47 protein-coding genes and 2 pseudogenes (1 of these 49 cut by a window edge) are annotated in these 57,671 nt (G+C 70.2%); 24 read left to right on the top strand and 25 right to left on the bottom strand.

Annotated elements, in window-relative coordinates:
* Positions 1–128: 128 nt before the first annotated feature.
* A complete protein-coding gene (locus tag E0500_RS02395; RefSeq protein WP_131565361.1) occupies positions 129–362 on the top strand; it encodes a hypothetical protein in 234 nt (77 codons plus the stop codon).
* Complete coding sequence (locus E0500_RS02390) at positions 359–721, top strand: hypothetical protein (RefSeq protein WP_131565363.1); 363 nt, start codon at positions 359–361, stop codon at positions 719–721. The genes E0500_RS02395 and E0500_RS02390 overlap by 4 nt, the downstream gene beginning before the upstream one ends.
* A gap of 63 nt (positions 722–784) precedes the next feature.
* Here the strand turns inward: E0500_RS02390 and E0500_RS02385 are convergent, their stop codons facing one another.
* From E0500_RS02385 to E0500_RS02375, 3 genes are all read right to left on the bottom strand, one after another.
* Positions 785–1,618: a glycoside hydrolase domain-containing protein gene (locus E0500_RS02385; protein WP_131565366.1), complete on the bottom strand. Its 834-nt coding sequence runs from the start codon at positions 1,616–1,618 to the stop codon at positions 785–787.
* Between the two features lie 264 nt (positions 1,619–1,882).
* Positions 1,883–2,251: a hypothetical protein gene (locus tag E0500_RS02380; protein ID WP_131565368.1), complete on the bottom strand. Its 369-nt coding sequence runs from the start codon at positions 2,249–2,251 to the stop codon at positions 1,883–1,885.
* 84 nt (positions 2,252–2,335) lie between these two features.
* Positions 2,336–2,755 carry a hypothetical protein gene (locus tag E0500_RS02375; RefSeq protein WP_131565371.1) on the bottom strand — a complete coding sequence of 140 codons (420 nt, stop codon included), beginning with the start codon at positions 2,753–2,755 and terminating at the stop codon, positions 2,336–2,338.
* A gap of 403 nt (positions 2,756–3,158) precedes the next feature.
* Here E0500_RS02375 and E0500_RS02370 point away from each other — a divergent pair, with 403 nt between their 5' ends.
* The 10 genes from E0500_RS02370 to E0500_RS02325 all read left to right on the top strand — a co-directional run bounded on the left by E0500_RS02370 (position 3,159) and on the right by E0500_RS02325 (position 15,980).
* Positions 3,159–3,719, top strand: a complete 561-nt coding sequence (locus E0500_RS02370; protein ID WP_181586846.1) for an RNA polymerase sigma factor — start codon at positions 3,159–3,161, stop codon at positions 3,717–3,719.
* Positions 3,716–4,597 carry a zf-HC2 domain-containing protein gene (locus E0500_RS02365; protein ID WP_131565373.1) on the top strand — a complete coding sequence of 294 codons (882 nt, stop codon included), beginning with the start codon at positions 3,716–3,718 and terminating at the stop codon, positions 4,595–4,597. Before E0500_RS02370 ends, E0500_RS02365 begins: the two co-directional genes overlap by 4 nt.
* 32 nt (positions 4,598–4,629) lie before the next feature.
* A complete protein-coding gene (locus tag E0500_RS02360; RefSeq protein WP_258572593.1) occupies positions 4,630–5,439 on the top strand; it encodes an ABC transporter ATP-binding protein in 810 nt (269 codons plus the stop codon).
* A complete protein-coding gene (locus E0500_RS02355) occupies positions 5,436–6,833 on the top strand; it encodes a hypothetical protein (protein WP_131565378.1) in 1,398 nt (465 codons plus the stop codon). Before E0500_RS02360 ends, E0500_RS02355 begins: the two co-directional genes overlap by 4 nt.
* The gene (locus tag E0500_RS02350; protein ID WP_131565380.1) at positions 6,830–7,405 is read left to right on the top strand and encodes a hypothetical protein; all 576 of its coding nucleotides are present in this window, start codon (positions 6,830–6,832) and stop codon (positions 7,403–7,405) included. The genes E0500_RS02355 and E0500_RS02350 overlap by 4 nt, the downstream gene beginning before the upstream one ends.
* A 138-nt stretch (positions 7,406–7,543) precedes the next feature.
* Entirely contained in the window at positions 7,544–8,476 is a 933-nt protein-coding gene (locus tag E0500_RS02345) for a serine hydrolase (RefSeq protein ID WP_131565382.1), read from the top strand.
* Between the two features lie 71 nt (positions 8,477–8,547).
* Positions 8,548–9,594 (top strand): esterase-like activity of phytase family protein, encoded by a 1,047-nt coding sequence (locus E0500_RS02340; protein ID WP_131565384.1) that lies wholly within the window; start codon positions 8,548–8,550, stop codon positions 9,592–9,594.
* A gap of 385 nt (positions 9,595–9,979) precedes the next feature.
* Positions 9,980–13,750 carry an ABC transporter ATP-binding protein gene (locus E0500_RS02335; RefSeq protein ID WP_131571010.1) on the top strand — a complete coding sequence of 1,257 codons (3,771 nt, stop codon included), beginning with the start codon at positions 9,980–9,982 and terminating at the stop codon, positions 13,748–13,750.
* A 131-nt stretch (positions 13,751–13,881) separates the two neighbouring features.
* Complete coding sequence (locus E0500_RS02330) at positions 13,882–14,238, top strand: hypothetical protein (protein ID WP_131571012.1); 357 nt, start codon at positions 13,882–13,884, stop codon at positions 14,236–14,238.
* A 287-nt stretch (positions 14,239–14,525) separates the two neighbouring features.
* Positions 14,526–15,980, top strand: a complete 1,455-nt coding sequence (locus E0500_RS02325; protein ID WP_131571014.1) for a S28 family serine protease — start codon at positions 14,526–14,528, stop codon at positions 15,978–15,980.
* A 64-nt stretch (positions 15,981–16,044) separates the two neighbouring features.
* Here E0500_RS02325 and E0500_RS02320 read toward each other — a convergent pair whose 3' ends face one another.
* The 4 genes from E0500_RS02320 to E0500_RS02305 form a co-directional block, all read right to left on the bottom strand.
* Positions 16,045–18,384, bottom strand: a complete 2,340-nt coding sequence (locus E0500_RS02320; RefSeq protein ID WP_131571017.1) for a protein kinase domain-containing protein — start codon at positions 18,382–18,384, stop codon at positions 16,045–16,047.
* Between the two features lie 131 nt (positions 18,385–18,515).
* Entirely contained in the window at positions 18,516–19,175 is a 660-nt protein-coding gene (locus tag E0500_RS02315) for a hypothetical protein (protein WP_131571020.1), read from the bottom strand.
* 197 nt (positions 19,176–19,372) lie between these two features.
* Entirely contained in the window at positions 19,373–21,304 is a 1,932-nt protein-coding gene (locus E0500_RS02310) for a glycoside hydrolase family 3 protein (protein ID WP_181586845.1), read from the bottom strand.
* A gap of 890 nt (positions 21,305–22,194) precedes the next feature.
* Positions 22,195–23,106: a LysR family transcriptional regulator gene (locus tag E0500_RS02305; protein ID WP_131568319.1), complete on the bottom strand. Its 912-nt coding sequence runs from the start codon at positions 23,104–23,106 to the stop codon at positions 22,195–22,197.
* Positions 23,107–23,193: 87 nt separating this feature from the next.
* Between E0500_RS02305 and E0500_RS02300 the strand changes: the two genes are divergently transcribed.
* Positions 23,194–24,135 carry an EamA family transporter gene (locus tag E0500_RS02300; RefSeq protein ID WP_131568317.1) on the top strand — a complete coding sequence of 314 codons (942 nt, stop codon included), beginning with the start codon at positions 23,194–23,196 and terminating at the stop codon, positions 24,133–24,135.
* Between the two features lie 58 nt (positions 24,136–24,193).
* Here E0500_RS02300 and E0500_RS02295 read toward each other — a convergent pair whose 3' ends face one another.
* From E0500_RS02295 to E0500_RS02270, 6 genes are all read right to left on the bottom strand, one after another.
* A complete protein-coding gene (locus E0500_RS02295; RefSeq protein ID WP_181586844.1) occupies positions 24,194–25,090 on the bottom strand; it encodes an MHYT domain-containing protein in 897 nt (298 codons plus the stop codon).
* 231 nt (positions 25,091–25,321) lie between these two features.
* Positions 25,322–26,119, bottom strand: a complete 798-nt coding sequence (locus tag E0500_RS02290; protein ID WP_131568327.1) for a sugar phosphate isomerase/epimerase — start codon at positions 26,117–26,119, stop codon at positions 25,322–25,324.
* Between the two features lie 178 nt (positions 26,120–26,297).
* Positions 26,298–27,236 carry a helix-turn-helix domain-containing GNAT family N-acetyltransferase gene (locus E0500_RS02285; RefSeq protein ID WP_131568313.1) on the bottom strand — a complete coding sequence of 313 codons (939 nt, stop codon included), beginning with the start codon at positions 27,234–27,236 and terminating at the stop codon, positions 26,298–26,300.
* A 276-nt stretch (positions 27,237–27,512) separates the two neighbouring features.
* On the bottom strand, positions 27,513–28,310 hold the full coding sequence (locus E0500_RS02280; protein ID WP_131568325.1) for a sugar phosphate isomerase/epimerase: 798 nt from the start codon (positions 28,308–28,310) through the stop codon (positions 27,513–27,515).
* A gap of 62 nt (positions 28,311–28,372) precedes the next feature.
* On the bottom strand, positions 28,373–29,542 hold the full coding sequence (locus tag E0500_RS02275; RefSeq protein WP_131568311.1) for a dihydrodipicolinate synthase family protein: 1,170 nt from the start codon (positions 29,540–29,542) through the stop codon (positions 28,373–28,375).
* Positions 29,539–30,690 (bottom strand): Gfo/Idh/MocA family protein, encoded by a 1,152-nt coding sequence (locus tag E0500_RS02270; RefSeq protein ID WP_131568309.1) that lies wholly within the window; start codon positions 30,688–30,690, stop codon positions 29,539–29,541. The genes E0500_RS02275 and E0500_RS02270 overlap by 4 nt, the downstream gene beginning before the upstream one ends.
* Before the next feature lie 593 nt (positions 30,691–31,283).
* On the opposite strand from E0500_RS02270, the gene E0500_RS02265 reads away from it, so the two are divergent.
* Positions 31,284–32,324, top strand: coding sequence for a LacI family DNA-binding transcriptional regulator (locus E0500_RS02265; RefSeq protein WP_131568307.1), 1,041 nt, complete (start codon positions 31,284–31,286; stop codon positions 32,322–32,324).
* A gap of 170 nt (positions 32,325–32,494) precedes the next feature.
* Here E0500_RS02265 and E0500_RS02260 read toward each other — a convergent pair whose 3' ends face one another.
* The gene (locus tag E0500_RS02260) at positions 32,495–33,079 is read right to left on the bottom strand and encodes a TetR/AcrR family transcriptional regulator (RefSeq protein WP_131568306.1); all 585 of its coding nucleotides are present in this window, start codon (positions 33,077–33,079) and stop codon (positions 32,495–32,497) included.
* 104 nt (positions 33,080–33,183) lie between these two features.
* On the opposite strand from E0500_RS02260, the gene E0500_RS02255 reads away from it, so the two are divergent.
* Together E0500_RS02255 and E0500_RS02250 are read left to right on the top strand one after the other, a co-directional pair.
* Complete coding sequence (locus tag E0500_RS02255; protein ID WP_131568305.1) at positions 33,184–33,636, top strand: nuclear transport factor 2 family protein; 453 nt, start codon at positions 33,184–33,186, stop codon at positions 33,634–33,636.
* On the top strand, positions 33,633–34,538 hold the full coding sequence (locus E0500_RS02250; RefSeq protein WP_399118429.1) for an NAD(P)H-binding protein: 906 nt from the start codon (positions 33,633–33,635) through the stop codon (positions 34,536–34,538). The genes E0500_RS02255 and E0500_RS02250 overlap by 4 nt, the downstream gene beginning before the upstream one ends.
* Here the strand turns inward: E0500_RS02250 and E0500_RS02245 are convergent, their stop codons facing one another.
* From E0500_RS02245 to E0500_RS02235, 3 genes are read right to left on the bottom strand one after another with little or no spacing between them, the layout of a single operon-like run.
* On the bottom strand, positions 34,539–35,705 hold the full coding sequence (locus E0500_RS02245) for a MalY/PatB family protein (RefSeq protein ID WP_131568304.1): 1,167 nt from the start codon (positions 35,703–35,705) through the stop codon (positions 34,539–34,541). It abuts the gene before it with no gap.
* Positions 35,689–35,934, bottom strand: a complete 246-nt coding sequence (locus tag E0500_RS02240; protein ID WP_131568303.1) for a DUF397 domain-containing protein — start codon at positions 35,932–35,934, stop codon at positions 35,689–35,691. Before E0500_RS02240 ends, E0500_RS02245 begins: the two co-directional genes overlap by 17 nt.
* Positions 35,931–36,776, bottom strand: a complete 846-nt coding sequence (locus E0500_RS02235) for a helix-turn-helix transcriptional regulator (protein ID WP_131568301.1) — start codon at positions 36,774–36,776, stop codon at positions 35,931–35,933. The genes E0500_RS02240 and E0500_RS02235 overlap by 4 nt, the downstream gene beginning before the upstream one ends.
* A 158-nt stretch (positions 36,777–36,934) precedes the next feature.
* Between E0500_RS02235 and E0500_RS02230 the strand changes: the two are divergent.
* Both E0500_RS02230 and E0500_RS02225 read left to right on the top strand, forming a co-directional pair.
* Positions 36,935–37,378 (top strand): annotated as a pseudogene (locus tag E0500_RS02230) (ATP-binding protein); the annotation flags it as partial.
* A gap of 48 nt (positions 37,379–37,426) precedes the next feature.
* A complete protein-coding gene (locus tag E0500_RS02225; RefSeq protein WP_131568321.1) occupies positions 37,427–37,933 on the top strand; it encodes a GNAT family N-acetyltransferase in 507 nt (168 codons plus the stop codon).
* A 613-nt stretch (positions 37,934–38,546) separates the two neighbouring features.
* On the opposite strand, the gene E0500_RS43470 is transcribed toward E0500_RS02225, so the two are convergent.
* The gene (locus tag E0500_RS43470; RefSeq protein ID WP_258572592.1) at positions 38,547–38,672 is read right to left on the bottom strand and encodes a hypothetical protein; all 126 of its coding nucleotides are present in this window, start codon (positions 38,670–38,672) and stop codon (positions 38,547–38,549) included.
* 1,195 nt (positions 38,673–39,867) lie between these two features.
* Here E0500_RS43470 and E0500_RS02220 point away from each other — a divergent pair.
* From E0500_RS02220 to E0500_RS02210, 3 genes and pseudogenes are all read left to right on the top strand, one after another.
* On the top strand, positions 39,868–40,035 hold the full coding sequence (locus E0500_RS02220; RefSeq protein WP_165935140.1) for a hypothetical protein: 168 nt from the start codon (positions 39,868–39,870) through the stop codon (positions 40,033–40,035).
* A 169-nt stretch (positions 40,036–40,204) separates the two neighbouring features.
* On the top strand, positions 40,205–41,116 hold the full coding sequence (locus tag E0500_RS02215; RefSeq protein ID WP_258572591.1) for a hypothetical protein: 912 nt from the start codon (positions 40,205–40,207) through the stop codon (positions 41,114–41,116).
* A gap of 139 nt (positions 41,117–41,255) precedes the next feature.
* Positions 41,256–41,528 (top strand): annotated as a pseudogene (locus E0500_RS02210) (hypothetical protein); the annotation flags it as partial.
* 1,224 nt (positions 41,529–42,752) lie between these two features.
* Here E0500_RS02210 and E0500_RS02205 read toward each other — a convergent pair.
* Positions 42,753–43,295 (bottom strand): DUF4262 domain-containing protein, encoded by a 543-nt coding sequence (locus E0500_RS02205; protein ID WP_131570015.1) that lies wholly within the window; start codon positions 43,293–43,295, stop codon positions 42,753–42,755.
* A 395-nt stretch (positions 43,296–43,690) separates the two neighbouring features.
* Here E0500_RS02205 and E0500_RS02200 point away from each other — a divergent pair, with 395 nt between their 5' ends.
* The gene (locus E0500_RS02200) at positions 43,691–44,272 is read left to right on the top strand and encodes a hypothetical protein (protein WP_131570013.1); all 582 of its coding nucleotides are present in this window, start codon (positions 43,691–43,693) and stop codon (positions 44,270–44,272) included.
* A 517-nt stretch (positions 44,273–44,789) separates the two neighbouring features.
* Here E0500_RS02200 and rbsD read toward each other — a convergent pair.
* The 5 genes from rbsD to E0500_RS02175 form a co-directional block, all read right to left on the bottom strand.
* Positions 44,790–45,179 (bottom strand): D-ribose pyranase, encoded by a 390-nt coding sequence (rbsD, locus tag E0500_RS02195; RefSeq protein WP_131570011.1) that lies wholly within the window; start codon positions 45,177–45,179, stop codon positions 44,790–44,792.
* Positions 45,176–46,090, bottom strand: a complete 915-nt coding sequence (locus tag E0500_RS02190; protein ID WP_131570009.1) for a ribokinase — start codon at positions 46,088–46,090, stop codon at positions 45,176–45,178. The genes rbsD and E0500_RS02190 overlap by 4 nt, the downstream gene beginning before the upstream one ends.
* Before the next feature lie 143 nt (positions 46,091–46,233).
* Positions 46,234–48,207: a substrate-binding domain-containing protein gene (locus tag E0500_RS02185; RefSeq protein WP_131570007.1), complete on the bottom strand. Its 1,974-nt coding sequence runs from the start codon at positions 48,205–48,207 to the stop codon at positions 46,234–46,236.
* The gene (locus E0500_RS02180; protein WP_309504825.1) at positions 48,197–49,777 is read right to left on the bottom strand and encodes a sugar ABC transporter ATP-binding protein; all 1,581 of its coding nucleotides are present in this window, start codon (positions 49,775–49,777) and stop codon (positions 48,197–48,199) included. Before E0500_RS02180 ends, E0500_RS02185 begins: the two co-directional genes overlap by 11 nt.
* Positions 49,774–50,787: a LacI family DNA-binding transcriptional regulator gene (locus E0500_RS02175; RefSeq protein WP_131570005.1), complete on the bottom strand. Its 1,014-nt coding sequence runs from the start codon at positions 50,785–50,787 to the stop codon at positions 49,774–49,776. The genes E0500_RS02180 and E0500_RS02175 overlap by 4 nt, the downstream gene beginning before the upstream one ends.
* 265 nt (positions 50,788–51,052) lie before the next feature.
* On the opposite strand from E0500_RS02175, the gene E0500_RS02170 reads away from it, so the two are divergent.
* Complete coding sequence (locus E0500_RS02170) at positions 51,053–53,341, top strand: ATP-dependent RecD-like DNA helicase (RefSeq protein ID WP_131570003.1); 2,289 nt, start codon at positions 51,053–51,055, stop codon at positions 53,339–53,341.
* A 911-nt stretch (positions 53,342–54,252) separates the two neighbouring features.
* Positions 54,253–55,542 carry a citrate synthase gene (locus E0500_RS02165; protein WP_131570715.1) on the top strand — a complete coding sequence of 430 codons (1,290 nt, stop codon included), beginning with the start codon at positions 54,253–54,255 and terminating at the stop codon, positions 55,540–55,542.
* 670 nt (positions 55,543–56,212) lie between these two features.
* On the opposite strand, the gene E0500_RS02160 is transcribed toward E0500_RS02165, so the two are convergent.
* Positions 56,213–57,671, bottom strand: the 3' portion of a protein-coding gene (locus E0500_RS02160) for a cation-translocating P-type ATPase (RefSeq protein ID WP_131570713.1). It continues 785 nt past the right edge of the window; 1,459 of the gene's 2,244 nt are visible here — the last part of the coding sequence; the start codon falls outside the window, past its right edge; it ends in the stop codon at positions 56,213–56,215.

Below are 57,671 nucleotides of genomic sequence, written 5' to 3'. Positions count from 1 at the left end.
TTACCCCCTGGCGAGCCTAGCCCGACAGGTCTCACTGTGTGAGCGAGTCGCTACAGAAAGCGACATCCCTGTGGCGGTGCGAACGGTCCGGGGGTGTGGCCATCAACGAACCAAACGGAGTTGACGACGTGAGTCACCGCATCGCCCGCCTCCTGGAGCCGCTGCTGCGGCGCCTGCTTCCCGGACGCGGGCGCCGCCGCCTCCACGCCGCCCGAGCGGGCCGGCGCCCCACGGCTCGGCATGCCGCGCGTCCCACCGCCCGGGGTGCCGGCTCCCGCCTCCTGCGCGGCGAGGACAACGCCCTGGTCCGCCCCTACCTCGTCGCCCACGAGCTGATCCACGGACTGGAGGTGACGGGATGACGTACGACATCGACGGCGGCAGGAGCGTGACGCGGCTGCTGCCCTGGGTGGGCACGGAAGGCAAACCCTGTTACGTCGTGACGGACGGAGCCGGATACGTCTCCCGGGTGGCCGACACCGTCGAGAGGCTCCAGCTCGGCATGGCCGACGGCCTCCTCCATCATGCCGCCGACATACTGGCCGACCGCCGGGCGACCCCCGCTCAACTCCGGTTCCTGCTCGCCCGGATGAGCGAGTCGCTGGCCGACGTGCGCCGCATCGCCGAAAGCCGCGGCGCCCGTCTCCCTGTACCCGTCCACCGCGATCCCGATGTGGCGAGCTTCGAGACAGCCCAGGACCAGGCTGCGTCTCATAATTGATCTTGTGGTGGGGCGAGGAGAGCCGGCAGACGCGGCCATCGAGGGCTGGTCCAGGCGTACCTGTTATCCGGTGATGGCGACCGGGGCGTCCCAGGCGTTGCGGTCGACGGTGATGGTGTGGCCGCCGCGGGTCTCCTTGCTGTTGACCATGTACTGGTGGGCGCGGCTGTGGTCGCTGTACAGCTTGGGGTCCCAGGGCCAGTCGGCGGTGGTGGTGTTCTTGTTGTTCCACAGCGCGTACCAGAGGTTGCCGGGGAGGTCGGTCCGGTTGGTGGCGGTGGCGGTGGCGATGGCCTTGGCGCTGGAGCTGCTGAAGCCGTAGAACCCGGCGCGGTACATCTCGGCCCGCAGGGTCTTGGTGAAGGAGCGCACGTACGTCAGGGTGGCGTCGTTGCACGCCTTGTTCGTGATGTCGTACGACTCCATGTTGAGGTAGATGGGGCTGCCGGGCTTCATGCCAAGGGCGGCCGCCTTGGCGACGGCGTCCTTGGCGTTGCTCGCCCCGACGGAAGCTGCCGTGGAGGCGGTGAACCTCTCCGGGTTCCTGCTGGTCTGGCAGGGCGGCTGGGCACCGACATAGAGCGGAATCAGCTTCCAGCCGGCAGCGCTGACGGACTTCACCCAGGACGCGGTGAGGTTGGGCTGGGCGCAGCCACGGTTCTTGCCCCCGATGTAGACGGCGGCGGCTCCGTAGAAGCCGGTCTTCCAGGCCTTCATCGCGGCGAGGGAAGGGGCCGTGCAGGTGTCGAACGCCCGGCCCGTGTACGTCTTCTGCGCCGGCCAGCTCGGGGCGGCCATGGAGGTCTGCGCCGCGATCCCGGCGCCGGCGACCACGACGACACCCGTCGTGGCCCACGCGACGTAACGGCCTCTCTTGGACAACCTGTGTCTGGACATTCCCCACCCCATTCGGATCGCGGCTCGCGGCCGCACTGGTGCATCGGCGGAGGCTGACGAGCGCGGTGACACACCATGGGGTGTGGCTACAGCCCTCGGCGCCTTCCTTCCAGCGGCGCGGTCTGGCTTCGGCAGCCAGAATGCTCCGCACCTTATATTCAAGGTCTACATGCTGGTTGTGGTGAGGGCGTCCATGAGCTGCCAGCTGCTGGACGGCGGTGTCAGCGCCGCGCGTGGGAGGCCCCAGCCCGCCGCTTCGAGAGGTCACATGGACTGTGAACCGTAGAGAACCGCACCCGCGGCGGCGAAGGCGACGGTGGCCCATCGAGGCCAGGAGCGGGTGCGCGTTCCTGCCGCGTAGGCGAGGGTCGCGGCGGCCGTGGCGGGCCACAGAATGCTGAAGGCGGCGGTGGCGAGAGTGAAGCGGCCTGTGGCGACGGCGGCGACTGAGTATCCGGCGATGGCCGCTATTGCTGTGATCGGGAAGCCCGGGCCGAACGGCGTCCAGGCGGCGGAAGCTGTCTGTCGCCGATTGGCTCGGACGGAGAGCACGATGGATGTGATCACTGCGGCAGCCGCAGCTGCGGTCCACAGGATGACGAGGACGACCAGGATGGGGCTGGGCGAGTTCATGGGGATCCTTCTTGTCAGCCGGCTCCGGCCGGGGGGCACCTCGGCCGGAGCAGAGTGAACTGTGGTCGGCAGCCGAGGCCGTCCTTACAGGATTCCACTCGTGTATGCCGCTGACGCGCTGCCGGCGAAGGCCGTGAGTACGAGTCCTGCGACGGAGATCCGACGAGTCGTAGGAGTCGGTTCCCGCCACTTCGCCACGAACTCGTAGAAGTGCAGTGCCGAGGCATATACCAGGATCTCGAGTGCGAGGTCCCAGTGGAATGCCCACCGGTTCCGAGTGGCTGATCCGACGATGTGGCCGATCACAACCGCGACGCCCCCGAAGGGCACGGTCCGGGACAAACCGCGTTCGGCGCTGTCGGGGCCGGTGCGGCTCGGGGATCGCCTGGGGTTCGCCATGCGTTCTCGGGCGATGAACCCGTAGGCGATGACGGCGACAGCAAGCAGAAGGCAGCCGACCACGATGGCCGAGGCGGCATCGTCGGCACCCGAGGCCAGTTCCATTGCGAGCACGGTGATTCGACTTTCTGTAGCGGTTCTATGGGTTGTTGTCACCAGGGCCGGCGCCCTGGGAATGGATCCCAGGGCGCCGGGTTCGGTCAGATTCCGCTACATGCGGTGATCGAGCTGCCGCTGCGTGTGCTCCTGGCTGACGGCGAACGCGAGACCGCCCAGCAGCCGGTGGCTCCCCCTCGTCGTGAGACGACCAACGTGACGGGGCGTCACAGCGCCAGAGGTGAAGAGGCCGAGCAGGTAAGCAGAAACAACCCATTGCCTGCAGCTCGTCGTACCCCAAACCCTGTGATGGCACGACCCTGTTGACGGCACGAGGTTCCCGAGTGTCCCGTATGTGACACAGGTCACGCCACGGAGAAAACCTGTCGCGCGGGCCCCGCGTCTTGCGGGTGTGAGAGCACTCAGGAAGGCACCGGGCGAGCTGGACGAGGAGGGTCTCGTCCGGCTGGTGGCCAAGGGCGACCGCGCGGCGTTCGAGGAGCTGTACCGGCGCACCGCGCCGTGGATGGCGGTGCGGCTGAGCCGCCGTTGCGCCGACGAGCAGATCGTCGCCGAGGTCATGCAGGAGACGTATCTGGCGGTTTGGCGCGCGGCGGGTGCGTTCGCCGGGTCCGCAGCCGGAGGAACGGCCGTCGGCTGGCTGTGGACGATCGCGGCGCGCCGCCTCGTCGACGCGTTCCGGCGCAGGGCCCACCACGCGGAGCCGCCGCTCGCGGCCGCCTCGCAGCCCATGGCGCCCGCCGCCGAGGAGGAGGCACTCGCGGCGACCGTCGGCGGTGACGTCGGGGACGCGCTGCGGCGCCTCGCGCCGGAGCTCAGACAGGTACTGCAGGCCATGGTGCTCGACGGGCTGTCCGTCCGGGAGACCGCGGTCCTGCTCGGGCTGCCCGAGGGCACGGTCAAGACCCGTGCCCGCCGGGCCCGGATCGCGATGCGGAAGGCGCTGGCATGAGCGGGGAACACGCGTCGATGCGGATCATCGACGGTTACGCGCGCGGCGGCGCGGATATCGCCGCCGACGAGGTGTGGGCCGTGGAGGCCCATCTGGAGGAGTGCCGGGTGTGCCGTGACCGGCTGTCGGCCGCCGTCATGGCGCAGGCGACGGCCGCCGCTGCGGCGCAGGCGCCCGCCGTCGCGGTGCGGGGGCCGGACGTCACGGCGCTGGTCGACACCGTGTGGTCCGGTCTCGAACCCCAACTGGCCGCCACCGGCCCGATGCCGCGCCGACGGCGCTGGTCGGCGCGGCTGTCGAAGTGGCTGACGCCCACGATGGTGCCGTGGCTGGCCATGGTCGCGAGCGTGACGCTGCTCGCGCTCCTGCTCGACCTGGTCGGCACCGACACCGACACCGGCTTCGGCTCCGGCGAGGTGTCGCTGGTGCTGCTGCTCGCCCCGGTCCTGCCCGTGTTCGGCGTCGCGGCGTCGTGGTCGCGTGGCCTCGATCCGGCGTACGAGCTGACGGCCTCCGTGCCCAGGGCCGGGCTCCACATGGTGCTGCGGCGCACCGCTTCCGTGCTCGTCGTGGTCGTCCCCGTGCTGTCGGTGGGGGGATGGGCGACGGGGGTGACGGCCGCGCAGTGGCTGCTGCCCTGTCTGGCCTTCACCTCGGCGACCCTCGCGCTCGGCGGTGTCGTCGGCGTGAATCGTGCCGCCGTCGCCCTGGTGACCGTGTGGGCCGGCGTGATCGTGGCGCCGACCCTGGCCACGAGCCGTACGACCTTCGCCCTGCAGACGGATGGTCTGCCGGTGTGGGGGCTGATCCTCGCGCTCGGCATCGGTGTCGTGATCGCACGCAGGGGCGCGTACTCCGTGCTGGGAGCCCATCGATGACCAACCAAACCAAAATCGGAAAGGAACGCCACATGACGCCCGCGTACAGCGCGGCCGACATCGCACCGACGGCCTACGCCTGGCAGATCCAGGCCGCCGGGCTGAAGGTCAGGGTCGGCAGGAAACGGATGGCCGTCGACGGGCTCGACCTGTCGCTGGGCACCGGCGTACACGGCCTCCTCGGACCCAACGGGGCAGGCAAGACCACCCTCATCCGGGCGCTGGCCACCGTACTGCGCCCCGCTGAGGGCACCCTTGAGCTGCTCGGCGAGTCCGTGGGCGGCCGGGGCGAGCACCGTGCGCTGCGCCGCCGGATCGGCTACCTGCCGCAGGAGTTCGGCTACTACAAGCGCTTCACGGTGCGCGAGTTCGTCGAGTACATGGCGTGGCTGAAGGAGGTGCCCAAGGCGGACATCCCGGCGGCGGTGCAGCGCGCCGTGGAGCGGGTGGGCCTGGCGGACCGCGCCGACGAGAAGATGAAGGCCCTGTCGGGCGGCATGGTGCGGCGGGTCGGCATCGCCCAGGCCATCGTCAACGACCCGACGATCCTGCTGCTGGACGAGCCGACGGTCGGCCTGGACCCGGCGCAGCGGCTGCGCTTCCGCGAGCTGCTGCAGGAACTGGGTACGGACACCTGCGTGGTCGTCTCGACCCATCTGGTGGAGGACGTCGCCGCCGCCTGCACCGACGTGGTGCTCTTCGCCGAGGGCCGGCTGGTCTTCCAGGGCACCCCGGACGAACTGGCCGCGGCGGGCGGCCCCGAGCACGTGGGCGACTCCCCGCTGGAGCGTGGCTACTCGGCGCTGCTGCTGCGCCCCGAGCAGGAAAGGGGCACCTGGTGAACGGCCGTGTGCTGCGTATCGAGTTGAGGCGTTCCGTCGCCCCGTGGGCCGGTGTCCTGGTCCTGGGGGCCTCGCTGGCGTTCCTGTACCTGCTGAACGCCGGGTGGCGGAGCGGCACCACGGCGTGGACGGCCCAGTGGACGCCCATGGCCCTGTGGACCCGCGCCCTGCTGTTCTACCTGTGGCCCCTCGCCGTGGGGCTCGGCGCGCTGCAGGGCCTGCGCGACCACCGCTCGAAGATGTCCGAGCTGCTGACGACCACACCGCGTCCCGCATGGCACCGCGCGGCCGCGCTGGCGGGCACGACGGCGATCACGCTGGCCTCCGCCTTTGCGCTCCTCGTCCTCGTGGGCGGAGTCCAGGTGCTCGCCCACACCGAGTACACGCACCTCGGGTGGCTGCCGATCTCGCTGGTGGGGGCACTCTTCCTCGTCGCGGGCGCCGTGCTGGGCATGGGTGCCGGGCGGGCCCTGCCGTCCGCGCTCACCCCGCCGGCGCTGGCCATAGGCGCCTTCGTGTTCACGGCTCTCATGAACATGTCGGTGGGGCGGACGGAGACGACCACGGCGGAGGGGATCACGAACACGGAGCCGAACCGGATCTCCCTGCTGTCACCGGCGGTGGAAGAGGTGCGCAACGTGCTCGTCACGCTCTCCGCCTCCGTGCACGTCGGGCAGACGATCTGGCTGCTCGGCATGGCCGCGACCGGCTTCGCGCTGCTGGTCGCCGCGACCCCGCGCGCCCGGCTGATCGCCCTGACGCCCGTCCTGGCGGGCGCGGCGCTCGCCCTGCTCGTCCTCCCCTCCGACCCGCGCCGGATGTACGTCGTCGACAAGGCCGCCGCGGAGCTGGTGTGCGACGGCCCGGTGTGCGTGACCAGGACGCACCAGGCGCGGCTCGCCGACCTGGCGGGTCCCGGCAAGGAGGCGCTGCGCCTGCTGCACGGCGCCCTGGGCGGCCAGGCGCCCGTCTCGGTCAGGGAGAACACCGCCGTGCTGCCGGACGGTTCCACGCCGCAGTGGTCCCGCGAGACCGTGCTCCTCGACTTCGACGACGACATCGTCGCCGCCGCGAAGGGCGAGGAGCTGACCCGGTCCCTGATCGCCAAAGGCATGGTGCCGGGGTGCACCCCCGTCGGATGGGCCAGCGTGGGAGGAGATCTGTACGCGCAGACTGTCGCGGCGGCCTGGGTCCTCGGGGACCTCAAGGCACTTCCCGGCACATTGCCGGCGAGTCTGCGCCGCGAGGTCGACGCCGAGACCCGCCCGGTGTGGAAGGAACTCAAGGCGCTTCCGCGGGCCGAGCAGCTCTCGCGGATCAACGCGATGCGCGCTGCCGCGCTCTCCTGCGAGGGCGACGCGTTCGAGGCGCTGAACGGCGGTGCGTCCCGGTGAGATGGCTGACGCTGTACGCGCGCTCGCGTCAGGTACCCGCGTCGCTCGCCGCGGTGGTGATCAGCGCGGTGGCGGTGTGGGCACTCGCCCGGAACGGGGGCGAGGAGCCCGGTGATCCGCGGCTGCCCGTGCTCGTCCTCGCCACGGGGGCGATGGCAGCCTCGATCGGGCTCAGCGGGCAGGACCCCGCGCTGGACCGGACGGCCGCGATCCGCTGGGTGCCCCGCAGAGCGGCGCACGTGCTGCTCGCCGGCGCGGTCGTCGCCGCGATGCTGCTGACCATGCAGACCATGGGCGAGGACATGGCCACCACCGCGTTCGTCGTCCGGGACAGCGCGGGCCTGATGGGACTGGTTGCCCTGGGCGCGGCGCTCTCGGGCGGCCAGTACGCGTGGACGCTGCCGTTCGCCTGGCTCTCGTTCTCGTTCTTCGCCCCGCCCCCGACGAGTGCGCCGACGCAGGTGGCGTCCTGGATGCTGCTGCCACCCGGTACGGCGGCGGGCACCTGGACGGCCCTGGTCCTCACGGTCGCCGGCACCGCGGCCTACGCCTTCGCGGGCCCGCGACGGTAGCCGGTCCGGGCCGCCGTGTCTGTCGAGCACGGTCCCGGTGACCCAGGGCACATACAACTTTCGGCCATGGACGCGAGTCAAAGGAGGCGAGTGCGCCACCAGCGCGCTCACATCGCTTCTAGGGGATGGGAAGCCTCCATGACTCACCGGACAACCCGGCGTGCGCGTGTGGTCGCCGGGGCCCTCGGCGCCGGACTGCTTCTGCCGTGCGTGGCCGCCGCGGCACCCGCCGCGGCGGCCACACCACAGGTCAGCTGTACGTCCGGGCGGGCCGGGCTGGCCGAGAAGCTGCAACGGGACATCACCGCGGCCCTGGCCAACCGCAACGGGACCATAGCCGTCGGGCTCTACGACAGAGCCACCGGAACGACCTGCACCCTGCGCGGCAGCACGGCCTTCGACTCGGCCAGCGTCGTCAAGGTGACCGTGCTCGGCACGCTCCTCTGGGACGCGAAGAAGCACAACCGCTACCTCACCCAGCGTGAGGCGGATCTCTCCAAGGCCATGATCACCAAGTCCGACAACGCGGCCACCAGCACCCTGTGGCGGCAGCTCGGGATGACGAAGATCAAGGGCTTCCTGGCCGCCGCCGGCATGACCCAGACCAAGCCGGGCGCGAACGGCTACTGGGGGCTGACCCAGATCACCGTCCAGGACGAGCAGAAACTCCTCAAGCTCGTCACCGCGAAGAACACAGTCCTCAGTGACAACTCCCGCGCGTACATCCTGAAGCTGATGGGCCAGGTCGTCTCCTCACAGCGCTGGGGTACGCCGGCCGGGGCGCCCTCCACGGTCTCCGTGCACGTCAAGAACGGCTGGCTGTCCCGCGCCACGTACGGCTGGCGTGTGCACAGCATCGGCACCTTCAAGGGCGCCGGACACGACTACATGATCTCCGTCCTCACCCACGGCAACAGCACCATGAACTACGGAGTGACCACCATCCAGGGCGTCGCGAAGGCCATCCACAAGGACCTCGTACCGGTCACCGTCAGCGCGAGCACCCAGCGGTACGTCCCCACGGACCAGCCCGCGGAGGCCTCCGTGCCCGTGCCGCCGACCGGCGGTTGAAATCCCTTGAAATCCCTGACATTCACGGGGAGTCCACCCGGCAGCACCCAGCCCGTCCTACCGTGACGGGCATGAGCTCCGGAAGTCTCAAAACCCGCCTCGCCACCGTCACCGCCGCCCTGGCGGCAGCCACCACGCTCGGTGCCGCCGGACCCGTCCACGCCGACACCAACGCACCACAGTCACATGCCTGTTCGCCCGCCGTCTCCATCGACAGCTTCTCCGACGCGCTCGACAAGACGACGTACGAGGGCACCTTCGTCGGCAACCTCTCGGCTCTCGCCGTGACCCGCGACGGCTCCCTCGCCGCGGTCTCCGACCGCTCCGCCCTCTTCACCCTCGACCCCCGCACCCTCCGGCCGACGGGCGTCGCCCCGCTCGCCGACGACAAGGGCGCCGAACTCGACTCCGAGGGCGTGGTCGTCGACCGCGACGGCACACTGCTCATCAGCTCCGAAAAGGAGCCGTCCGTACGACGGTACGACCGTGAGGGCCACCTCCTGGCCGACAGCCTGCCCGTACCGGACGCGCTCCGGGTCGCTCCCGCGGGGCGGGCCGTCACCAACGGCACCTTCGAGGGCCTGACCCTCCTGCCCGGCGGGCGCACCCTGCTCGCCTCCATGGAGTACGCGCTCTCCGGCGACAGCGCCGGGATCGTCCGCTTCCAGACCTGGGACCGGGGCCGCGGCCAGGACTTCCGGCTCTCGGCGCAGTACGGCTACCGCGCCGACAGCGGCCTGGGCGTCGTGGAGACCACCGCCCTTCCCGACGGGCGGCTGCTCGTCCTGGAGCGCGGCTTCACCTCCGGCGTCGGCAACACGGTCCGCCTCTACCTCGCGGACCCGCGGCGCGCCACGGACACCAGCGGTGTCGAGAACCTCACGGGCCAGGCGGACGTACGGCTGGTGAAGAAGACCCTCCTCACCGACCTTGTGACCTGCCCCACCCTCGGAGCGACCGCCAAGCAGCCCCAGCCGAACCCGCTGCTGGACAACATCGAGGGCATGACGATCACGGGGTATGGCCCCGGCGGCCTGCGCGTCCTCCTGGTCAGCGACGACAACCAGAACGCGGCCCAGACGACTCGGTTCTACCGGTTGAACGTGCGGCTGCCGTAACGGCTGGTTTTCTCGCCCCCGCCGCCCCTACCCGTCCCATCCCTTCCCTGGGGGCTGCCGCCCCCAGGCTCCCGCATCGGCCTGAACGGCCTCGTCCTCAAACGCCGGACGGGCTGAATACCCAGCCCCTCCGGCGTTTGAGGAGCGGGGGTCCGGGGCTGGCCCCCGAACGGGGTCCGGGGCGGAGCCCCGAAACCCTGGGGGTCCAGGGGCGGAGCCCCCTTCGCAGGGTTGAAGGGGCGGCAGCCCCTGGGGATGGGACGGGTAGGGGCGGCGGGGGCGGCAAAACCCCCGCGCTGCCCCGGAGGATCGTTGCAGCGGAATGAAATCCGCACCCGCCCGCGTTGGGCCTTCCGGCACATCAGAACAGACGGGAGGCGCCGGCGTGGCAGCGGAGCAGGGGGAGACAGGGGAGATACAGGGCTGGGCGCGGAGGCTCGCCGGGTACGCCTGGCGGTACCCCAAGGACGTCGTCCTCGCCCTCGGTTCCTCCCTGGCGGGTATGGCCCTCATGGCCATCGTCCCCCTGATCACCAAGGTGATCATCGATGACGTCGTCACCGACCGGACCCGGAGCATGGCCCCCTGGGCCGGCGCCCTGATCGGGTCCGCCGTCCTCGTCTACGTCCTCACCTACATCCGCCGCTACTACGGCGGACGTCTCGCCCTCGACGTCCAGCACGACCTGCGGACCGACATGTACGAGACGATCACACGGCTCGACGGGCGCCGTCAGGACGAGCTGTCCACCGGGCAGGTCGTCGGGAGGGCCACCAGCGACCTCCAGCTGATCCAGGGTCTGCTCTTCATGCTGCCGATGACCCTCGGCAACTTCATGCTCTTCCTCATCTCCCTCGTGATCATGGCGTGGCTGTCGCTGCCCCTCACCCTGGTCGCGATCGCCGTCGCCCCCGCCCTCTGGTGGATCGCGAAGCGCAGCCGCACCCGGCTGCACCCGGCCACCTGGTACGCGCAGGCGCAGGCCGCCGCCGTCGCGGGCGTCGTCGACGGCGCCGTCAGCGGTGTCCGCGTGGTCAAGGGATTCGGGCAGGAGGAGCAGGAGACCGGGAAGCTCAGGGAGGTCGGACGCAAGCTGTTCGCGGGGCGGCTGCGCACCATCCGGTTCAACTCCCGGTACACCCCGGCGCTCCAGGCCGTCCCCGCCCTCGGGCAGGTCGCCATGCTGGCGCTCGGCGGCTGGCTCGCGGTGCGCGGGCACATCACGCTCGGTACGTTCGTCGCCTTCTCCAGCTACCTCGCCCAGCTCGTCGGCCCCGTCCGCATGCTCGCCATGGTCCTGACCGTCGGTCAGCAGGCACGGGCGGGCACCGAGCGCGTGCTGGAGCTGATCGACACCCGGCCGACCCTCAGGGACGGCACGAAGACGCTTCCCGCCGACGCCCCCGCGACCGTCGAGTTCGACGACGTGTCGTTCGCGTACGGGGACGTTTACGCGGACGCCTCCGCCGAGTCGAAGAAGGCCCCCGTCCTCGACGGCCTCAGCTTCGAGATACGCCCCGGCGAGACCCTCGCCGTCGTCGGCTCCTCCGGCTCCGGCAAGTCCACGCTCTCGCTGCTCCTGCCGCGCTTCTACGACGTCACGCACGGCGCCGTCCTCATCGGCGGCCACGACGTCCGGGAACTCACGCTCGACTCCCTCCGAGCCGCCATCGGGCTAGTCCCCGAGGACTCCTTCCTCTTCTCGGCCACCATCCGCGACAACATCGCCTACGGCCGCCCCGACGCCACCCAGGAGCAGATCGAGACCGCCGCCCGCGCCGCCCAGGCGGACAGGTTCGTCAGCGAACTGCCCGAGGGATACGACACCAAGGTCGGCGAGCACGGCCTGACCCTCTCCGGCGGCCAGCGCCAGCGCATCGCCCTCGCCCGCGCCATCCTCACCGACCCGCGTCTCCTCGTTCTCGACGACGCGACCTCCGCCGTGGACGCCCGCGTCGAGCACGAGATCCACGAGGCGCTCAGGCAGGTCATGGAGGGCCGCACCACCCTTCTCATCGCCCACCGCCGCTCCACCCTCAACCTCGCCGACCGCATCGCCGTCCTCGACCACGGCAGCGTCGCCGACCTCGGCACCCACGAGGAACTCCAGGAGCGGTCCGCGCTCTACCGGGCGCTGCTCACCGACCCGGACGAACTGGGCGGGGTCTCGCCCGGCCACGTCAAGCCGGCATCCCTGACGGAAGACACCTGTACCGAGGACACCTCCGTACGGGATGAACTGGACGCCGAGTTCGACGCCGAGCGGGGCATCACCCCCAGGCTGTGGACCGGCGACCGGGAGCCCAGGGACCTCGCCCTCGACGGGACGCCGGCCACCCCCGAACTCCTCGCCCAGGTCGAGGCGCTGCCCCCGGCCACCGACACCCCGGGCATCGACGAGGCGCGGGCGGTCACGCCGGAGGAGTCGTACGGCCTGCGGCGGCTGCTGCGAGGCTTCAGGGTCCCCCTGCTCATCAGCCTCGGGCTCGTCGCCGTCGACGCCGGCATGGGGCTCCTCCTCCCCGTCCTGATCCGGCACGGCATCGACAACGGCGTCTCCGAACTGGCCCTCGGCGGAGTGTGGGCTGCCTCCGTGCTGGGGCTGCTCGCCGTAGTGGCCCAGTGGGCGGCACAGATCGGCGAGACGCGGATGACCGGACGGACCGGTGAGCGCGTCCTGTACTCGCTCCGGCTGAAGATCTTCGCCCAGCTCCAGCGGCTCGGACTCGACTACTACGAGCGGGAGCTGACCGGCCGGATCATGACGAGGATGACGACGGACGTCGACGCCCTCTCCACGTTCCTCCAGACGGGCCTGGTCACCGCCTTCGTCTCGGTCGTCACCTTCTTCGGCATCATGGTCGCGCTGCTCGTGATCGACGTGCAGCTCGCGCTGGTCGTCTTCGCGACGCTGCCGCCGCTGATCATCAGCACGTTCTTCTTCCGCCGGGCGAGCGTGAAGGCGTACGAACTCGCCCGTGAACGCGTGGCGCTGGTCAACGCCGACCTCCAGGAGTCGGTGTCCGGGCTGCGGATCGTGCAGGCGTTCCGGCGCGAGCGGGACGGCGGCGAGCGCTTCGCGGCCGGCAGCGACAGCTACCGCAAGGCGCGCGTCCGCGGCCAGTGGCTGATATCGGTGTACTTCCCGTTCGTGCAGTTGCTGTCGTCGGTGGCCGCGGCCGCCGTGCTCGTCGTGGGTGCGCAGCGGGTGGACTCCGCGACGCTGACGACGGGCGCGCTGGTCGCGTACCTGCTCTACATCGACCTGTTCTTCGCACCCGTGCAGCAGCTCTCCCAGGTCTTCGACGGCTACCAGCAGGCCACGGTGTCGCTGGGCCGCATCCAGGAGCTGCTCCGCGAACCCACGTCGACGAAGGCGGCCGAGGAGCCGCTGGAGGTGCTGTCCCTGCGCGGGGACATCACGTTCGAGGACGTCCACTTCGCGTACGGGGACGACGAGGAGGCCCTCGGCGGGGTCGCGCTCACCATCCCGGCCGGGCAGACGGTCGCCTTCGTCGGTGAGACGGGCGCGGGCAAGTCGACCCTGGTGAAGCTCGTCGCGCGCTTCTACGACCCCACGGGCGGGCGCGTACTCGTGGACGGCACCGATCTGCGGCACCTGGACACCACGTCGTACCGGCACCGGCTGGGCGTCGTACCGCAGGAGGCGTACCTCTTCCAGGGCACCGTCCGCGACGCCATCGCCTACGGCCGCCCCGACGCCACCGACGCCGAGGTGGAGACCGCGGCCCGGGCCGTCGGCGCGCACGACATGATCGCCACGCTGGACGGCGGCTACCTCCACGAGGTCGCCGAACGCGGCCGCAACCTCTCCGCCGGGCAGCGCCAGCTGATCGCCCTGGCCCGCGCCGAGCTCGTCGACCCCGACATCCTGCTCCTCGACGAGGCCACGGCCGCCCTCGACCTGGCCACCGAGGCCCAGGTCAACCAGGCCACGGACCGCCTCGCGGGCCGCCGCACCACGCTCGTGGTCGCCCACCGTCTCACGACCGCCGCCCGCGCGGACCGCGTCGTGGTGATGGACCACGGACGCGTGACCGAGGACGGCACCCACGACGAACTGCTCCGACTGGGCGGCCGGTACGCGGAGTTGTGGCGCACCTTCGTGGGGGAGCCCGTCAGCGCGCCGAGCTGACACCTCGCCAGTGGACGTGCAACCATCCGGCATACGTCGCGCGTCCGTACACCAGTACGTCTTCTGCGCGGGGAGGGGTGAATCCGGTGAGCGGTGGAGCGACGGGGACGCACGGTGCGGTAAGGCGGCGGATGGCGCTCGTGCTGGCCCTGCTGACCGCGTCCGGGCTTCTCGTGGTGGCCGGACCGGGCAGCGCCGAGGCGGCGTCCTGCGCGGGGCGCAAGATCCGTACGCTGCCCTTCTCCACCGGCCGCGTGGACGTCTACAAGCGCAGCGGATACGTCTGCGCCGTGACCGTCGCCAAGAAGCGGGGCGCCCGCAAGTGGATGTCGGTCAGCGTGCAGGCACGCGGAAGCCGGCCGGTGCTGCGCGAGGGCAAGCGCGAGGAGCGCATCGGCACGGGGGCCGTGCACGCCGGCCGGCGGTGCGTCCGGGTCAAGGGCGCGGTCAGCAACGGCAGCACGAGCTCGGGGTGGATCCTCTGCTGACGGGGGCTGCGCCCCAGGCTCTCGGTTGGTGGCAGCCCCGTGTTGTTGTTGTGAGTCTGCGGGCTGGTTGTGGCTGGTCGCGCAGTTCCCCGCGCCCCTTGGGGGCTGCGCCCCCGGTCCGGGGCGCCGGCCCCGACCCCCTCAAGCCACGGCAGCGAACCCGTCCACCCGCACAGGGTTTTCCCTAATCTCCGCTGGTCTCCGGCCAGTTGGCGGCCTCGTCCCCTGGTGCGGGCACCGGTCGCTCGACTAGGTTCCGGCGCACGATGAGTCACAGGGGAGATTCCATGCGCAAGGCGCTCAGATGGATGCTGGCGCTCGTGGTGCTCATAGGCACGGTGAGCACGGCAGGGGCGGCCACCGCCGCCCAGCCGGACGCCACGGGCACCGGCACCAGTGCCACCACCGACATCAAGGACCAGCTCCTCGCGATCCCGGGCATGAGCCTGATCGAGGAGAAGCCGTACTCCGGCTACCGCTTCTTCGTCCTCAACTACACCCAGCCGATCGACCACCGGCGCCCGTCCAAGGGCACGTTCCAGCAGCGGATCACCGTGCTGCACAAGGACACCAGCCGCCCGACGGTCTTCTACACCGGCGGCTACAACGTCTCCACGAACCCCGGCCGCCGCGAGCCCACCCAGATCGTGGACGGCAACCAGGTCTCCATGGAGTACCGCTTCTTCACCCCGTCCCGCCCCGCCCCGGCCGACTGGTCCAAGCTCGACATCTGGCAGGCGGCCAGCGACCAGCACCGCATCTTCACCGCGCTGAAGAAGATCTACTCGAAGAAGTGGATCTCCACCGGCGGCTCCAAGGGCGGCATGACCGCCACCTACTACGAGCGTTTCTACCCGCGTGACATGGACGGCGTCGTCGCCTACGTCGCCCCCAACGACGTGGTGAACAAGGAGGACTCGGCCTACGACCGGTTCTTCGCCACCGTCGGCACCAAGGAGTGCCGCGACCGCCTGAACGCCGTCCAGCGCGAGGCACTCGTGCGCCGTGAACCGCTGGAGAAGAAGTACGCGGAGTACGCCGCCACCGAGGGCCTCACCTTCGACACCATCGGCAGCCTGGACAAGGCGTACGAGGCGACCGTACTCGACTACGTGTGGGGCTTCTGGCAGTACAGCCTGCTCGCGGACTGCGACAGCGACACCATCCCGAAGGACGCCAAGGCCGCCACGGACGACGAGATCTGGACCTCCATCGACACGATCTCCGGCTTCTCCGCCTACACCGACCAGGGCCTGGAGACGTACACGCCGTACTACTACCAGGCGGGCACGCAGCTGGGCGCGCCGACGATCGAGTTCCCGCACATCGAGAAGAAGTACATCCGCTATGGCTACCAGCCGCCGCGGAACTTCGTGCCGCGCGAGATCCCGATGACGTTCCAGCCGTACGCCATGCGCGACGTGGACACCTGGGTCCGCCACAACGCCACCCGCATGCTCTTCGTGTACGGCGAGAACGACCCGTGGGGCGCCGAGCCGTTCCACCTCGGCAAGGGCGCGCGTGACAGTTACGTCTTCACGGCCCCCGGCCTCAACCACGGCGCGAACGTGGCCGGTCTGGTGGCCGACGAGAAGGCCCTGGCCACCGCCCGCATCCTGGAGTGGGCGGGCGTGGCCTCCGCCGCGGTCCAGGCGAACCCGGACGCGGCGAAGCCGCTGGCCAGGTACGACGCCAAGCTGGACAAGCGCGACATCGAGCGCGAGCCGACGCTCAGGCCGTAATCCGCCACCCGGCGGACGCTGGGTGAGCCCCGGTACAGTCGCGACGGTGACGCGGTACCGGGGCTCACCTCCGCCCGGTGTCCTTGGTGCCCTCCGTGTCCAGACTCACCCAGCCCGCCTTCGACGACGGGGCGTAGATGATGCCGCCCGCCACCATCGGCTCCGTGTCCAGGCCGAGTTCCATACCGCTGGCGTCCTCGATGTCCGGCACGCTGTGCTGGTAGAGGAGCTTGCCCGTGTCCGCCGCGTAGACGGCGACTCCCCGGAGGTTGGCGACGTACACGCGGTCGCCGGCCTGCACGGGAGGCGCGTCGGCCGGGCCCCTGCCGGGCAGGGACCTGCGCCACAGCTCGGTCCGCTCGACCGGATCGACGGCGACCAGCTCGCCGCCCGTCGCGGTGGGCGCCACGAACAGCACCCGGCCCGGGGTGACCGACAGCTCGGGCGCCCCGATCTGACCGTTGCCCAGGGTCGCGTCGACCTGCGTGCGGACGCCCTTGGCGCCCTCCACGAGCTCCTGGCGCAGGATGGCGTACTTCGTGTCCGTCTCGTCCGTCTCATCCGTCACGTCCGTCAGGGCGCAGTACAGCCGCGTCGTGCCGTCCTCGTCGAGCAACGCCTCGCTGCCGGCGTCGCACGGAGCGGACAGCGCGAACGCGGCGACGCGCGAGCCGCTGCCGGTGTTGACGACCGTGACGAAGTCCTCGCCGAGCGCGTCGGCGGAGGCGCTCGCGAAGACGTAGAGCCGGTCGCCCACCACCCGCAGCGCGGGCGGATTCCCGGACCCGCCGTCGCCGGACACGCGGGCCGTCACCGTCCAGCTCTCCCTGCCCGACGTCGCGTCGACGGCGTGCACCCGCCCGTCGTGGTCCACCGCGTACACCCGCTCGCCGTCGCCGATGAGCCGCTGGGTGAGCGTCGGCGTCGTGTAGCGCCACTTCACCGCGCCGTCGGCGAGCGCGAGCCCCACGATCCGGTCACCGATGTTGACGATCGCGGTCTCGCCGACGACGACGGGGGTGTTCTGGCCGTACGCCGACGCCTTGTCGGTCCGCCACAGTTCCTTGCCGGTCGCGGCGTCGATCCGGACCGTCCGGTCGCCGACGCACAGCAGGGACGAAGCGGCGTACACGCAGTCGCTGTTCTGGAGGTTGTACTGCCACTGCCGCCAGCCCTTCGGACGGCGCTCCGGGCTGTCGCGGTACGTGAACGTGAAGCCGCCCGACCCCGACTGCGTGCTCATGTAGCGCGCTGAGCCCTCCGGTTGCGTCACGGTGCGCGTGCTTCCTCTGGGGTCCGTGCCGTCCTCACCGTCGTCGAGCGCGTACATCAGCCCGCCCGTCAGGGAGGCGACCGCCACGACCGCGGACGCCGTCGAGAGGACGAGACGCCGGCGCCGCCGGGGCGGGGGAGTGGGGGCGGAGCCCGCGCCCGCGGTGGTCGGCTCCGCCGGATGCCCGGTCGGGCCAGTCGGGCCGGTCGAGCCAGTCGAGCCGGACGTGCGGGGCCCGCGGGGCGCGGGCGCGCGGAGCACCACGGTGTCCGGCGAGTCGTGGGCGGCCGGGACGGGCGTGCTCTGCAGCAGGGCGAGCAGCTCGTCCGCGTCCGGCCGCTCGGTCTGCTCCTTGGCCAGACAGCGTTCGACCACCGGCAGCAGCCAGTCCGGCACGCCGTCCAGGTCGGGCGGTTCGTGGACCAGTTGGTACGCCACCGCGTACACGTCCGTGGCGTCGAACGGCACATGGCCGCTCGCCGCGTACGTCAGCACCGAGCCCAGCGAGAAGATGTCGCTCGGCGGCCCGACGTCCTTCTGGGCGCGGATCTGCTCCGGCGACATGAACGGCGGGGTGCCCACGGTGATGCCGGTGCCCGTGGGCATGTCGGCGTCGGCGGCGCGCACGATGCCGAAGTCGATGACGCGGGGCCCGTCGTCGGCGAGCAGGACGTTGGCCGGCTTGAGGTCGCGGTGCACTATTCCGGCGCGGTGGATGTCGCGCAGCGCCTCGGCGAGACCCGTGGCCAGGCGGTACAGCTCCTCGGAGCCCAGCAGGGGCCCCAGCTTGATGCGCTGGTCCAGCGGCTGTCCCGGTACGAAGAGGGTCGCCATCCAGGGCGGGTCGGCGTCCGGGTCGGCGTCCACGACCGGCGCTGTGAAGGCGCCGCTGACCTGGCGGGCGGCGGTGACCTCGCGCCGGAACCGCTGCCGGAAGTCGGGCCGGTGGACGAGGTCGGTGCGGATCACCTTGACGGCGACCTGGCGGCCCGAGGGCGACGTACCGAGATAGACGCGGCCCATGCCGCCGGAGCCGAGGAGCGAGTCGAGACGGTACCCGGGAATCTCCGGCAGCTCGCCCTTGCCCTGAACATCCTGAGCATCCTGAGCATCCTGAGCGTCCTGGGCCATCGTCCCCCCATCGTCGGACTGCCATCGGCGCACTGCCGTCGTCGTACTGCCATCGCCGTACGGTCGGCAAGCGGATGATATCGAGCCCGAGTGCCACCCCAGGAGAGCCTTGTGCGCCGGGAGTTGACGGCTCAGACGGGCCGGGCGCAGCCCACCGGGTCGTCGCCGCCCAGCTGGACGTAGAGGGCCGTGGACGCGGGGCACTCGCTGCGTTCGCCGACGGCCGAGGTGACCTCGTACTCGGGCGCGTTCTCGCCCTCGCCGTCGCAGGACGTCTCGCGGACCTCGCCCTTGCCCGTGCTGTACACGCAGTCGCCGACGATGGTGCGGGGCCCGCCACCGCCGCCCGGGTCGCCCGGATGCGGTGGCGTGAGCTTGCGCATGCAGGCGTAGCCCTGGGAGACGGTGCCGTCGCCGTCCTCGTCGTAGCCCTGTCGGGCCTCGCTGATGTGGAGGACGAAGTCCGTGGTCGCGGGGCAGGCCGGCCCCGCGGACACCTTGCCCTCGTGCCGGGCCACCACCCGGGCCGCGGCCCGCTCGCTCGTGCAGGGCACCTCCGTGAAACTCGTCGTCCCGAAGGAACTGCACTCGTCGACGCCGAGGAACACCGCCCCGAAGCCCGATGAGCGCGCCGCCGATCGTGTCGGCGACGCGGCCGCGGCGGGCGTGCCGGCGTCGGACCCGCCGGAGCCGGAGCCGGAGCCGGAGCCGGAGCCGGTGCCGTCCGCTCCGGACCATTGCTGGCAGCCGCTGAGCACCACCGTCGCCATCACCGCGGCCACCGCGGCCATCGCCACCGCGACACTCCGCGAAGCGCTCCGCACCCGCAGGCGACCCCCGCCACACCCGCGACCCCTGCCCAGCACAACCATGAACCCGTCCTCGACGCACCCCGCCGTCCAGCGTGACCCGTCGCGGAGGGGTCACGCCAGACGAACAGGGTGCTTTGCGACACTTGGGGGTGGTGCGCCCGGTGTGCGACGTAGGTCTAGTACGTCAGCCCGTGCCCGACCGGATACAGCACCTGCGCCGGATCGTCCGCGTGCTGCACCGGCACCGGCAGTCGCCCGCGCGGTGCCACGTGCCCGGCCACCACCCGTGCCGCGGCCCGCAGTTCGACGTCCGTCCACGAGTACGACGCCAAGTAGGCGTCCACACCCGGGAACTGCGCGACGTCGTACGGATTGCGGATCGCGATGGCGACGACGGGTACACCTGTGGCGACCAGCGCGTCGACGAGTGTCTTCTGCGAGTTGGCCGCCGTCACGTTGTACGTGCCCACGACCACCGCGTCCTTGCCCTCCGCCGCCGCGACCGCCCTGTCAATGGCCGTCTGCGAGGGTGCCGTGCCGGTGGACAGCGCCGTGGCCGTGAAGCCCAGCTCGGTGAGGGCCGTGGCGAGGACGGTGGTCGGCGGTCCCGTGGTGCCGGACGGGGAGGCCGGGTCCGCGCCCACGACGAGCACGTTCCGGTGGGTACGGCGCGACAGCGGCAGCAGCCGCCGCTTGTTGACCAGCAGCGTGGTCGTGCGCTCGGCGATGCGGTCGGCGGTCGCGAGGTGAGCGTCGCCGCCCACGACCCGGTCGACCCCGTCCCGACTGACGTACGGCTTCTGGAAGAGCCCGAGCTTCGTCTTGAGCCGCAGGACGCGCAGGATCGATTCGTCCAGGCGGGCCTCGGTGAGCTCGCCGTTCCGTACGGCGTTCAGGACCGCGTTCCAGGCGATGTCCAGGGAGGGTGGGTTGAGGAGCTGGTCGACACCGGCCTTGAGCGCGAGCACGGGCACCCGGTCGTCGCCGTACTTGGTCCGCACCCCCTGCATGCCCAGCGAGTCGGTGACGACCACGCCGTCGTAACCGAGCTCCTCGCGCAGGATGCCGGTGAGGATCGGGCGGGACAGGGTGGCCGGGTCCCCGGACGGGTCGAGGGCCGGGACCATGATGTGCGCGGTCATGATGGAGTCGATGCCGGCGCGGATCGCGCCCCTGAACGGCGGGGCGTCGAGCCGGGTCCACTGCTCCAGGGTGTGCTTGATCTCGGGGAAGCCGTAGTGGCTGTCTTCCGTGGTGTCGCCGTGCCCCGGGAAGTGCTTGGCCGTGGCGGCCACCCCGGAACCCTGGTAGCCGCCGACCTGGGCGGCGACCATCCCGGCCACGGCCTCGGGGTCGGCTCCGAAGGAACGTACGCCGATGACCGGGTTGGCCGGGTTGACGTTCACGTCGGCGACCGGCGCGAAGTCCTGCCGGATACCGAGGGCGCGCAGCTCGGCGCCGCCGATGCGGGCGGCCGCGCGGGCGTCGGAGCGGGAGCCGCCCGCGCCGAGGGCCATCGCGCCAGGGAAGAGGGTGGCGGGCCTGCCCACGCGCGCCACGATCCCGTGTTCCTGGTCGGTGGAGATGAGCACGGGCAGTCCCCGGGGCAGACCGAGGGAGGCGCGCTGGATTCCGTTCGACAGGTCGGCGATCTGGTGGGGGTCCCGGGTGTTGTGCGCCCAGGCGAAGTAGATGATCCCGCCGACGTGGTACCTGGCGATCAGCTCGGCGGCCGTCCGTACGCCGATCTCCTTGAGGTTGGCGTCGATGTCGGCCTGGTCCGGGGCGGTCGCCGAGTGCCCGTACACCCGCATCACGAAGAGCTGGCCGACCTTCTCCCCCAGCGTCATACGGGAGATGAGGGCGCGGAGTCTCTTGTCGTCGGTGCCGGGCTCCGGGGCTGCCGCGTCGGCGGACGTGGCGTCCAGGGCCAGGGTGGCGGTGACTCCGGCGGTCGCGGCGAGGACGGTACGTCTGGAAGGGCGGCTGGAAGGGCTGTTGGCAGGTGGGGTGGTGGATCTGTTGGTAGGTGGGTTGGCAGGTGGGTCGGTAGGTGGGTCGGTAAGTCTGGGGGTGTTTCCGGTGCTTCCTGTGCTGGAGTCGCGCATGCGCGCTCCTTCCCTCATGAAGGAAACTTCCGAGGAGTCACGAATAACCGGGAAGTTTCTTCCAGTCAAGGGGCCGCACCGGGACCCGGTGCGGGGCCGTCACCGGCGCAGTCGGAGGGGGCGCGCCGGTGACGGCGTGCTGCCGGCCGCAGGCGGCGGAGAGGGTGGTCAGCGATCGCAGCCAGCAGCGAGGGCCGACACCGCACTACGGAGACTCTCCGGCAGCTCGGCGTTTGGACGGGGCGGGGTGGGGGTGGGTTCCCGGGTTCGGGCGATTACGGGAAGTTGGTACGGGGGTGCGTCAAGGGGGACCTGCGGCTGCCGGCGGCGGTGGGGTCGGGGCGCGTGAGGCTGGGTGGGGTGCGTGTTGTTCGGCGAGTTTCCCCGCCGTGGTGGCTTGGGCGCCTACGGGTTTGTTCGTGGGTCGGGTGCGCGCCGGAAGGTCTCCGTCCTCGGTCCGGCGGTTCTGTGGGGTGGGATGTTCTCGGCGGCGGACGCCGGCCGCTGCGGGCGGACACCTCCCGGCACACCCCCTGCCGCGCGTACGCGACTGTGGACCGGTGGGGGCGGGCGTGGGCACGGCTGCCGGTGTGCGGGCGGGGGTGCCCATGGTCGGCGGTGCGCGGACGGGTACGGGTACGGCTGCCGGTGCGTGGCGGCGTGGGCACGGCTGCCGGTGTGCGGGCGGTGGGTGCGCGTATGGCTGGCGGTGCGTGGGCGGGTGCGGGCGTGGCCGGCGGCGCGTGGGTGGTGCGGTTTGGGTGAGGGTGCGGTCCCGGGCTCGGGTGCGCCCGTGCTCTTAAGGGGCGCGGGGAACTGCGCGACCAGCCACAACGAACCCGCAGCCGCCCACAGACAGAAACCCGGCAGACGAGATCGCACCGGCCAACTCAGTCACACACCGCCACCTTGGGCCAGTGCCCCTGAAGCGTCCGTACCGTTTCCGCGATGGCCGGCCGACGCGAAGCCCCCGTGCGCCACAGGGCGTACAGGCGCCGCACCGGCATGGGATCGAGCGACACCTCGACGACCCCCGCGGGCAGCGGCCCACGGCCCAGGCGGGGGATCAGGGCAACACCGAGCCCCGCCGCGACGAGGGCGACGAGCGTCGGGTTCTCCTCGGCCTGGTGGACGATGTCGGGCTCGCACCCGGCCGCCCGAAGCGTACGGACCAGCCAGTCGTGACAGACCCGCCCCGGCGGCTGGCAGATCCAGCGCTCACCCTTGAGATCCGTACGGCGCACGGAGCGGCGGGCGGCGAAGGGGTGCCCCGTGGGAACCAGCAGGTCGCACAGGTCGTCACCGATCACCGCCTGCTCCACCCCCTCAGGGGCCGGCAACGGCGCGATGTCCCAGTCGTGCGCGACCGCCATGTCGACCGCGCCCTTGGCCACCAGGTCCACGGACAGATGCGGCTCCACCTCCGTGAGGCGGGCGTCGAGCGCCGGATGACGCGCCGCCAGATCGGCGAGCACACCCGGCATCAGCCCTCGCGCCGCGCTAGCGAACGCCGCCACCGTCAGCCGCCCCGCCGGCTCCCCGCGCCGCTCCTCCAGCTCGGTCTCCGCCCGCTCGACGATCGTGAGCAACTCCCGTGCCGTGGCGACGAGATGCTGCGCCTGCTCGGTGAGCCGGACACCGCGTCCCTGGCGCTCCAGCAGCACCGTCCGCGTCTCCCGCTCCAGTTTCGCTATCTGCTGGGACACGGCGGAGGGCGTGTAGCCGAGGGCGGCCGCCGCGGCGCCGACCGTGCCGTGGACGGAGACGGCGTGAAGGGCGCGCAGGCGCTGCAGATCGAGCATGCGTGCCATCTTACGTAAGCACTGCTTCATCCATCCGTACAGAAATCATCGCTGGTGCTGAACGGTCCGGGCCTCGATGCTCGAACCATGCGACCCACCCACCTCTGTCTCGCCGTTCTCGTCGCCGCCGTCTGGGGCGTGAACTTCACCGTCATCGAGATCGGCCTCGACCACTTCCCGCCCCTCCTCTTCTCGGCCCTGCGCTTCCTGGTGGCAGCCCTGCCCGCCGTCTTCTTCGTGGGGCGGCCCAAGGTCGCGTGGAAGTGGATCCTGGGGGTGGGGCTGGCGCTCGGGGTGGCCAAGTTCGGGTTGCTGTTCGTCGGCATGGACGCGGGCATGCCCGCCGGGCTGTCCTCGCTGGTCCTGCAGATCCAGGCGGTCTTCACGGCCCTCATCGCGTTCGCGGTCCTGGGTGAACGGCCCACGCGCATACGGCTCCTGGGCATGGCGGTCGCCCTGTGCGGGGTGGGCCTGGCCGCCGTGGACGAGGGGGCGGGCGGCCCGCTCGGCGCCTTCGCGCTCGTCATCGCGGCCGCGGTCTGCTGGGGAATCTCCAACGTCCTCACCCGCAAGGCGTCCCCGCCCGACTCCCTGAACTTCATGGTGTGGGTCAGCACGGTGCCCGTCCTGCCCCTGCTGCTCCTGTCCCTGCTCACGGAGGGCCCGTCCGCCGACCTCGCCGCCCTGCGCGCGCTGGACTGGCAGGGTGCGGGAGTGATCCTCTACGTCGCCTGGGTCACCACGGTCTTCGGTTTCGGCGCCTGGGGCTGGCTGCTGCGCCGGCACCCGGCGTCGACGGTGGCCCCCTTCTCGCTCCTGGTACCGGTCTTCGGAATGTCATCGGCGGCCCTCTTCCTCGGGGAGCCCGTCAGTGGACTGCGGTGGTGCGCGGCAGCCCTGCTCGTGGGCGGCGTGGCGCTGACCTCACTGGCTCCTGCTTCGGGGAAGGCCGCCACGGCTTCCCTGCGGTCGGCGAAGGTCCGTCTGCCGGACGCCCCGTCGCGGGACCGCGCCGAGGAGCCGGCGTGACCGAATGCTCTTCGGTGGCCGGGTGGCCGGGTGGCCGGGTGGCCGGGGTGTGGGGAGCTCACCACTTCTGGACGTGCTGCTGCGCCCGGAGCCTCTGCCAGTCCTCGCCGTGGCGGGGCGCCGGAGATGGCGGCTCGAAGAGGGACTCGGCGCGCGGCGCGGTGCGCGAGGGCCGGCGGGGCACGGGGCGCGGGCGGCGCCCGGACCGCTCCGCCTCCATGTCGCCCAGCACCAGCAGCGGATCGAACATCACCACCACCCCGGCCAGGGACAGGAAGGCGACCGGACCGATGAGCATGGGCAGCAGGAGCGAGGTGGGCGACTGGCCCATCCACGTGTCGCCGGGTGTGGAGTGCAGTTGCACGCTCACGGCGGCCATCCCCGTGTAGTGCATGCCCGACACGGCGAGCCCCATGACCAGACTGGCCCCCAGACTGGGCAGAAAACCGCGGATCGAGACGGCCGCCCACAGTGCGCTGGTCGCCGCGACGATCGCGATCAGCACCGAGAGTGCGACGGTGAGCGTGTTGTACTGGATGGTGCCGTTCAGGTGCATGGCCGCCATGCCGAGGTAGTGCATGGCGGCGACACCGAGTCCGGTAACGGTCCCCGCGACGCCCAGCGTGCGCGCGTCGACCCCGCGGTATCCGACCGCGAACACGCCGATGCCGACGACGGTGATCGCCACGGCGAGGCTCAGCACTGTCAGCCCCACGTCGTAGCGGATCGGGGTCTCCTCGACCCGGAAGCCGATCATGGCGATGAAGTGCATGGTCCAGATGCCGGACCCGATCGACGTCGCGCCGAGCGCCAGCCAGCCGGGCTTCCAGGACTGCTCGTTGAACACGGACCGGACTACGCAGCGTAGCCCGAGGGCACCTCCCAAGCAGGCCATGATGTACGCCGCCAGCGGGGTGACCGCGCCGTAGCTGAAGGCGTCAATTGTGCCTTGCATATGCCAACTCTCCCCCGGAAATCGCCAGTTGGGGGAGGGTCTCCCGTGGTGGGCGGGCTTTGCAATCCGTTACCGCAGGTAGCCGATCGACTTTGTACTGCCGGGTATTGATTCCGGTCGGTATCCGGTCAGTAATGGACACGATTCAGTCGGAGCCGTCGTTTCGCTTGCGGTGTCGGCTCAGATGTCACTCACCTGTCACTCAGGTGTCACCGAGCCCCCGGCTTTCCGTCACGCCGCGTCATTCATGAGCCGGGACAGGTGCTCCCGGCCCGCCCGCAGCAGCCCGGGCAGCGGCGTGGCCCCCTCGTACCAGCGCTTCTCGTACTCCCAGCACAGCCAGCCGTCCCAGCCCTCCCGGGAGAGCAGGTCCACGCACTCGGTGAGCGGCAGCACGCCCGCGCCGAGCGGCAGCGGGGTGGTGTCCTCGGCCGAGGCGATGTCCTTGACCTGCACGTACCCCAGGAACGGGGACAGCGCCGCGTACGAGGCCGAGGGCTCCTCACTGCCCAGCCACGTGTGCATGACGTCCCAGAGGGCGCCGACCTGGCGGTGGCCGACCAGCCCGAGCACGCGGGTCGCGTCGGCGCCGGTCCGGTGCGAGTCATGGGTCTCCAGCAGGATGCGCACATCCGCGTCGGCGGCGTACTCGGCCGCCGCGCCGAGCCGCCTGGCCGCCGTCGCGTCCGCCTCCCGGATGTCCTGCTCACCGCCTCCGGGGAAGACACGGACAAACGGGGCGCCCAGGTCCCGCGCCAGGTCGAGAAGCGCGCGCAGCTCGGCGAGTACGGGGTCGTCGTCGCCCGGCGCCGCCACGCGCACGTACCCGGCCAGGCCCAGGATCTCCACGCCCGCCGCCTTGAACCCGGCGGCCGCCTCGGCCCGTTCGGCGGCCCCGAGACCGGTGTGCACCGGCTCCTCGGGGTGTGTACGCAGCTCGACGCCGTGGTAACCGTGCTCGACCGCCAGCCACTGCACGTCGGTCAGTGGGAGACCGGGGACGCCGAGGGTGGAGAAGGCCAGTTTCACGTGGTCCACCTCGCTCAAGGAACGACGGGTGCGCTGTCCCGGCCGGAGCCGTCACCCGGGACAGCCGGGCATGCGGCGGACGAGACCGGTCGTACGGCGGACGATACCGGTCGTACGGTGTACGGCAACCGTCACGCGGCGGACGGCAGCCCTCCTTGGCGTGATGGGGGCGTTCCCGTCACTCCGCCGTACCGTGCAGATCCAGCCGCCAGTCCTGGCCCACGAGGTCCACGCCGAAGGAGTGGTGGGGCTTCTCGGTGACGAGCGTGAAGCCGTGGCGCTGGTAGATCCTGCGTGCCGAGGTCAGACAGTCGTTCGTCCACAGGACCAGCTCGCGGTAGCCGGCCTCCCGCGCGAACCCGACGCAGGCCCGCACCAGCCGGTCACCGATGCCGAGTCCGCGCGCGTCGGGCTCGACCAGCAGCAGCCGCAGCCGGGCCGCACCCGGCGCGTCGTTGTCGTCCCGTACGCACATCACGCACCCGACCGGCCGCCCGTCCAGCTCCGCGATCCACACCCGCTCCAGGTCCGGGTCGTGGTCCTCGGCGAAGTCCGCGACGATCCTCGCGACCAGGCCCTCGTAGTCCGTGTCGAAGCCGTACTCCGCCGCGTAGACGGCGGCGTTCCGCTGCACGATCCAGCCCAGGTCGCCGGGGGCGGGCCCGCGCAGGATCACATCCTCGGGGCGGGGCTCCCGGCCCTCGGCCAGGACCGTCCGGATCGTGCGCATGGCCTCGGCGAGCCGGGGCCGGTCCGCTGTCGGAACCCGGGCCAGCAGTGAGCTCACCGTTTCGTTGGACCGCTCGTTCAGCAGGTCGGCCGTCTCCTGCCCGCGTGCGGTCAGCGTGACCCGGCGGCGACGCGGATCACGCGTCGACCGCGACCGCTCGACCAGCCCGTCCTCCTCGAACTTGGCCAGCAGCCGACTCAAGTACCCCGAGTCCAAAGACAGTTCGGTCCGCAGATCCGCCGCGTCCGTACGCGACGAGTGCGCCAGCTCCCACAGCACGCGGGCCTCGGTGAGGGTGTACGGCGCGTAGACGTGGCGGCCGTAGTCCAGCGCGCCGATGACGTTCGTGTAGAAGCGGTTGAACGAGCGGATGTCCTGCACGGTCATGATCGTCGCCCCCGGAGCTCGATACGATGTCTGACTCAGTCAGAGATATGTGGTGGGGCGAGCGTACGACCGGGCTCCCTCGGGCGTCCAGGGAAACGGATGGCGACACGTACGGACGCGTGCCGAGCTCATGGCTCCGGCCGCATCGGAACCGGGGCCGTGTACCGCCCCTGACCTGCGGCTGCTCGCGGCCGGGGAGGGGAGGAGGGGGCAGCCTGCCCTGCCCGGTGAGGGCAGGCTGCCGTGCCGTCGTATCGCAGACGGCACTCGGCGCCCCTACGCCGCGTGCTCCCGGAACCGCGCCGCCGTCTCCGCCAGCACCTCACGGCCGTCCCGTGCCCACAGCCCGTCGTTGAAGAGCTCGACCTCGATGGGGCCGGCGTAGCCGGCGGCCTCGACGTACGACTTCCACTCCCTCATGTCGATCGCGCCGTCGCCGATCTGGCCCCGGCCGTTCAGCACGCCCTCGGGCAGCGGCGTGGTCCAGTCGGCGAGCTGGAAGGTGTGGATGCGGCCACCCGCACCCGCGCGGGCGATCTGCGCGGGCGCGTTGTCGTCCCACCAGATGTGGTACGTGTCCACGGTCACGCCCACCTGGTCCGCCGGGAAGCGCTCCGCGAGGTCCAGGGCCTGGGCCAGGGTGGACACCACACAGCGGTCCGAGGCGTACATCGGGTGCAGGGGCTCGATGGCCAGCCGTACGCCACGGGCGGCGGCGTACGGACCCAGCTCGGCGAGCGCGTCCGCGATGCGCTCGCGCGCGCCGTGCAGGTCCTTCGAACCGGCCGGGAGACCCCCCGAGACCAGCACCAGCGTGTCCGTGCCGAGCGTGGCCGCCTCGTCGACGGCCCGCCGGTTGTCGTCCAGGGCCCTCGCCCGCTCCTCGGGGTCGATCGCCGTGAAGAAGCCGCCCCGGCACAGCGTCGTGACCGCCAGGCCCGCGTCGCGGACCAGCTTGGCCGTCGCCTCCAGGCCGTACGACTGGACCGGCTCCCGCCACAGGCCGACACCCGGGACGCCCAACTCGACGCAAGCGCCGACCAGTTCGGGCATGGACAGCTGCTTCACCGTCATCTGGTTGATGGAGAAGCGGGACAGATCACCGGTCGTGTTGGTCGTGATCGTGGTGGAGGCGGTCACTGCGTCACCCCGTACATCGCCAGCAGGTTCTTCATCCGCTCCTCCGCCAACGCCGGGTCCGGGAACAGGCCCAGGCCGTCGGCCAGCTCGTACGCCCTCGCGAAGTGCGGGAGCGAGCGGGCCGACTGCAGGCCGCCGACCATGGTGAAGTGCGACTGATGGCCGGCCAGCCAGGCGAGGAAGACGACACCCGTCTTGTAGAAGCGCGTCGGAGCCTGGAAGAGGTGGCGGGACAGCTCGACCGTGGGGTCCAGCAGCTCGCGGAAGCCCTTCACGTCACCCGTGTCCAGCACGCGGACCGCTTCGGCCGCCAGCGGGCCCAGCGGGTCGAAGATGCCGAGCAGGGCGTGGCTGAAGCCCTGGTCGTCGCCCGCGATCAGCTCGGGGTAGTTGAAGTCGTCGCCCGTGTAGCAGCGGACGCCCTCGGGCAGGCGGCGGCGCAGATCGATCTCCCGCTGGGCGTCCAGGAGGGAGACCTTGATGCCGTCCACCTTGTCCGGGTGCGCCGCGATCACGTCCAGGAAGGTGTCCGTGGCCGCGTCCAGGTCCGACGATCCCCAGTAGCCCTCCAGCGCCGGGTCGAACATCGGGCCCAGCCAGTGCAGGATGACCGGCTCGGCGGACTGGCGCAGCAGATGGCCGTAGATCTCCAGGTAGTCCTCGGGCCCCGAGGCGGCCGCGGCCAGCGCACGCGAGGCCATCAGGATCGCCTGGGCGCCCGACTCCTCGACGACGGCCAACTGCTCCTCGTACGCCTTGCGGATCTCCTCCAGGGAGCCGGAGGTGATCAGCGAGCCGGAGGCGATCTGGTCGGTCCCGACCCCGCACGCGATCCGGCCGCCGACCTCCTTCGCCTCGGCGGCACTGCGGCGGATCAGCTCCGCCGCGCCCGCCCAGTCCAGGCCCATCCCGCGCTGGGCGGTGTCCATGGCCTCGGCGACGCCCAGCCCGTGCAACCACAGATGGCGGCGGAAGGCGAGGGTGGCGTCCCAGTCGACGGCGGCGGGGGAGTCGGGGGACACGTCGGCGTACGGGTCGGCGACCACGTGCGCCGCCGAGAAGACCGTGCGGGAGGTGAAGGGGGCGCCCGTGGTGAGGGCGAGGGGCTGAGTGCGGGGAGTGTAGGTGCGCAACTCCCCACCCGCACCCGGAAGTTGGATCGTCACAGCTGGATCTCCGGTACGTCGAGACGGCGGCCCTCGGACGAGGACTTCAGGCCCAGCTCGGCGAGCTGCACGCCGCGGGCGCCGGCCAGCAGGTCCCAGTGGTAGTCGGCGTCGGCGTAGACGTGCTTGAGGAACAGCTCCCACTGGGCCTTGAAGCCGTTGTCGAACTCCTCGTTGTCCGGGACCTCCTGCCACTGGTCGCGGAAGGAGTAGGTGGCCGGGATGTCCGGGTTCCACACGGGCTTGGGCGTGGCGCTGCGGTGCTGGACGCGGCAGTTGCGCAGCCCGGCCACCGCCGAGCCCTCCGTGCCGTCCACCTGGAACTCGACCAGCTCGTCGCGGTTGACGCGCACCGCCCAGGAGGAGTTGATCTGGGCGATGGCGCCGCCGTCCAGCTCGAAGATGCCGTACGCGGCGTCGTCGGCCGTGGCGTCGTACGGCTTGTCCTGCTCGTCCCAGCGCTGCGGGATGTGGGTGGCGGTGAGCGCCTGGACGGACCTGACCCGCCCGAAGAGCTCGTGCAGGACGTACTCCCAGTGCGGGAACATGTCGACGACGATGCCGCCGCCGTCCTCCGTGCGGTAGTTCCAGGACGGGCGCTGCGCGGGCTGCCAGTCGCCCTCGAAGACCCAGTAGCCGAACTCGCCGCGCACGGAGAGGATGCGCCCGAAGAAGCCGCCGTCGATCAGCCGCTTGAGCTTGAGCAGGCCGGGCAGGAAGAGCTTGTCCTGGACCACGCCGTGCTTGATGCCGGCCGCGTCCGCCAGCCGGGCCAGCTCCAGGGCGCCCTCCAGGCCCGTCGCGGTCGGCTTCTCGGTGTAGATGTGCTTGCCGGCGGCGATCGCCTTCTTGAGCGCCTCCTCTCGGGCCGAGGTGACCTGGGCGTCGAAGTAGAGGTCCACGGTCTCGTCGGCGAGGACCGCGTCCACGTCGGTCGACCAGTGCTCCAGGCCGTGCTGCTCCGCGAGCGCCTTGAGAGCGTGTTCGCGGCGGCCGACGAGGATCGGTTCGGGCCACAGCACGGTGCCGTCGCCCAGGTCGAGACCGCCCTGCTCGCGGATGGCGAGGATGGACCGGACGAGGTGCTGGCGGTAGCCCATGCGCCCGGTCACGCCGTTCATGGCGATACGCACCGTCTTGCGTGTCACGTCATTCCCTTCGTACGCGCCGTGCGCCGCGTACGCCCCCGTCGGAGAATTGCCGACGAGGGTGACAGCAAGCGCTTTCTATCTGGTGAGACGCTAGCCTCTGTGCGGCGGATCGGACAAGACCGTGCGGGGGAGAGTCGCGCGGTTTCGTGTACGACTTTCCCGTGAGGGTGTCTGAGGGTGACTGGCGGTGTCTGTGAGGCTTCCGGCCGGTTGCCGCAGGGCTTCGGTTGGGCGTGCGGGGCGTACGGCAGCGGTGTGGCCGTACCGGTGTACGGCAACCGCCGCGGCCGCACCGGGCGTCTGTACGGCTGCGCCGGGCGTCTGTGCGACGGCTGCTTCGGTGGCTGCTTCCGCGGCTGTTCCGGCGGGCGGACGGCGGAGCGGCGAGTGGGGACGACGGCGAGACGGCGAGTCGACGAAACAGCGAGTTGACGAGACGGCGAGTCGACGGCACAGCGAGTCGGCAAGATGCGGGACAGCGAATCGGCAAGACAACGAGTCGACGAGACAAACGAGACCCGACGAGACGACGGACGACCGACACGGTGACGAGCAGACGTGGCGAGGACCGGACCGGAGGACGAGGAACGATGACTGTGACCCTGGCGGACGTGGCGGCCCGCGCGCAGGTGTCGCCCGCGACCGTCTCCCGGGTGTTGAACGGGAACTATCCGGTGGCCGCGTCCACCCGTGAGCGGGTGCTGCGGGCCGTGGACGAGCTGGACTACGTCCTGAACGGCCCGGCGAGCGCGCTGGCGGCCGCCACCTCCGACCTGGTCGGGATCCTGGTGAACGACATCGCCGACCCCTTCTTCGGGATCATGGCGAGCGCCATCCAGTCGGAGATCGGCGGGCCGGGCGGCCGGGCGGGCGGCGAGCGGCTGGCCGTGGTGTGCAACACGGGCGGCTCCCCCGAGCGTGAACTGACCTACCTCACGCTCCTCCAGCGCCAGCGCGCCGCCGCGGTCATTCTCACCGGTGGTGCGGTCGAGGACGCCGCGCATGTGGCCGCCGTCGACAACAAGCTGCGCAAGCTGGCGGACGCGGGCACCCGGGTCGTCCTGTGCGGACGCCCGCCCTCGCCCGACGCGATCGCGCTCACCTTCGACAACCGCGGCGGCGGCCGGCAGCTCACCGAGCACCTCATCGGCCTCGGCCACCGCCGCCTCGGCTACATCGCCGGTCCCGAGGAGCGCACGACCACCCGCCACCGCCTGGAGGGCCACCGCGACGCGCTGGCCGCCCACGGCATCGAGGACGACCCGAAGCGCACGGTGTGGGGCCGCTACGACCGTCGCGCCGGATACGACGCGACCCTCGAACTCCTGTGCCGCGACCCGTCGTTGACGGCGGTGGTGGCGGCCAACGACACGGTCGCGCTGGGCGCCTGCGCCGCACTCCGTGACGCGGGCCTGCGCATCCCCGACGACGTCTCGGTGGCCGGCTTCGACGACCTCCCCTTCAGTATCGACGCGGTACCGGCCCTGACGACGGTCCACCTGCCCCTCTCGGACGCGGGCGCCCGGGCGGGCCGTATCGCGATGGGCCGCGAGGAGCCCCCGCCGGGCGGGATCGCCACGGTGAACGGGGAGTTGATGGTGCGGGGGTCGACGGGGGCGCCGCGGGAGTAGGGGAACCCTGGAGGCGCTGGAGCCCCTGGAGGTGCTGGAGCCCTGGAGGCGCCGGGGCCCCTGGAGGCGCGGGAGCTGTGATCAATTGGCAGATTTGAGTCACTCGCTCCCCCTTCACGTCCTGGTCACGGCCATCGGGGCCGGCTCAAATCTGCCAATGGTCGCCTTGGTCAGGGTGCCGTGATGGCTCGGGTGGTAAAGGCCGCCAACTGAGCGCGGAGTTTTTCGCGCGGTACGTCCTCCTGTCCGGCCAGGTGCTCGACGAGGTCGGCTCGGATGGCGGCGAGCAGGGCATGGGCGGTGAAGTCGCTGTCGGCCGCCAGGCCGGGGATCTGTTCCAGCACGCCTTGGAGCAGGTTGTGCCACCGGTCGTAGTGCGCCGCCTGGTAGGGGCTGGTGCTCCCGCTCTCCTCCAGGGCCAGCGCGAGGCGCCGGTTGTCGAGTTTGAAGCACAGCGCGGAGTCGAGCAGGGCGAGTACGCGCTGATGCGGTGGGGTGCCGGGCCCCAGAGGCGGCGGGCCCGACTCGATGGCCTCCCTGACCGGTTCGAGCCGGGCCTCGTACAACGCGCGGAGCAGTCCGGAGCGGTCGCCGAAGGCGCGGAAGAGTGTTCCCTTGCCGACGCCCGCCGCCGCCGCGACGTCGGCCATGGTGATGTCCTCGGGGCTCTCGCTCCGGGCGAAGAGGGCGTCGGCGGCCGCGAGGACGGCCTCTCGGTTGCGGGCGGCGTCCTTGCGGGGTTTGCGCTCGGGCACGCGGTTCCTCCGTTCCTTCATTTGCAAAACCGGACCCAGGGTCCGTATCGTTAAAGCGGACTCACGGTCCGGATTCTATGAGATGTACGAGATGGAGGGCACCCATGTCCGCACCGGCCTCTCCGGCCTCTCCGGCCTCTCCGGCCTCTCCGGTGGATGTGTACCGCCACAGCCTGAGACTGCTGCTGGACAAGAACATCCCCGCGTGGGTCGGCCTGTGGGCCGAGGACGGCGTCATGGAGTTCCCCTTCGCGCCCCAGGGCTGGCCCCGGCGGCTGGAGGGCAGGGAGGCCATCGACGCCTACATGCGCCCGTACCCCGACCACATCGACGTGCACGACTTCCCCGACGTGCGGATCCACCAGACCACCGACCCGGAGACCATCGTGGTCGAGATGCGCGGCGTGGGCCGCCTGGTGGAGACCGACAGCCCCTACGACATGACCTACATCGCCGTCGTGACCGTCCAGGACGGGCTGATCACCTCCTACCGCGACTACTGGAACCCCCTCGCCGTCAGCGAACCCGGCATCGACTTCACCGGGAGCAGCCGTTGAGCACCACCGGCACCACTCTGGTCAGCGCCACCACTCTGGTCACTGCCACCACTCTGGTCATCGGCGCCACCGGCACCACCGGCAGCCGCACCGCCGCGCAGCTGACCGCCGCCGGCCACCGCGTCAAGGCCGCCAGCCGCAACGCCACGCCCGTCCCCGGCGCGGAGCCGGTCCGCTTCGACTGGTACGACCAGGCCACCCACGCCGCCGCCCTCGACGGAGCCGACCGCGTCTACCTGATACCGCCCCTGGGCGACTCCGACCCGGCGGCGGTCATGCTGCCCTTCCTCCGGCAGGCCCGCACCGCCGGCGTCCATCGCGCGGTGCTCCTCAGCTCCTCGGCCATCCCCGAGGGCGGCCCGGCGGTGGGAACGGTGCACCAGGCCCTGCCCGATCTGTTCGAACAGTGGGCGGTACTGCGGCCCTCCTGGTTCATGCAGAACTTCACCGGCACGCACACGCACGCCGTCAGCATCCGTGAAGACGGCATCATCTCGACCGCCACCGGGACCGGCAGGGTCGGCTTCGTCGACGCCGAGGACATCGCGGCCGTCGCCGTCCACGCGCTGACCGATGAGCACGCCCCCAACACCGATCTCGTCCTCACCGGACCGGAGGGGCTCACCTACGATGACATCGCCGCCATCATCACTGAGGTCACCGGTCGGCCCGTGGCCCACCACCCGTTGTCCTACGAGCAGATGCGCGACCGCCTTGCGGAGCTGATGCCGCTGGAGTTCGCCTCCATGCTGGCCGCCCTGGACCGTGCCATCGCCGAGGGGGCGGAGGACCGCGTCACCGACACCGTCCAGCGCCTCACCGGCCGGCCCGCGCGCAGCTTCCGCGCCCTCATGGAACGGCAGTCGACGACACGACCCGACGCCGTGGTCACCCGCCCCTGATCAGGAGGCGGCCCTGATCGCGGCAGCCATCCGCCGTACCGCCTCGGTGAGCAGTTCCGGCGAGGTGGCCAGGTTCAGGCGGACGAAGCCCGCGCCGCCGGTCCCGAAGTCCGTCCCCGGGCTGAGGGCGACACGGCCGCACTCAAGGAAGACCGCGGCCGGGTCGTCGCCGAGGCCCAGATCCCGGCAGTCCAGCCACGCCAGGTAGGTGGCCTGCGCGGGGACGTAACGGACGGCGGGCAGGTGCTCGGCCAGCAGGTCCGTCAGGAGACGGCGGTTGTCGTCGAGCCCGGACAACACCGCGTCGAGCCAGTCGCCGCCGTCCCGCAGGGCCGCGGTGTGGGCGATGATGCCCACGTGGCTGGGGCCGTGGCTGACCTCCTCGGGGAGGCGGGCCAGGTCGTCGGCCGCGTCGGGTCCGGCGATGGCGAGGGCCGCCTTGAGCCCGGCCAGATTCCACGCCTTGGACGCCGACATCAGCGACAGGCCGTTCTCCCCGCCCGGAACGCTCAGATACGGCACGAAGGACGCGCCCGCGGCCACGATCGGGGCGTGGATCTCGTCCGCCACGACACGCACCCCGTACGTCCTCGCCAGCAGGGCGACCCGCTTCAGCTCGTCGGCGGTGTGCACGGTTCCGGTCGGATTGTGCGGGCTGCACAGCAAATACACCGGCTGGTTCGCGTGGGCCGCCACCTCCCTGAACGTGTCCTCCAGGACGGCGAAGTCGATCCGGCCGTCAGCGCCCAGCGGCGCCTCCACGACCGGTCGCCCCAGGTTCCCGACGAACTGGTAGAAGGGCGGGTACACAGGGGAGTTGACGACCACGGGGTCACCCGGACTGGAGACCAGCTTGAGCATCTCGACGATGCCCAGCATCACATCGGGCACGATCGCCGTACGCTCCACGGCCAGCCCGCTCCAGCCCCACCGCTCCCGGGCGAACCCGGCCAGCGCCTCGGCGTACCCCGTCCCGGCCGGATACCCCGTGTCCCCGAGCGCCAGCGCGTCGCTGATCGCCCGCGCCACCGGCTCGGCCAGCGGCACGTCCATCTCGGCGACCCAGAGCGGCAGTACGTCCTCGGGGTACGTCCGCCACTTCATGCTCGTCCGCTGTCGGAGTTGCTCCAGGGAGAGCTGACGCAGGGGATCAGCTTCGCGAGACATGGGCGAGGAAGTCGGTCCAGGCGGTGGGGGAGAGGGTGAGGTGTGGGGCCTCGGGGTTTTTGGAGTCGCGGACGTGGATGGTGTGGGGGGTGGTGGCTATTTCGACGCAGTCGCCGGAACCGCCGCTGCTGTGGCTCGACTTGCGCCAGGAGAGGGCGACTTCTACGCAGTCGTCGCCGGACGCGCTGCTGTAGCTGCTTTTGAACCAGGTCAGTTCCACGGTGCTCATAGGTCTCCTCGCATCCGCTGCAACAGGCTCATGGAGTCTTGGGGAGTGAGAGCCTGTGAACGCATCCTGGCATACCGCCTCTGGAGCACGCTGACCACTTTTGCGTCGGAGATCAACTGGCCGCTTTCCTGACCTTCGTTGTATGCGAACCACCTGTTCTCGGGGGTTTCCAGCAGGCGGATGGGACCTTGCAGCCCAGAGTGTGACTCCTGCACCAGCGGCATGACCTGGATCTCGACGTTACGCAGCTTGGCGATCTCCAGTACGTGGCCGATGAGCTCCCTCGTAAACTCAACTCCGCCAGTACGGCGCAGGAAAAGGTGCTCTTCGAGAATGAAACTGAAGGCGGTATTCGGCCGCTCCTTCAGCAGTCTCTGGCGCTCCGCTCGGGCTGCCCAACGCTCCTCAACCTGTGTGTCGTCCATCGGCGGCAGCTGGTCGGCGGACAACGCCCGTACGTACGCCTCTGTCTGAAGCAGCCCCGGAATCATCCGGCACTCATACGTGTAGAGCGCGATCGCCACCGTCTCCAACCGCGCCCACTGCCGAAACCAAGCCGCCAACCCCGGCTGTCGTGCAAGGCGCCCCGCCGCCTTCCGCAACGCCCCCGTGTTCCCGGTCGCCTCCTCCGCTCGCTCGACGAACGCCGGGTCCGGCATGCGGCGCCCCAACTCCACGGACGCGACCGTGTGCTTGGAATACCGGACGTACTCGCCGAACTCCTCCCGGCTCAGCCCCGCGTTCTCGCGCAGGGCCTGTACGACTGCCCCGAACATCCGCAGACTGTCGGAGGACTCCGGCTCGCCGCCCGTCCCCGTGCCCACCATGCTGTCGGCCACCATTGGCCACCTCCCGCGCACACGCCACGCTGCCGCCACACCCAACGAGCTCATAGTTACGAACAGTTACGAGTACTGTCCAGTCCGTAATCGCGTACGCTGCCCGAGCGTACGTGGCGTTGACCTGGTGAAGTGCCCCTTCCGGCCGCCAAATTGGGCACATGACAGCACCACCCGCCCCCCAACACCCGGTTACCGTACGTGTGTTCACCCAGCGCTTCAGCTCGACCCCACTCGGCGCCCGGCTGGCCCGTCACCTCGCCCTCAACCAGCTCCAGGCCTGGGGCATCCCGTACGGCTCGGACGTCTCGGAGAAGGCCGCGGCGGTCGTCGCCGAACTGGCGGCCAACGCCGTGACCCACGGCCGCGTACCGGGCCGGGACTTCGAGCTGCGGCTCTCCCTGGCCACCGGTACCGGTTCCCTGTGCGTCGAGGTGACGGACACACGTGCCGAACGGCTCCCGCCCGCCCCCGGTGACGTACGACCCGCGCAGCCCCTCGACGAGTCCGGACGCGGGCTGCTCCTCGTCGAGGCGCTCGCCGACCGCTGGGAGGTACTGGACCGCGACCCGCCCGGCAAGACCGTACGGGCCGAGATCGGCCTGGGCTCCTTAATCGGTGGTGCCGTGCGGCGTGCTGAGGAGAATGCGTCCATGCGCATCCGAGCCGTGCGCCTGGACGAACTGCCCGTCCTCCAGGACATCGAGAGGGCCGCCGGGCAGTGCTTCCGGGACATCGGCATGCCGGAGATCGCCGAGGACGAGCCGCTCCCGCTGGCTGAGCTCGCCCGGTACCACCACGCCGGGCTGGCCTGGGTCGTGGCCGACGACGCCGACGCCCCGCTCGCCTACCTGATCGCCGACCGCGTCGACGGCAACCTCCACGTCGAGCAGGTCTCGGTGCACCCGGACAGCGCGCGTCGCGGAGTCGGCCGGTCGCTGCTGGACCATCTGGCGGCCCACGCCACGAGCGAGGGTGCGCCCGCCCTGACCCTCACCACGTTCACCCAGGTCCCGTGGAACGCCCCTTACTACGCACGCTGTGGTTTCCAGCTCATGGATGACAGCGGGCTTACCCCCGGTCTGCGGGAGATCCGGGAGCGCGAAGCGGCACATGGCCTGGACCGGTGGCCGCGGGCCTGCATGCGCCGGGTGCTGTGACCACGGTGCCGTCTGTGCGGGAACGTCCCCGGAGCCGTTCTCGATATGTGTGTGGAGCAGAATCTGGTCTTTCCTCTGTGATGCCCCACCTTTGAGCGTGCGAGCCGCTGATGTCCCGGGTGCGTGTCAACGGGGAGCGTCCGTTGTCGGTGTCGTCCTGTATGCTCCTCGCCGCTCGGTCGGCGCTCACGGTTACGCAGCGGTAGACCGGGGCGATCCGGGCAATTGCGTGGCTGATTGGCTTGCCGCATGCTTGCTGTGCGTGTGTTGTGCGTCACTATAGTTGTTGTGACGTGTTGTGACTTGTGTCACTTTCACATGTGCACCAAATTTCTGAGCTGGCTGAATGCTGTCTTCCGGTGCGGAATCGGAGCATCCGCTTCTGGCTCAACATGTCGTTGGGTGTCGCAATGAACGCGGTGTGCAAGGCAAGATGGGGGTGTTGACACGCAGCGTGTCAGGTTCAATACGTGGTCGATCTTGACGGCGTCTTGTGCGATGCGTGTGAAACATGACGAGAGCCCCATCTCCGACGCCGGCAAGCTGTAGAGATGAGGCCCTCTGGCACCGCCAGAACGGGCAGGGTCCCGGCCGTCAGGTCGGGACTCCTCCCTTACAGGCCCAGGGTCTCCCGCACGATCTTGTAGATCGTGTAGATCGGCCCGAGCCAGCGGACCCGGTTGTAGACCCGGTCCGCCTTGTTGTTGGCGTTCTGGTGCCCCTCTGGCTGTGCAGCCATTGGGCCGCCCCCTTTCCGGTCCACGTTCGTGAACCCCGCGGGGACGCCCACGACGTATCGCGGACCCTCCGGGGAGCGGTGATGGCGCACTACAGTACCGGGACCTCTCGGCAACCACGGTTCGTGCAACTCGCCCCTGAGGACTACCGGAACCACTCTCTTGTGGCACGGGGTGACGTGACGTCAGGTTGCTTCGCCACATTTGTGGCGATCAAGGCGACTGCCAGCACCTTCGTTGTATGTAGGGAGGGGACGGCGTGTCAGTTCCCGAAGCCCACGTAGCGTAAATCACATTCAGCGTGGGAGGAGGGCTGCGTCGAAAACCGTACTGCAGTCTCATGACGCCGTCCGCTCGGGCATCTCCGGGCGGCAGGCGGCCAGTCATGGGCGTCGAGCGTTCAACGCCGTTCGGAACGCGATCCGTTGAAGTCCAAGGCGTGTACTCCACCAAGCCCGCGAAAGACCCCGGAGATGCTTCGAGGGGCCCGGTCCGAACCGACAGCGTCGTGTCTCGACCGGGCCCCTCGGGTTTCCCCCTCCGTATCAGAACCCCCGCGATCCCCCCAGATCCCCCTCCGAGCGGTCCTGATGCCAAGTACGACCCGCGGGGTGCGGGGACGGTTGCACGGTTTCCCGAGAGTTTTTCAAGATCAGTGGCTCGCGAGGTCCCCATGGGCCCACTCTGCCGCACCGATGGCACGCCCTTGTCCGGCCGGCCAGGGTCCGCGCCATCGCTCGCTCGGCTCTCCTTACTGACTTCGGCTCGTCAGGGTGAATTTTCCCGAAGTCCCTGATGGGCGCCCCGGCTCATGCCGCTGCGGGCCATGTGGACGCCGCTGGTCGAGGGTGCGCAATGGCCGACTGGCCAGACACGCTTCCTCTCGCTTCCCATGTGATGCCCGCTACCGCGGAGGCCGCTCAAGTCGAAGCCACTGCCACACCAGCGCGGGGACGCGGCACCAATCTTGCCGACAACCGCTGCCCCGTCGACTCTCACGAACAGCATGGCCCGGGCGGCACGCAGCGCCGTATCCGGGTCACTCCCCAGGGACTTGTATGGTGAGGACCAGCGTTGGCTCTTGATGAGATGGGTGTTGTTGTGCCTGACAGCGAGGCGATGCGCACGGGGATAGGGCGCCATGCTGCTGCGCGTGGAGGACTACGCGGAGGCCGTGGACGCACAGTGGGGTTGTCTGTGGCGGTCATCGTGGGAGTCACCGGCACAGTGGCCGGGTTCAAGCTGGCCGAGCGGGAACCGACTCAGCAGCCGGACGGCGTGATCGTGCACACGGTTCCGGAGAAGGCCGAAGAAGGCTCTGAGTTCTGGACCAAGGAGCGTATGCGCCAGGCAGAAGGTCTGTGATGCGGCTGGCGCCGCCCGATGAGGCATCGGATGGCGCCAGCGAACAGGAGACCGCCTAGCTGCCTCACGGCGTTGATGACCGCGATGGCATGGTTCGCGTGCTCGGACGAGCAGCAGTGCGTATTAGGGCACCGTGTGCGGGCAATCCAACGGGAGGGATCACTTGACCATGTCCTTCGGCGCGAGACCCCGTGCAGTCCTCGCTTCTCTCGGAACCCTCAGCCTGGCACTGGCCGCCGCATCGCCCGCGAGCGCGGCCGACGGGACGCCCACCACACCCACTCAGCTGTTCAACGGCTACCGTCACTGCTCGACCGACGCAGACCGGCCCTCGCACCACTGGGCTCGCGACGGCCTCGTCGTCGAGGGTATCCCCGGGATCACCGACACCACCGGCAACTCCCTGGTCGGCGTGCGGTATCAGGCCTGGCCGGTCACCGACCCGACCCGGATCACCACGGTCGAACGCACCCGCGTCACCCCCGGCTTCGAGGCCCCGGCCACGTTGCCCACCAGTGCGCTCGCCGACGGGCAGACCTACGCGTGGCAAGCACAGACGGTGGTCGGGGACGCGGTCTCCGACTGGTCGGCCCCCTGCAATGTCACGACCGACAACACCCGCCCGGCGAACGCACCGACCATCACCTCGCCGAACTACGCGCCGGACGTCTGGAACAAGGGCGGCGAGCCGGTCGAGTTCACGCTGAGCGCGGGCGGTGTCGACGACGTCGAGGGGTTCGAGTTCTCCTGGCAGTCGACTCTGCCGGTCATCGGCACGAGCATCGGTGACTACGGCATTCCGCAGCCCGTTGACCCGTACTCCGACACGAAATACTTCAAGCGCGCCGACGCGCTGGGTGGTTCGGCCACGCTCCACCTGGTCCCGCCGACCGACTCCGGTCCGATGACGCTGCGTACACCTTCAACAACGGTGACCCCGAGGTCACGGTCCCCGCGGACGCCCACCACACCGCGAGCATCGACTGGACCCCGGCCACGGACGGCTGGTACGACCTCACGGTCTACGCGACGACCCGCTCCGGCATCCAACTGGCGCCGTACGACTACTTCTTCACCGTGAACTGAAACACCGAACCCACCTCGAATCGGCGTGCCCAGGGCCCATCGAAGCTACCTGTGGGCCCTTGCGGTCACGGTCCGGCCCGCGTACGGGCGGCCCAGGGAGACCCTCTGCCGGCGGACCATGACGGTGCCCACGCGGGTACTCGGAGATCGACTACGAACGCAATAAGGCCGCATGGCTCAAAGAACAGCCAGCAGTGAAGCTCGACCTTGAGAACATGCCGTCCCAGCTCGACCAGTTCGAGGCCGAGGCCCGGAACCGCGGAGTCACCCACACCACGTTCCGCCGCATCACCGAGGCGCTGAACCTCAACGGTTCCCTACGCGAAGACCTGCGCCAACTCCTCATCAGCAGCCACCCGGAGCAGTACGACGCCCCCTTGTGGCGCATCACATCCGTTCCTGAGTAACAACGAGGTTCAAGGCGGCTCGCTCCGCTCACCGCGCGCGGCCCGGCCCCCGGCCGGGCCTGCGCTCCTGTCTCCGCCCCGCTCCAGCCCGGCCGGTGTCCGTACCGCGCACACAGCAATAAGCCACCTGATGCCAGAGAAGGGATACGTCGTGGCTGCGGGTCGGCTCCACGGCTTTACGGAGCCACTTTGGCGCGAGCCTCGAAGATCATGGCCCCAACGTCGTGCTTTACCGGGCAGGTCCACAGACTGCCCGACGCGCCGGAAGCCTACGGGGCCATGATCACTCGCGCCAAAGCAGCGCCACCCCAAAGCCGCTCCACCGACCTCGTTCACCCCAGCAGGCACTCTTTCAAGGTCTGAATTTCTCAGTCCCCACCAAGGCAGTGCCTTGACGTACAACATGTAAGCGTCATGAGCTGTGGCCCTTCGAGCCACAGCTCCTTCCCTCCCTTCCGAGGAGAAAAGTTGCTCCTTAGCGATGCTGATGGGCTTTTCGCTGCCTTGGCTTCTCTGAAACTCCCACGCAGCGACTACGTGGTGTGCGGCTCTGCGGCCCTCTACGTACGTGGGTTACGCGCGCGCATGGGCGACCTTGATGTCCTCGCACGCGGCGAAGCCTGGCAGTGCGCCCTACGTCTGGGCGCACCGGAGCCCACCATCTCTGGGTATGGGCTCAGAGTCGTCCACCCGACTTCCTCCATAGAGATCATGGACCGTTGGACCCCCGGTTGGTCTACGGACCGGCTTATCGATGATGCTGACGTCATCGACGGGGTCCCTTTCATGCGCCTGGGTGACGTCCTACGGTGGAAGATCGCCGCTGCCAGGCCGAAGGACCACGCCGACATCACAGCTATCCGTCATCTCTATCGTGTCTGGACCGGTGAGGTAGAGCCACTCTCCCCTCCCGCCTCTGATACAGAGGACGCTTAGCGAGGCGCACGAGGCGACACACGAGCGGCCTCCCTGGGCCGTCCTCATAGAGCTACAAAAGGTGCCCGTGCCCCATCCGTGCCCGATCGTGCGGGAACTCACGGGGAACAACGGTGGCGAGCGGGTACCAAGCATCGCAACGGCCCCTGGCCATATGACCTGGTCAGGGGCCGTTCTCACTGCTCAGCGAGCGGAGGCGGTGGGATTTGAACCCACGGTGACATCGCTGCCACGACGGTTCTCAAGACTGCTCAGGCGGTTGACTCGACTGTTGAGACTCCACCGACCTCACTCGATTTCGGTCCACGGGCCGGTGGTCTCGTCTTTTGGAATCCAGAGCAGTGGTTGTCCCATGCGGCAGCGCTCGTCCGCTCCCTCTTCCCAGGGGAACCGCCCGGCCTTGTCCGGCCAGAACAGCTGCATGATTCGCAGTGGCGGGGTCTGGTAGAAGTCGATGCCTGCGCCGAAGAAGTCGTGGTACCAGCTGGGATGCACGGGCCGGACGACCACGTCGTAGCCGTTGAGGACGTCTCCTCGGCGCTGGTCGGGCTTGAGCGGGTTACTGTCCCGTATCGCTGCCCCAGCGGCGTTCACCACGCGCATCGCGATCTGTGATGACAGGCCGAACACGCTCACCTCGGGACTACGCAGTGTGTGCCAGAGACCAACGGAGTAGCCCCAATCACCGGGGGCATCACCGCCAGCCACGCCCATGACGTGCCAGCCGAAGTCCGCGACACTCTTGGCTATGCGGCTGTCGCGTTCCTCCCACACGGCGCCGCCCCATTCCGTCGGGGCGCAGAGGAGGCAGAAGCAAGCGGCGTCGTCCATCCGAGGAGAGTAGACCTGCTCGCACACGGGGCCGTCTCCCGGGGCGGCGTACAGCAGCGAAGCACCGCAAACCCAGCATCCGCCCCCCCCGACCGGTAGCGTCCCTACGGGGCCGTGAAGCGGCCAGAATGACTGTCGCTGACCGATCCGGCCAGAGCTACGGATCAGAAGGTTGCGGCCGTGGTGTGCGCACCACGGCCGCACCACAAGCGCACCAGATTGAGCGGGGAACAGCGGGGAACCACGGTGAAAGCAGCCGGGCCTGACGAGGCCCCATCTCGACCATTCGCACAGGTCAGCGTCTAAAACAGCCGCAAATGACCGCAGCTTCCCAAGCTGAGGGCGCGGCGAAATCCCCCTGCTTACCCTCTCCCGGGTGGCCTACCGTTCCACGTATGACTTCGATCAGCCCCGAGAACCCGCTGACCTCAGAAGACGCTCAGGGGTTGCTCGCCATGCTGTCTGCCCGCGTGAAGATCAAGCGAGGCATGAGTGAGCGGGAGCTCGACCAGGTCGAGGAACGCTGGGGGTTCCGTTTCGCTCCGGAGCACCGGACGCTGCTGGGTGCGGGACTGCCGACGGGTAGCCGTAGCTGGCCCGACTGGCGGGATGGCGACGCGGAGAACCTGGCGGAGCGGTTGGCCTGGCCGGTCGACGGCGTGTTGTTCGACGTGGAACACAACGGCTTCTGGCATCCGGAGTGGGATCCGCGGCCGGCGGGCACCCAGGACGCCTTGGAGGTGGCTCGCACCTACTTGGCCAAGGTCCCGGTGATGGTGCCGATCTGCTCCCACCGCTATTTGCTGGCCGACCCAGACCGCACGGGCACGCCTGTGTTGTCGATGTATCAGACAGACATCATTTACTACGGCACCGACCTGGTCGACTACTTCCATCACGAGTTCGGTCACCCAGTGCCGACACCGGAGGACCACCAGTACGCCACGATCCCGTTTTGGTCCTACTTCCTGGACTGAACAGCCCCAAGATCACTGGCCCAGTACCGAGAGGGCCTGGGACGCGCGGCTGACGTCCATCGCTGACATCAACGACAGCGGACAGCAGCAGAGACGGGCGCACCCACGTGGCCACTTCCTGCTCTGCCGGATCAGCCCTGCTTGGGAAGGAACGAGCCCTTGATTGAACTCCTCGTGCGGTGGTCAGCGCCGGTGCTGTACTGCAGCGAGGTACAGCAACCCCGGCAACCGACTATGAACGACGGCCACTCTGACGGACTCTGACGGACCGAATGGCGACCTCTATGGCCCTCGTTGATCGATCTCCGGAGCGCGGATAGAAGTTCCCCTTGCCCCAGCCGTGCCCGATCGACCGGGGAACCACGGGGAACACGGGACAGCCACGGCAGCCGGACAAGGGAACGCCCCCGACCAAACGCCCAGGTCAGGGGCCGTTCTCAGTGCTCAGCGAGCGGAGGCGGTGGGATGTGACCCCACGGTGACATCTCTGCCACGACGGTTTTCCGGAGTGCCGCTGTCAGAAGAAGACGCCGCACCTCAGCAGCACGTTCGCGTACGGCCGTGCCTCCCCGGTCCGTACGATCAGCCGGGCGTCCGCCGACAGGGCCTTGAGCTGCTCGTGGGAGACCAGCTCCAGCTCGGGGAAGCGGGACTGAAGCAGGGCGCTCGCCTCCGGGTTCGCCTCGCGGACCTCGTGCGCGGCGGTCGCGCCCTCGATCACGAGCTCGTCGAGCAGCCCGTTCAGTACCTCGGCGAAGGACGGCACCCCGGCCCGGAAGGCGAGGTCCACCACGCGCGGACCGGACGGGATGGGCATGCCCGCGTCGCAGACCAGCACACCGTGCCCGTGGCCGAGTTCGGCCAGGGCGCCCGACAGGTGGCGGTTCAGTATTCCGGTCCGCTTCACCGGGGCTCACCTCGCAGGGACGCGACCTCCTCCGCGGTCGGGAAGGACACCTGGGCGCCCGCCTTCGTGACGGCGGCCGCGCCGACGCGGGCCGCGTACGCGGCGGCCTCGGCCAACTCCGCACCCGTACCCAGCTTCCAGGCGAGGGCCGCGGTGAACGCGTCCCCCGCCCCCGTCGTGTCCACGGCCTCCACCTTCACCGACGGCACGCGCACGCTGCCCTCGGCGGACGCCACCAGCGCGCCCTCCGCGCCCAGCGTCACGACCACCGACCGCGGCCCGAGCGCCAGCAGGGTCCGTGCCCAGTCCTCGGGGGAGCCCCCCAGGTCGTCGCCGGCGATGACCCGCGCCTCGTGCTCGTTCACGATGAGGGGGTCGCAGGCGGCGAGCAACTCGTCGGGCAGCGGCCGCGGCGGGGACGGGTTGAGGACGAAGCGGGTGCCGTCCGGCAGGTTCCGTGCCACCTCCACCACCGTCTCCAAGGGGATCTCCAGCTGCGCCGAGACCACCGAGGAGGCGTGCAGCAGGCTCACCGCCGCCCGGATGTCCTCGGGCAAGAGCCGCCCGTTGGCCCCCGGCGACACCACGATGCTGTTGTCCCCGGACGGGTCCACCGTGATCAGCGCGACCCCGGTGGGCGCACCGCCGACGAGTACGCCCACGGTGTCGACCCCCGCCTCCCGCTGCGAGTCCAGCAGCAGCCGCCCGTGCGCGTCGTCGCCGACCCGGGCCAGCAGGGCCGTACGGGCCCCGAGCCGGGCGGCGGCCACCGCCTGGTTGGCGCCCTTGCCGCCCGGGTGGAGGGCCAGGTCGGAGCCGAGCACCGTCTCGCCGGCCCCCGGCCGCCGCTCGACACCGACCACCAGGTCGGCGTTGGCCGATCCCACGACCAGGAGGTCGTAGCCGTACATGAACCGTCTCCCTCTGCGAATGAGTCGGAGCTACAGATGAGTTGGAGTTATGGATGAGCTGAAGCCGCTGATGAGCAGGAGCCCTGGATGAGCTGGAGGCGCACCGGCCGGTCGAGCCGGTGCGCCGCGCGGCAATCCGTATCTCAGCCGCTGAACTCGTCCACGTTCTCCGCCGTGACCACCTTCACCGGCACCTTCACCGTCTTCTCGACCTTCCCGCCCTCGGCGGCCTTGAGGGCGTTCTGGAGCGCTATTCGGCCGAGTTCGGTCGGTTGCTGGGCGACGGAGGCGTACAGCGTGCCGTCCTTGACCGCCTTCAGGCCGTCCGGCGTGCCGTCGAAGCCGATGACGGCGACGGACTTGCCGGCCTTGGAACCGAGGGCCTTGATCGCGCCGAGTGCCATCTCGTCGTTCTCGGCGAAGACTCCGTCGACGTCCGGGTGGGCCTGGAGCAGGTTCGTCATGACGTCGAGGCCCTTGGTGCGGTCGAAGTCGGCGGGCTGCCTGGCGACGACCTCGATGCCGGGGTAGGCCTTGAGGCCCTCCGCGAAGCCCGCGCCGCGCTCACGGCTCGCGGACGTGCCGGCCAGGCCCTGGAGGATCACGATCCGGCCCTTGCCGCCCAGCTTCTCGGCCAGGGCCTTGGCGCCCAGCCGGCCGCCCTCGACGTTGTCGGAGGCGACGAGGGCGGCCGTGTTCGCCTTGTTGACGCCCCGGTCGACGCCGACGACGGGGATGTCGGCCTTGTTCGCGGCACGCACCGAGGGGCCCGCCGCGTCGGAGTCCACCGGGTTGACGATGATCGAGCCGAGGCCCTCGCTGGTGAAGTTCTGCAGCTGGTTGGCCTGCTGCGAGGCGTCGTTCTGCGCGTCGGTGACGGTCAGGTCGGCGCCGAGCTTCTTCGCCTCCTCCTGGGCGCCCTTCTTGATCTGCACGAAGAAGGGGTTGTTGAGGGTGGAGAGGGACAGTCCGACCTTCTGGTTCGCGGACGAGGACGAGCCGCTGTTGACGAAGGTCATCGCGCCCACGACCGCCGCGACGACCACGGCCGCCAGCGCGAGCTTCAGCGGACTCTTCCCGCCCGAGAGCACCGAGCCTCCGCCCCCGCCTCCGCCCGTACCGGCCGCGGCTCCGGGCGACCCGGCCTTCCTGCGCAGCGTGTCCAGCAGCACCGCCAGCGCGATCACGACACCGATGACGACCTGCTGCCAGAACGCCGACACCGACAGGAGGTTGAGGCCGTTGCGCAGCACCGCCAGGATCAGCGCGCCGATCAGCGTGCCGGACGCCTTGCCCGTGCCGCCGGCCAGCGAGGCACCGCCGATGACGACCGCGGCGATGGCGTCCAGCTCGTAGCCCTGCGCGGCCTGCGGCTGCGCGGAGGACAGACGGGAGGCGAGCACGATGCCCGCGGCGGCCGCGAAGAGCCCGGACAGCGCGTAGATGACGAGCTTCTGCTTCTTCACACGCAGACCGGACAGGCGGGCGGCCTCCTCGTTGCCACCGATCGCGTACATGGCGCGGCCTATGTACGTACGGCCCAGGATCACGGCCGTGACCAGCCCCATGACGATCATGACGAGCACGGGCACCGGCAGCCAGCCGCCGAGCGTGTCACCGAGGTGCGAGACCGAGTCGGGGAACGCGATCGGGCTGCCCTGCGAGATCACCAGGGACAGGCCGCGGCCCACCGACAGCATGGCCAGCGTGGCGATGAACGGCGGGAGCTTCCCGTACGAGACGAGGACGCCGTTGACGAGGCCGCAGGCTATGCCTGTGGCGACCGCGAGTATCACGGCTATCCAGACCGGGACACCCTCGGATGTCGCGCTCCACGCCAGCACCGTGGCCGACAGGGCGGCGACCGAGCCGACCGAGAGGTCGATGCCCGCCGACACGATCACGAAGGTGACGCCGAAGGCGAGGATGGCGGTCACGGCCGCCTGGACGCCGATGTTGAGCAGGTTGTCCGTCGTCAGGAAGTCGCCCGACAGGGCCGACATCGCGACGACGAGGAGGATCAGCGCGGTGAGCGCGCCGTTGTCGAGCAGGATGCGGCGCAGGCCGCCCGAGGCGCCACTCGCGCCCGACTGGCTCTTGAGCGTGTCAGTGGCCACGGGGGGCCTCCACTTCGTTAGCGCTTTCAATGGTGATCGGTGTGCTGACGGCGAGGGCCATGACCGCGTCCTGGGTGGCCTCGGCGGCGGGGAGTTCGCCCGCGATGCGGCCCTGGGCCATCACCAGGACCCGGTCGCTCATGCCGAGCACCTCGGGCAGGTCGCTGGAGATCATCAGGACGGCGGCTCCGGCGGCCGTCAGCTCGTTGATGAGCTGGTAGATCTCGACCTTGGCGCCGACGTCGATGCCGCGCGTGGGCTCGTCGAGGATGAGCACCTTGGTGTCGGCGAGCAGCCACTTGCCGATGACGACCTTCTGCTGGTTGCCGCCGGAGAGGGTGCGTACGTGCTGGTGGAGCCCGGCCATGCGCACACCGAGCTGCTCGGCGATCCGGGCGGCCGCCTCGTGCTGCCCCTTGAGGTCGACGAAGCCACCCCTGGTCGCGCCGCGCAGGGTGACCAGGCCCAGGTTCTCCGCCACGGAGGCGTCCAGGACGAGCCCCTGGCCCTTGCGGTCCTCGGGGACGAGCCCGATCCCGGCCCGCATGGCGGCGTTGACGTCGTGGCGGCGCAGCTCGGCGCCCGCGACCTTGACGAGGCCCTTGTCGTACGGGTCGGCGCCGAACACCGCCCGCACGACCTCCGTACGGCCGGCCCCGACGAGGCCCGCGACGCCGACGACCTCGCCGGCCCGCACCTCGAAGCTCACATCGTGGAAGACGCCGTCCCTGGTCAGCCCCTCGACGTGCAGCAACGCCTCACCCGTGTCCGGGCGTTCGCGCGGGTACTGCTGCTCGATGGAGCGGCCCACCATGAGCCTGACGAGCTCGTCCTCGGGTGTGGACGCGGGCACCTGGCCGACGCTCCTGCCGTCCCGGATGACCGTGACCCGGTCGCCCAGGGCGGCGATCTCCTCCAGGTGGTGCGTGATGAAGACGATCCCGACGCCGTCCTCGCGCAGCTTGCGCACGATCGCGAAGAGCTTGTCGACCTCCTCGGAGGTGAGCACGGCGGTCGGCTCGTCCATGATCAGCACCCGGGCGTTCAGGCTCAGCGCCTTCGCGATCTCGACCATCTGGAGGCGGGCGATGCCGAGTTCCCGCACGCGCGCGCGTGGAGACACGTTCACGCCGACGCGTTCGAGGAGCTCGGTGGCGTCGGCCTCCATCCTCTTGCGGTCGATCAGCCCGAAGCGGCGCGGCTGCCGCCCCAGGAAGATGTTCTCGGCGACCGTCAGATCGGGAACCAGGTTGAACTCCTGGTAGATGGTGGCGATCCCGAGGCGCTCGGAGTCCTGCGCGCCATGGATGCGCACCTCCTCGCCGCCCACCACGACGCGCCCGGCATCGGGGCGGTAGGCGCCGGACAGCATCTTGATGAGGGTGCTCTTGCCCGCGCCGTTCTCGCCGAGGAGTACGTGCACCTCGCCGCGGCGCAGATCGAAGTCGACGCCGTCGAGCGCGACCACGCCGGGGAAGGTCTTCCGTATGCCTTCGATGCGCAGCAGTTCATTGCGCAGCAGTTCATTGCGCGGCTGTTCGTTGCGCGTCGACTCGTCCGGGTCGCTCACGACGTGCTCCTTTCGGGGGCGGTCTCGCCGCACGAGCGGCGTACGACGAGACGGGCGGGGAGGGTGACGGACTTCGGGGTGCGGCCCTCGATGCGGTCGACCAGGGCGCGTACGGCGGCACGGCCCAGCTCGCGTGTCGGCTGGGCGACCGCGGTGATCGGCGGATCGGTGTGCACGAACCACGGGATGTCGTCGAACGCGGCCAGCCCGATGTCCTCGGGAATCCGCAACCCGCGCGCGCGGACGGCGTCCAGCACGCCGAGCGCCATCAGGTTGTCGGCGGCGAAGACGACCTCGGGGGGCTCGGGCAGGTCCAGGAACCGCTCGGTGGCCCGTCGGCCGCTCTCGGCCTGGAAGTCGCCCTGGCCTATGTGGTCGTCGGGCAGTTCCAGGTCGTAGGCGCGCAGGGCCTCCCTGAAGGCCTCGACGCGCTCCCGGCCGGTCGTGGTCGCCGCGGGGCCCGCGATGATGGCGAGCCTGCGGTGGCCGAGCCCGTGCAGATGGGCGACGAGGTCCCGTACGGCCTGCCGCCCGTCCGCCCGGACGACCGGCACGTCCACGCCGGCGATCCACCGGTCCACGAACACCATCGGCGTCCCCGACCGCACGGCGTCCAGCATCAGCGGGGAGCCGCCGTCGGTGGGGGAGACCAGGAGCCCGTCGATCCGGCGGTCCAGGAGGGTCCGTACGTGGTGGTCCTGGAGGTCGCGCCGCTCGTCGGCGTTGCCGAAGATGACGCTGTAGCCGAGGGCGCGGGCCTCCTCCTCGACGGCGCGGGCCAGTTCCGTGAAGTAGGGGTTCATCACGTCGCTGATGACCAGGCCGAGGGTGTGGGTCTGGTCGGTGCGCAGGGAGCGGGCGACGGCGTTCGGGCGGTAGTCCAGGGCCTCGACGGCGGCCAGCACGCGCGTGCGTGCCTCCGGGCTGACCGACGGGTGGTCGTTCAGGACACGCGAGACCGTGGCGACGGACACTCCCGCCTCGGCGGCGACGTCCTTGATGCTCGCCATCGTCGCTCCACCTCCTCGTGGAATCGATTACACGAGGGATTGGAATCGATTGCACGAGGATGAGGCAAGACCTGGGTGGGACCCCGAGACCAGATCGTGATGCGACGGTGACCAGGTGAAAGCCCGTCAGGGCCGTCGGCTGTGGCCGACGGGCGCCGCATCCACCACCGACCTCGCGGCGGGCAGGGCGAGCCGTACAAAGGCGTCCCGCCCCGCACTGTCCGAGCCGCCGCGCACTGTCCGAGCCGAGCGGTAGCGTCGGATCATGTCCAATCAGGCGGGGAACGCGGGGAATACCGGGAACGCGGCGGCGGCCGGGGCACGGCAGTTGGCCGTACTCGAAGGTGTCCTGGAGCGGATCACGTACGCCAACGAGGAGAACGGCTACACGGTGGCCCGCGTGGACACCGGCCGGGGCGCCGGCGACCTCCTCACGGTCGTGGGCGCACTCCTCGGAGCCCAGGTCGGCGAGTCCCTGCGCATGGAGGGCCGCTGGGGCTCCCACCCCCAGTACGGAAAACAGTTCACCGTCGAGAACTACACGACGGTGCTCCCGGCCACCGTCCAGGGCATCCGCCGCTACCTGGGCTCGGGCCTGGTCAAGGGCATCGGTCCGGTCTTCGCCGACCGCATCACCCAGCACTTCGGCCTGGACACACTGGAGATCATCGAGGAGGAGCCCAAGCGGCTCATCGAGGTCCCCGGCCTCGGCCCCAAGCGCACCAAGAAGATCGCGGACGCCTGGGAGGAGCAGAAGGCGATCAAGGAGGTCATGCTCTTCCTCCAGACCGTCGAGGTGTCGACGTCGATCGCCGTGCGCATCTACAAGAAGTACGGCGACGCCTCGATCTCCGTCGTGAAGAACCAGCCCTATCGCCTCGCGGCCGACGTCTGGGGCATCGGCTTCCTCACCGCAGACAAGATCGCCCAGTCCGTCGGCATCCCGCACGACAGCCCGGAGCGCGTCAAGGCCGGCCTCCAGTACGCCCTGTCGCAGTCCGCGGACCAGGGGCACTGCTACCTCCCCGAGGAGAAGCTGATCGCCGACGCGGTGAAGCTGCTCCAGGTGGACACCGGCCTGGTCATCGAGTGCCTGGCCGAGCTGGCGGCGCCGCCCGAGGACGACGGGGACCCCGGTGTCGTACGGGAGAAGGTCCCCGCCCCGGACGGCGGCACCCCGGTGACCGCCATCTACCTGGTCCCCTTCCACCGGGCCGAACTCTCCCTCTCCGCCCAGCTCCTGAGGCTGCTCCGCACGGACGAGGACCGCATGCCCGCGTTCCGTGACGTGGCCTGGGACAAGGCGCTGGCCTGGCTGAAGGGGCGTACGGGCGTCGAGCTCGCCCCCGAGCAGGAGGAGGCGGTCCGGCTGGCGCTCACCGAGAAGGTCGCCGTCCTCACCGGAGGCCCCGGCTGCGGCAAGTCCTTCACGGTCCGCTCGATCGTGGAACTGGCCCGTGCCAAGAAGGCGAAGGTGGTGCTGGCCGCGCCCACGGGCAGGGCCGCCAAGCGTCTCGCCGAACTCACGGGCGCCGACGCCTCCACCGTCCACCGCCTCCTTGAGCTCAAACCCGGCGGCGACGCCGCGTACGACAGGGACCGCCCCCTGGACGCGGACCTCGTGGTCGTCGACGAGGCGTCCATGCTCGACCTCCTCCTCGCCAACAAGCTGGTGAAGGCGGTGCCGCCGGGCGCCCATCTGCTCTTCGTCGGGGACGTGGACCAGTTGCCGAGCGTGGGCGCGGGCGAGGTGCTGCGCGACCTGCTGGCCGACGGCAGCCCGATCCCGGCGGTCCGTCTGACCCGTGTCTTCCGTCAGGCCCAGCAGTCGGGCGTCGTGACGAACGCCCACCGGATCAACTCCGGTCAGCATCCCGTCACCGACGGCATGAAGGACTTCTTCCTCTTCGTCGAGGACGACACGGAGGAGGCCGGACGGCTCACGGTGGACGTGGCGGCCCGGCGGATCCCTGCCAAGTTCGGCCTCGACCCGCGGCGTGATGTGCAGGTGCTGGCCCCCATGCACCGCGGCCCGGCAGGCGCGGGCACCCTCAACGGGCTGCTCCAGCAGGCCATCACGCCCGCCCGCCCGGACCTTCCCGAGAAGCGGTTCGGCGGCCGGGTCTTCCGCGTCGGCGACAAGGTCACCCAGATCCGCAACAACTACGACAAGGGCGCGAACGGCGTCTTCAACGGCACCGTCGGCGTGGTCACCGCGCTCGATCCGGTCGACCAGCGCCTGACGGTGCTGACGGACGAGGACGAGGAGGTGCCGTACGAGTTCGACGAACTGGACGAGCTGGCGCACGCGTACGCGGTGACGATCCACCGCTCGCAGGGCAGCGAGTATCCGGCGGTGGTCATCCCGGTCACGACGGGTGCGTGGATGATGCTCCAGCGCAACCTGATCTACACGGCCGTGACGCGGGCCAAGAAGCTGGTCGTCCTCGTCGGCTCCCGCAAGGCGATCGGCCAGGCGGTCCGCACGGTGTCGGCGGGCCGCCGCTGCACGGCGCTGGACTTCCGGCTGGCGCCTCGGCTGATGGAGGATTGAGACATCCCCGCTCCGCGGGAGGACCCACTGCCGGAGGGCCCACCCGGACCACGTGGTTTCTCGCCCCCGCCGCCCCTACCCGTCCCATCCCAGGGGCTGCCGCCCCTTCGACCCCGGCCGAGGGGCTGCGCCCCTGGACCCCCGGTTTCGGGGCTGCGCCCCGGACCAGTCCCTCAGGGCTCCGCCCCCGGCCCCTCTTCGGGGCTCCGCCCCGGACCCGCTTCGGGGGCCGGCCCCCGGACCCCGCTCCTCAAACGCCGGAGAGGCTGGAGTGTGCGGGCGGCCCTGGATTGTGCGGGCGGCTGGAATGTGCGGGCGGGCTCGAATGCGCAGGGCGGGACTGGAACATGCGGGCGGGCTGGAATACGCAGAGCGGGACTGGGTTTTGCCGGCCGGGGCCGGGGTTTGCCAGCCAGGGCCAGGACCTTCCGGCCGAGGCTGGGACCCTCCGGCCGAGGCGGGGACATCCCGGCCGGGGGCTGGGACCCTCCGGCTGAGGCCGGGATCTTCCTGCTGGGGATTTCCAGCCGAGGCCAGGCACCACCCAGCCCGTCCGGCGTTTGAGGACGAGGCCGTTCAGGCCGACAAGCGGGGGTCTGGGGGCGGCAGCCCCCAGGGATGGGATGGGACGGGTAGGGGCGGCGGGGGCGAAACACCCCCCCCACACCTCCCCGGCGGCCGGAGGTCCGTTCGCGGAGGCCTCGTGAAAAATGATCGATCAACTGAGTCGGAAAGGTCACACAGCACTTCCAGAAGCCGGGCAGAGCGGGCAGGATGAGCAAGTTGGCGGCACTGAGTGCCGCCAATAGGCCCGATAGTCGACCCCGAGTGCACTCTTCTGAGCCAATTGGGGGATGGTAGAGACAGTCAGGGCACCTCGAAGGTGAGGCACTACGTCGGTGAGGGATGACGTGAGCGACAACTCTGTAGTACTGCGGTACGGCGACGGCGAGTACACCTACCCGGTGATCGACAGCACCGTCGGCGACAAGGGCTTCGACATTGGGAAGCTCCGCGCCCAGACCGGTCTGGTGACTCTCGACAGCGGATACGGGAACACCGCCGCCTATAAATCCGCCATCACCTACCTCGATGGTGAGCAGGGCATCCTGCGGTACCGCGGCTACCCGATCGAGCAGCTGGCCGAGCGCTCCACCTTCCTGGAGGTGGCCTACCTGCTGATCAACGGTGAGCTGCCGACGGTCGATGAGCTGACCAGCTTCAAGAACGACATCACCCAGCACACCCTGCTGCACGAGGACGTCAAGAACTTCTACACGGGCTTCCCGCGCGACGCACACCCCATGGCGATGCTGTCGTCCGTGGTGAGCGCCCTGTCGACGTTCTACCAGGACAGCCACAACCCGTTCGACGAGAACCAGCGCAACCTCTCCACGATCCGGCTGCTCGCCAAGCTTCCGACGATCGCGGCGTACGCGTACAAGAAGTCCATCGGCCACCCCTTCGTCTACCCGCGCAACGACCTCGGGTACGTCGAGAACTTCCTGCGCATGACCTTCTCGGTCCCCGCCCAGGAGTACGACCTCGACCCGGTGGTCGTCTCCGCGCTCGACAAGCTCCTGATCCTGCACGCGGACCACGAGCAGAACTGTTCGACCTCCACGGTCCGCCTGGTCGGCTCGTCGCAGGCGAACATGTTCGCGTCGATCTCGGCCGGCATCAGCGCTCTGTGGGGCCCGCTGCACGGCGGCGCCAACCAGTCGGTGCTGGAGATGCTGGAGGGCATCCAGGCCTCCGGCGGCGACGTCGACACCTTCATCCGCAAGGTGAAGAACAAGGAGGACGGCGTCAAGCTCATGGGCTTCGGCCACCGCGTCTACAAGAACTTCGACCCCCGGGCGAAGATCATCAAGGCGGCGGCGCACGATGTCCTCTCGGCGCTCGGCAAGTCCGACGAGCTCCTCGACATCGCGCTCAAGCTCGAAGAGCACGCACTCGCGGACGACTACTTCGTCTCCCGCAAGCTGTACCCGAACGTGGACTTCTACACGGGCCTGATCTACCGCGCCATGGGCTTCCCGACCGAGATGTTCACGGTCCTGTTCGCCCTCGGCCGCCTCCCGGGCTGGATCGCCCAGTGGCACGAGATGATCAAGGAGCCGGGTTCCCGCATCGGGCGCCCGCGCCAGATCTACACGGGCGTCGTCGAGCGCGACTTCGTGCCGGTCGAGGCCCGCTAGGCGCTCCGCTCGGAGGGGCGGTTCATCGTCGTCTGTGGGTCGTTGTCCGCGGGTCGCGGGGGGCTGGTCGCGCAGTTCCCCGCGCCCCTTTCAGGGGCGCGGCCCCGGCTCGGGTCGCCGGAAGAAAAACTCGGAAGCAACGGCAAGAACGACAACAACGACAACAACGACAACAAAAGCGGAAGGCGCCCCGCCGCCGGTCCCCCCACGGGCCGACGGTCAGGGCGCCTTCCCATGTCCCGGTGCGGATTCCCCCCACGGGATCCGGCCGGGCGTCTGGTGGGCCAGCGCCTGAATCGCTGGTGAGCAGAACGAGCAAAACTCGGTCCACTGCTCCAGTGCGATCTGCCGGGGTACGTACGGACGGGAGGGCCGCTCAAAGCTCCCCGGTGCACGTGCCCCGGCCTCGCAGTTCCGGGAACGTCCCCCAAGACGTCCCCAGATGCCAGTCACGCCCCCCAAGACGCTTCTGACATCGCCAACTTAGACTCACGAACCCCTTCGATGGTTACGTTCACAACACTGTGATGTGCGTCTCTTGCATATGTCCTGAATCTGCGCAAGAGCCCCAATGCAGTGATCGGGGTCCAAGCGTAAGGATGATGCGCGAGCCTTGTGAAGAGCTTATGTGAGGCCGTTGCCGGACTCTAGAGGGACTTTTACCTCGTCGTCAGGAGAACGACCTCAGTCTCAGGCTGTTGGTCACCACGAACACGGACGAAAAGGCCATGGCGGCCCCCGCGATCATCGGGTTCAGCAGCCCGGCGGCCGCCAGCGGCAGCGCCGCCACGTTGTACCCGAAGGCCCAGACGAGGTTGCCCTTGATCGTGGTCAGGGTACGCCGGGACAGACGGATCGCGTCCGCGGCCACCCGCAGGTCCCCGCGGACGAGCGTCAGATCGCCCGCCTCGATCGCCGCGTCCGTCCCCGTGCCCATGGCCAGTCCCAGGTCGGCCGTGGCGAGCGCGGCGGCGTCGTTGACCCCGTCCCCGACCATCGCCACGGTCCGTCCCTCGTCGCGCAGCCGGCGGATCACGTCGGCCTTGTCCTCGGGCAGCACCTCGGCGATCACCTCGTCGATCCCGATGGCCGCGGCCACGGAGCGGGCCACCCGTTCGTTGTCCCCGGTCAGCAGCACCGGCGTGAGCCCGAGGCCGCGCAACCGCCGTACGGCCTCGGCGCTGGTCTCCTTGATCGCGTCGGCGACGGTGAGGACACCGAGTGCCACTCCGTCCCGGGTGACCACGACAGCCGTACGGCCCTCGGACTCGGCGGTCTCCTTGGCCGCCGCCAGCGCCTCCGGGAGCGGCCGGGAGGCCAGGCGGCCCACCTCGACGTCCTGACCCTCCACGCGGCCGCGTACGCCCCGTCCAGGCACGTTCTCGAAGGCCTCGACGGGCGGGAGCGCGGCGCCCAGGCGCTTTGCTGCGCCCGCGGCGACGGCGCGGGCGATCGGGTGCTCGGAGGCGTGCTCCACGGCGCCCGCGAGCCGCAGGACGTCCTTCTCGTCGGTGCCCTCCGCGACGTACACCTCCTGGAGTGTCATGTGGCCGGTGGTGACCGTGCCGGTCTTGTCCAGGACGACGGTGTCGACGCGGCGCGTGGACTCCAGGACCTCCGGGCCCTTGATGAGGATGCCGAGCTGGGCACCCCGGCCCGTGCCGACCAGCAGGGCGGTCGGGGTGGCCAGACCCAGCGCGCACGGGCAGGCGATGATCAGTACCGCCACGGCCGCGGTGAACGCGGCGGCGGTGTCGCCGGTGACGCCGAGCCAGCCGCCGAACGTACCGGCCGCGATGAGGAGCACCACCGGCACGAACACGGCGGAGATCCGGTCGGCCAGCCGCTGCACCTCGGCCTTGCCGTTCTGCGCGTCCTCGACCAGCTTCGCCATGCGCGCCAGCTGGGTGTCCGCACCGACACGGGTCGCCTCCACGACGAGCCGGCCGCCGGCGTTCACGGTGCCGCCCGTGACGGCGTCCCCGGCGGTCACGTCGACCGGCACGGACTCGCCCGTCAGCATGGACGCGTCGACCGCCGAGGCACCCTCGACGACGGTGCCGTCGGTGGCGATCTTCTCTCCGGGCCGTACGACGAACCGGTCGCCCGCGGCCAGCCGGTCCACCGGA

The sequence above is a fragment of the Streptomyces sp. KM273126 genome, from assembly GCF_004337435.2.
Lineage (GTDB): Bacteria > Actinomycetota > Actinomycetes > Streptomycetales > Streptomycetaceae > Streptomyces > Streptomyces acidicola.
Note: the sequence above shows the minus strand (reverse complement) of the source record. Positions and strands in the feature narration are given on the sequence as shown.

Coding starts and splice junctions, on each gene's coding strand:
- E0500_RS02390 (WP_131565363.1), top strand. CDS start 359: ATGACGTACGACATCGACGGCGGCAGGAGCGTGACGCGGCTGCTGCCC.
- E0500_RS02385 (WP_131565366.1), bottom strand. CDS start 1,618: ATGTCCAGACACAGGTTGTCCAAGAGAGGCCGTTACGTCGCGTGGGCC.
- E0500_RS02380 (WP_131565368.1), bottom strand. CDS start 2,251: ATGAACTCGCCCAGCCCCATCCTGGTCGTCCTCGTCATCCTGTGGACC.
- E0500_RS02375 (WP_131565371.1), bottom strand. CDS start 2,755: ATGGAACTGGCCTCGGGTGCCGACGATGCCGCCTCGGCCATCGTGGTC.
- E0500_RS02365 (WP_131565373.1), top strand. CDS start 3,716: ATGAGCGGGGAACACGCGTCGATGCGGATCATCGACGGTTACGCGCGC.
- E0500_RS02360 (WP_258572593.1), top strand. CDS start 4,630: ATGACGCCCGCGTACAGCGCGGCCGACATCGCACCGACGGCCTACGCC.
- E0500_RS02345 (WP_131565382.1), top strand. CDS start 7,544: ATGACTCACCGGACAACCCGGCGTGCGCGTGTGGTCGCCGGGGCCCTC.
- E0500_RS02340 (WP_131565384.1), top strand. CDS start 8,548: ATGAGCTCCGGAAGTCTCAAAACCCGCCTCGCCACCGTCACCGCCGCC.
- E0500_RS02330 (WP_131571012.1), top strand. CDS start 13,882: ATGGCGCTCGTGCTGGCCCTGCTGACCGCGTCCGGGCTTCTCGTGGTG.
- E0500_RS02325 (WP_131571014.1), top strand. CDS start 14,526: ATGCGCAAGGCGCTCAGATGGATGCTGGCGCTCGTGGTGCTCATAGGC.
- E0500_RS02320 (WP_131571017.1), bottom strand. CDS start 18,384: ATGGCCCAGGACGCTCAGGATGCTCAGGATGCTCAGGATGTTCAGGGC.
- E0500_RS02315 (WP_131571020.1), bottom strand. CDS start 19,175: ATGGCCGCGGTGGCCGCGGTGATGGCGACGGTGGTGCTCAGCGGCTGC.
- E0500_RS02310 (WP_181586845.1), bottom strand. CDS start 21,304: ATGCGCGACTCCAGCACAGGAAGCACCGGAAACACCCCCAGACTTACC.
- E0500_RS02305 (WP_131568319.1), bottom strand. CDS start 23,106: ATGCTCGATCTGCAGCGCCTGCGCGCCCTTCACGCCGTCTCCGTCCAC.
- E0500_RS02300 (WP_131568317.1), top strand. CDS start 23,194: ATGCGACCCACCCACCTCTGTCTCGCCGTTCTCGTCGCCGCCGTCTGG.
- E0500_RS02295 (WP_181586844.1), bottom strand. CDS start 25,090: ATGCAAGGCACAATTGACGCCTTCAGCTACGGCGCGGTCACCCCGCTG.
- E0500_RS02285 (WP_131568313.1), bottom strand. CDS start 27,236: ATGACCGTGCAGGACATCCGCTCGTTCAACCGCTTCTACACGAACGTC.
- E0500_RS02280 (WP_131568325.1), bottom strand. CDS start 28,310: ATGACGGTGAAGCAGCTGTCCATGCCCGAACTGGTCGGCGCTTGCGTC.
- E0500_RS02265 (WP_131568307.1), top strand. CDS start 31,284: ATGACTGTGACCCTGGCGGACGTGGCGGCCCGCGCGCAGGTGTCGCCC.
- E0500_RS02255 (WP_131568305.1), top strand. CDS start 33,184: ATGTCCGCACCGGCCTCTCCGGCCTCTCCGGCCTCTCCGGCCTCTCCG.
- E0500_RS02245 (WP_131568304.1), bottom strand. CDS start 35,705: ATGTCTCGCGAAGCTGATCCCCTGCGTCAGCTCTCCCTGGAGCAACTC.
- E0500_RS02240 (WP_131568303.1), bottom strand. CDS start 35,934: ATGAGCACCGTGGAACTGACCTGGTTCAAAAGCAGCTACAGCAGCGCG.
- E0500_RS02235 (WP_131568301.1), bottom strand. CDS start 36,776: ATGGTGGCCGACAGCATGGTGGGCACGGGGACGGGCGGCGAGCCGGAG.
- E0500_RS02225 (WP_131568321.1), top strand. CDS start 37,427: ATGCGCATCCGAGCCGTGCGCCTGGACGAACTGCCCGTCCTCCAGGAC.
- E0500_RS43470 (WP_258572592.1), bottom strand. CDS start 38,672: ATGGCTGCACAGCCAGAGGGGCACCAGAACGCCAACAACAAGGCGGAC.
- E0500_RS02215 (WP_258572591.1), top strand. CDS start 40,205: ATGTCCTTCGGCGCGAGACCCCGTGCAGTCCTCGCTTCTCTCGGAACC.
- E0500_RS02205 (WP_131570015.1), bottom strand. CDS start 43,295: ATGGACGACGCCGCTTGCTTCTGCCTCCTCTGCGCCCCGACGGAATGG.
- E0500_RS02200 (WP_131570013.1), top strand. CDS start 43,691: ATGACTTCGATCAGCCCCGAGAACCCGCTGACCTCAGAAGACGCTCAG.
- E0500_RS02190 (WP_131570009.1), bottom strand. CDS start 46,090: ATGTACGGCTACGACCTCCTGGTCGTGGGATCGGCCAACGCCGACCTG.
- E0500_RS02175 (WP_131570005.1), bottom strand. CDS start 50,787: ATGGCGAGCATCAAGGACGTCGCCGCCGAGGCGGGAGTGTCCGTCGCC.
- E0500_RS02170 (WP_131570003.1), top strand. CDS start 51,053: ATGTCCAATCAGGCGGGGAACGCGGGGAATACCGGGAACGCGGCGGCG.